The 57,671-nt window shown below is 50.5% G+C and carries 52 protein-coding genes, 1 rRNA gene and 1 pseudogene (1 of these 54 running past the window's edge); 25 read left to right on the forward strand and 29 right to left on the reverse strand.

Annotation, left to right across the window (positions count from 1 at the left end):
- Positions 1 to 97 (forward strand): 5S ribosomal RNA (gene rrf / locus ACJHW7_RS19730); the annotation flags it as partial.
- Between the two features lie 104 nt (positions 98 to 201).
- Here rrf and mobB read toward each other — a convergent pair.
- Both mobB and mobA read right to left on the reverse strand, forming a co-directional pair.
- Entirely contained in the window at positions 202 to 729 is a 528-nt protein-coding gene (gene mobB / locus ACJHW7_RS19735) for a molybdopterin-guanine dinucleotide biosynthesis protein MobB (RefSeq protein WP_000907641.1), read from the reverse strand.
- The gene (gene mobA, locus ACJHW7_RS19740) at positions 711 to 1,295 is read right to left on the reverse strand and encodes a molybdenum cofactor guanylyltransferase MobA (RefSeq protein ID WP_001052174.1); all 585 of its coding nucleotides are present in this window, start codon (positions 1,293 to 1,295) and stop codon (positions 711 to 713) included. Before mobA ends, mobB begins: the two co-directional genes overlap by 19 nt.
- A 69-nt stretch (positions 1,296 to 1,364) precedes the next feature.
- On the opposite strand from mobA, the gene ACJHW7_RS19745 reads away from it, so the two are divergent.
- From ACJHW7_RS19745 to ACJHW7_RS19760, 4 genes are all read left to right on the forward strand, one after another.
- Positions 1,365 to 1,634 (forward strand): YihD family protein, encoded by a 270-nt coding sequence (locus ACJHW7_RS19745; RefSeq protein WP_001295263.1) that lies wholly within the window; start codon positions 1,365 to 1,367, stop codon positions 1,632 to 1,634.
- A 76-nt stretch (positions 1,635 to 1,710) separates the two neighbouring features.
- Complete coding sequence (srkA, locus tag ACJHW7_RS19750) at positions 1,711 to 2,697, forward strand: stress response kinase SrkA (RefSeq protein ID WP_001065520.1); 987 nt, start codon at positions 1,711 to 1,713, stop codon at positions 2,695 to 2,697.
- A 16-nt stretch (positions 2,698 to 2,713) separates the two neighbouring features.
- A complete protein-coding gene (dsbA, locus tag ACJHW7_RS19755) occupies positions 2,714 to 3,340 on the forward strand; it encodes a thiol:disulfide interchange protein DsbA (RefSeq protein ID WP_000725337.1) in 627 nt (208 codons plus the stop codon).
- A 154-nt stretch (positions 3,341 to 3,494) separates the two neighbouring features.
- Positions 3,495 to 4,925 carry a YdgA family protein gene (locus ACJHW7_RS19760; protein ID WP_021557377.1) on the forward strand — a complete coding sequence of 477 codons (1,431 nt, stop codon included), beginning with the start codon at positions 3,495 to 3,497 and terminating at the stop codon, positions 4,923 to 4,925.
- Between the two features lie 40 nt (positions 4,926 to 4,965).
- Here ACJHW7_RS19760 and ACJHW7_RS19765 read toward each other — a convergent pair whose 3' ends face one another.
- The gene (locus ACJHW7_RS19765) at positions 4,966 to 5,898 is read right to left on the reverse strand and encodes an acyltransferase (RefSeq protein WP_021557378.1); all 933 of its coding nucleotides are present in this window, start codon (positions 5,896 to 5,898) and stop codon (positions 4,966 to 4,968) included.
- Between the two features lie 363 nt (positions 5,899 to 6,261).
- Between ACJHW7_RS19765 and polA the strand changes: the two genes are divergently transcribed.
- Entirely contained in the window at positions 6,262 to 9,048 is a 2,787-nt protein-coding gene (gene polA / locus ACJHW7_RS19770) for a DNA polymerase I (RefSeq protein WP_000250006.1), read from the forward strand.
- A gap of 381 nt (positions 9,049 to 9,429) precedes the next feature.
- Here the strand turns inward: polA and yihA are convergent, their stop codons facing one another.
- Positions 9,430 to 10,062 carry a ribosome biogenesis GTP-binding protein YihA/YsxC gene (yihA, locus tag ACJHW7_RS19775; protein WP_000183349.1) on the reverse strand — a complete coding sequence of 211 codons (633 nt, stop codon included), beginning with the start codon at positions 10,060 to 10,062 and terminating at the stop codon, positions 9,430 to 9,432.
- 296 nt (positions 10,063 to 10,358) lie between these two features.
- Here yihA and ACJHW7_RS19780 point away from each other — a divergent pair.
- The 3 genes and pseudogenes from ACJHW7_RS19780 to hemN all read left to right on the forward strand — a co-directional run bounded on the left by ACJHW7_RS19780 (position 10,359) and on the right by hemN (position 12,715).
- Positions 10,359 to 10,525 (forward strand): annotated as a pseudogene (locus tag ACJHW7_RS19780) (hypothetical protein).
- A 118-nt stretch (positions 10,526 to 10,643) separates the two neighbouring features.
- Entirely contained in the window at positions 10,644 to 11,153 is a 510-nt protein-coding gene (yihI, locus tag ACJHW7_RS19785; protein WP_001295266.1) for a Der GTPase-activating protein YihI, read from the forward strand.
- A gap of 188 nt (positions 11,154 to 11,341) precedes the next feature.
- On the forward strand, positions 11,342 to 12,715 hold the full coding sequence (gene hemN / locus ACJHW7_RS19790) for an oxygen-independent coproporphyrinogen III oxidase (protein ID WP_000116090.1): 1,374 nt from the start codon (positions 11,342 to 11,344) through the stop codon (positions 12,713 to 12,715).
- 189 nt (positions 12,716 to 12,904) lie between these two features.
- Here the strand turns inward: hemN and ACJHW7_RS19795 are convergent, their stop codons facing one another.
- The 4 genes from ACJHW7_RS19795 to glnA form a co-directional block, all read right to left on the reverse strand.
- Positions 12,905 to 13,015, reverse strand: a complete 111-nt coding sequence (locus ACJHW7_RS19795; protein ID WP_000893994.1) for a YshB family small membrane protein — start codon at positions 13,013 to 13,015, stop codon at positions 12,905 to 12,907.
- A 111-nt stretch (positions 13,016 to 13,126) separates the two neighbouring features.
- On the reverse strand, positions 13,127 to 14,536 hold the full coding sequence (gene glnG, locus ACJHW7_RS19800; RefSeq protein WP_001188776.1) for a nitrogen regulation protein NR(I): 1,410 nt from the start codon (positions 14,534 to 14,536) through the stop codon (positions 13,127 to 13,129).
- Between the two features lie 11 nt (positions 14,537 to 14,547).
- The gene (gene glnL, locus ACJHW7_RS19805) at positions 14,548 to 15,597 is read right to left on the reverse strand and encodes a nitrogen regulation protein NR(II) (RefSeq protein ID WP_000190577.1); all 1,050 of its coding nucleotides are present in this window, start codon (positions 15,595 to 15,597) and stop codon (positions 14,548 to 14,550) included.
- 173 nt (positions 15,598 to 15,770) lie between these two features.
- Entirely contained in the window at positions 15,771 to 17,180 is a 1,410-nt protein-coding gene (gene glnA / locus ACJHW7_RS19810; protein ID WP_001271717.1) for a glutamate--ammonia ligase, read from the reverse strand.
- Positions 17,181 to 17,552: 372 nt separating this feature from the next.
- Here glnA and typA point away from each other — a divergent pair, with 372 nt between their 5' ends.
- From typA to ACJHW7_RS19830, 4 genes are all read left to right on the forward strand, one after another.
- Positions 17,553 to 19,376: a ribosome-dependent GTPase TypA gene (typA, locus tag ACJHW7_RS19815; RefSeq protein ID WP_000570668.1), complete on the forward strand. Its 1,824-nt coding sequence runs from the start codon at positions 17,553 to 17,555 to the stop codon at positions 19,374 to 19,376.
- A 216-nt stretch (positions 19,377 to 19,592) separates the two neighbouring features.
- Positions 19,593 to 20,303, forward strand: a complete 711-nt coding sequence (locus tag ACJHW7_RS19820; protein ID WP_000829806.1) for a GntR family transcriptional regulator — start codon at positions 19,593 to 19,595, stop codon at positions 20,301 to 20,303.
- 7 nt (positions 20,304 to 20,310) lie between these two features.
- Positions 20,311 to 21,291 (forward strand): sugar phosphate isomerase/epimerase family protein, encoded by a 981-nt coding sequence (locus tag ACJHW7_RS19825; RefSeq protein WP_000256396.1) that lies wholly within the window; start codon positions 20,311 to 20,313, stop codon positions 21,289 to 21,291.
- Between the two features lie 101 nt (positions 21,292 to 21,392).
- On the forward strand, positions 21,393 to 22,658 hold the full coding sequence (locus tag ACJHW7_RS19830; protein WP_000956320.1) for an MFS transporter: 1,266 nt from the start codon (positions 21,393 to 21,395) through the stop codon (positions 22,656 to 22,658).
- A gap of 90 nt (positions 22,659 to 22,748) precedes the next feature.
- On the opposite strand, the gene ompL is transcribed toward ACJHW7_RS19830, so the two are convergent.
- The 8 genes from ompL to yihU form a co-directional block, all read right to left on the reverse strand.
- Positions 22,749 to 23,441 (reverse strand): porin OmpL, encoded by a 693-nt coding sequence (gene ompL, locus ACJHW7_RS19835; protein ID WP_000723472.1) that lies wholly within the window; start codon positions 23,439 to 23,441, stop codon positions 22,749 to 22,751.
- 67 nt (positions 23,442 to 23,508) lie between these two features.
- On the reverse strand, positions 23,509 to 24,912 hold the full coding sequence (locus tag ACJHW7_RS19840) for an MFS transporter (protein WP_001297066.1): 1,404 nt from the start codon (positions 24,910 to 24,912) through the stop codon (positions 23,509 to 23,511).
- A 42-nt stretch (positions 24,913 to 24,954) separates the two neighbouring features.
- The gene (locus tag ACJHW7_RS19845; protein WP_000018387.1) at positions 24,955 to 26,340 is read right to left on the reverse strand and encodes an MFS transporter; all 1,386 of its coding nucleotides are present in this window, start codon (positions 26,338 to 26,340) and stop codon (positions 24,955 to 24,957) included.
- 45 nt (positions 26,341 to 26,385) lie between these two features.
- Positions 26,386 to 28,422: a sulfoquinovosidase gene (gene yihQ, locus ACJHW7_RS19850; protein WP_000380841.1), complete on the reverse strand. Its 2,037-nt coding sequence runs from the start codon at positions 28,420 to 28,422 to the stop codon at positions 26,386 to 26,388.
- A gap of 198 nt (positions 28,423 to 28,620) precedes the next feature.
- Entirely contained in the window at positions 28,621 to 29,523 is a 903-nt protein-coding gene (locus ACJHW7_RS19855; protein WP_001330865.1) for an aldose-1-epimerase, read from the reverse strand.
- Between the two features lie 137 nt (positions 29,524 to 29,660).
- Entirely contained in the window at positions 29,661 to 30,902 is a 1,242-nt protein-coding gene (gene yihS, locus ACJHW7_RS19860; RefSeq protein ID WP_000870916.1) for a sulfoquinovose isomerase, read from the reverse strand.
- A gap of 16 nt (positions 30,903 to 30,918) precedes the next feature.
- Positions 30,919 to 31,797, reverse strand: a complete 879-nt coding sequence (gene yihT / locus ACJHW7_RS19865) for a sulfofructosephosphate aldolase (protein ID WP_001046453.1) — start codon at positions 31,795 to 31,797, stop codon at positions 30,919 to 30,921.
- Positions 31,798 to 31,820: 23 nt separating this feature from the next.
- The gene (yihU, locus tag ACJHW7_RS19870; protein WP_000718896.1) at positions 31,821 to 32,717 is read right to left on the reverse strand and encodes a sulfolactaldehyde 3-reductase; all 897 of its coding nucleotides are present in this window, start codon (positions 32,715 to 32,717) and stop codon (positions 31,821 to 31,823) included.
- 167 nt (positions 32,718 to 32,884) lie between these two features.
- On the opposite strand from yihU, the gene yihV reads away from it, so the two are divergent.
- From yihV to fabY, 6 genes are all read left to right on the forward strand, one after another.
- On the forward strand, positions 32,885 to 33,781 hold the full coding sequence (yihV, locus tag ACJHW7_RS19875; RefSeq protein ID WP_000621656.1) for a sulfofructose kinase: 897 nt from the start codon (positions 32,885 to 32,887) through the stop codon (positions 33,779 to 33,781).
- 33 nt (positions 33,782 to 33,814) lie between these two features.
- Positions 33,815 to 34,600: a DeoR/GlpR family DNA-binding transcription regulator gene (locus tag ACJHW7_RS19880; RefSeq protein ID WP_000059678.1), complete on the forward strand. Its 786-nt coding sequence runs from the start codon at positions 33,815 to 33,817 to the stop codon at positions 34,598 to 34,600.
- Between the two features lie 98 nt (positions 34,601 to 34,698).
- Positions 34,699 to 35,298, forward strand: a complete 600-nt coding sequence (gene yihX / locus ACJHW7_RS19885) for a glucose-1-phosphatase (RefSeq protein WP_001295269.1) — start codon at positions 34,699 to 34,701, stop codon at positions 35,296 to 35,298.
- Complete coding sequence (locus tag ACJHW7_RS19890; protein ID WP_000920762.1) at positions 35,292 to 36,164, forward strand: virulence factor BrkB family protein; 873 nt, start codon at positions 35,292 to 35,294, stop codon at positions 36,162 to 36,164. Before yihX ends, ACJHW7_RS19890 begins: the two co-directional genes overlap by 7 nt.
- Positions 36,161 to 36,598 carry a D-aminoacyl-tRNA deacylase gene (dtd, locus tag ACJHW7_RS19895; RefSeq protein WP_000560983.1) on the forward strand — a complete coding sequence of 146 codons (438 nt, stop codon included), beginning with the start codon at positions 36,161 to 36,163 and terminating at the stop codon, positions 36,596 to 36,598. The genes ACJHW7_RS19890 and dtd overlap by 4 nt, the downstream gene beginning before the upstream one ends.
- A gap of 44 nt (positions 36,599 to 36,642) precedes the next feature.
- Entirely contained in the window at positions 36,643 to 37,584 is a 942-nt protein-coding gene (gene fabY, locus ACJHW7_RS19900; RefSeq protein WP_001297068.1) for a fatty acid biosynthesis protein FabY, read from the forward strand.
- Positions 37,585 to 37,647: 63 nt separating this feature from the next.
- Here fabY and ACJHW7_RS19905 read toward each other — a convergent pair whose 3' ends face one another.
- Positions 37,648 to 38,556 carry an alpha/beta hydrolase gene (locus tag ACJHW7_RS19905; RefSeq protein ID WP_001162704.1) on the reverse strand — a complete coding sequence of 303 codons (909 nt, stop codon included), beginning with the start codon at positions 38,554 to 38,556 and terminating at the stop codon, positions 37,648 to 37,650.
- A 228-nt stretch (positions 38,557 to 38,784) separates the two neighbouring features.
- Here ACJHW7_RS19905 and ACJHW7_RS19910 point away from each other — a divergent pair, with 228 nt between their 5' ends.
- The 4 genes from ACJHW7_RS19910 to yiiF all read left to right on the forward strand — a co-directional run bounded on the left by ACJHW7_RS19910 (position 38,785) and on the right by yiiF (position 40,653).
- Complete coding sequence (locus ACJHW7_RS19910; protein WP_000897305.1) at positions 38,785 to 39,096, forward strand: hypothetical protein; 312 nt, start codon at positions 38,785 to 38,787, stop codon at positions 39,094 to 39,096.
- Positions 39,097 to 39,387, forward strand: a complete 291-nt coding sequence (nadS, locus tag ACJHW7_RS19915; RefSeq protein WP_000356397.1) for a NadS family protein — start codon at positions 39,097 to 39,099, stop codon at positions 39,385 to 39,387.
- A 585-nt stretch (positions 39,388 to 39,972) separates the two neighbouring features.
- A complete protein-coding gene (locus tag ACJHW7_RS19920; RefSeq protein ID WP_001315930.1) occupies positions 39,973 to 40,191 on the forward strand; it encodes a CopG family transcriptional regulator in 219 nt (72 codons plus the stop codon).
- A gap of 219 nt (positions 40,192 to 40,410) precedes the next feature.
- Positions 40,411 to 40,653: a protein YiiF gene (gene yiiF / locus ACJHW7_RS19925; protein ID WP_001087409.1), complete on the forward strand. Its 243-nt coding sequence runs from the start codon at positions 40,411 to 40,413 to the stop codon at positions 40,651 to 40,653.
- 329 nt (positions 40,654 to 40,982) lie between these two features.
- On the opposite strand, the gene fdhE is transcribed toward yiiF, so the two are convergent.
- From fdhE to fdnG, 4 genes are read right to left on the reverse strand one after another with little or no spacing between them, the layout of a single operon-like run.
- Positions 40,983 to 41,912, reverse strand: a complete 930-nt coding sequence (fdhE, locus tag ACJHW7_RS19930; protein WP_000027708.1) for a formate dehydrogenase accessory protein FdhE — start codon at positions 41,910 to 41,912, stop codon at positions 40,983 to 40,985.
- Positions 41,909 to 42,544, reverse strand: a complete 636-nt coding sequence (fdoI, locus tag ACJHW7_RS19935; protein WP_000829013.1) for a formate dehydrogenase cytochrome b556 subunit — start codon at positions 42,542 to 42,544, stop codon at positions 41,909 to 41,911. Before fdoI ends, fdhE begins: the two co-directional genes overlap by 4 nt.
- Positions 42,541 to 43,443, reverse strand: a complete 903-nt coding sequence (fdoH, locus tag ACJHW7_RS19940) for a formate dehydrogenase O subunit beta (RefSeq protein WP_000331377.1) — start codon at positions 43,441 to 43,443, stop codon at positions 42,541 to 42,543. The genes fdoI and fdoH overlap by 4 nt, the downstream gene beginning before the upstream one ends.
- A 12-nt stretch (positions 43,444 to 43,455) precedes the next feature.
- A complete protein-coding gene (gene fdnG / locus ACJHW7_RS19945; RefSeq protein ID WP_011310337.1) occupies positions 43,456 to 46,506 on the reverse strand; it encodes a formate dehydrogenase-N subunit alpha in 3,051 nt (1,016 codons plus the stop codon).
- A 193-nt stretch (positions 46,507 to 46,699) separates the two neighbouring features.
- Between fdnG and fdhD the strand changes: the two genes are divergently transcribed.
- Positions 46,700 to 47,533, forward strand: coding sequence for a formate dehydrogenase accessory sulfurtransferase FdhD (gene fdhD / locus ACJHW7_RS19950; protein WP_021557379.1), 834 nt, complete (start codon positions 46,700 to 46,702; stop codon positions 47,531 to 47,533).
- Between the two features lie 152 nt (positions 47,534 to 47,685).
- Positions 47,686 to 48,741 carry a YiiG family protein gene (locus tag ACJHW7_RS19955; RefSeq protein WP_021557380.1) on the forward strand — a complete coding sequence of 352 codons (1,056 nt, stop codon included), beginning with the start codon at positions 47,686 to 47,688 and terminating at the stop codon, positions 48,739 to 48,741.
- A 101-nt stretch (positions 48,742 to 48,842) separates the two neighbouring features.
- Here the strand turns inward: ACJHW7_RS19955 and ACJHW7_RS19960 are convergent, their stop codons facing one another.
- The 8 genes from ACJHW7_RS19960 to rhaB form a co-directional block, all read right to left on the reverse strand.
- The gene (locus ACJHW7_RS19960; RefSeq protein ID WP_040235121.1) at positions 48,843 to 50,591 is read right to left on the reverse strand and encodes a putative frv operon regulatory protein; all 1,749 of its coding nucleotides are present in this window, start codon (positions 50,589 to 50,591) and stop codon (positions 48,843 to 48,845) included.
- Positions 50,591 to 51,661, reverse strand: coding sequence for an aminopeptidase (locus ACJHW7_RS19965; protein ID WP_001019474.1), 1,071 nt, complete (start codon positions 51,659 to 51,661; stop codon positions 50,591 to 50,593). Before ACJHW7_RS19965 ends, ACJHW7_RS19960 begins: the two co-directional genes overlap by 1 nt.
- Positions 51,651 to 53,102: a PTS fructose-like transporter subunit IIBC gene (locus tag ACJHW7_RS19970; RefSeq protein ID WP_000446023.1), complete on the reverse strand. Its 1,452-nt coding sequence runs from the start codon at positions 53,100 to 53,102 to the stop codon at positions 51,651 to 51,653. The genes ACJHW7_RS19965 and ACJHW7_RS19970 overlap by 11 nt, the downstream gene beginning before the upstream one ends.
- A gap of 10 nt (positions 53,103 to 53,112) precedes the next feature.
- Positions 53,113 to 53,559 carry a PTS fructose transporter subunit IIA gene (locus ACJHW7_RS19975; protein WP_000729591.1) on the reverse strand — a complete coding sequence of 149 codons (447 nt, stop codon included), beginning with the start codon at positions 53,557 to 53,559 and terminating at the stop codon, positions 53,113 to 53,115.
- A gap of 312 nt (positions 53,560 to 53,871) precedes the next feature.
- Positions 53,872 to 54,186 carry an L-rhamnose mutarotase gene (gene rhaM, locus ACJHW7_RS19980; RefSeq protein WP_000619503.1) on the reverse strand — a complete coding sequence of 105 codons (315 nt, stop codon included), beginning with the start codon at positions 54,184 to 54,186 and terminating at the stop codon, positions 53,872 to 53,874.
- 9 nt (positions 54,187 to 54,195) lie between these two features.
- Positions 54,196 to 55,020 carry a rhamnulose-1-phosphate aldolase gene (gene rhaD, locus ACJHW7_RS19985; RefSeq protein ID WP_001626390.1) on the reverse strand — a complete coding sequence of 275 codons (825 nt, stop codon included), beginning with the start codon at positions 55,018 to 55,020 and terminating at the stop codon, positions 54,196 to 54,198.
- A gap of 358 nt (positions 55,021 to 55,378) precedes the next feature.
- The gene (rhaA, locus tag ACJHW7_RS19990) at positions 55,379 to 56,638 is read right to left on the reverse strand and encodes an L-rhamnose isomerase (RefSeq protein ID WP_000211504.1); all 1,260 of its coding nucleotides are present in this window, start codon (positions 56,636 to 56,638) and stop codon (positions 55,379 to 55,381) included.
- A protein-coding gene (gene rhaB, locus ACJHW7_RS19995; RefSeq protein ID WP_021557384.1) for a rhamnulokinase crosses the window boundary here: on the reverse strand, positions 56,635 to 57,671 show its 3' portion. The gene runs 433 nt beyond the window's last position; 1,037 of the gene's 1,470 nt are visible here — the last part of the coding sequence; its start codon lies beyond the right edge, outside the window; the stop codon is at positions 56,635 to 56,637. Before rhaB ends, rhaA begins: the two co-directional genes overlap by 4 nt.

Raw genomic sequence — 57,671 nt, forward strand, 5'->3', positions numbered from 1 at the left:
TGGTCCCACCTGACCCCATGCCGAACTCAGAAGTGAAACGCCGTAGCGCCGATGGTAGTGTGGGGTCTCCCCATGCGAGAGTAGGGAACTGCCAGGCATCAAATTAAGCAGAAGGCCCAGTCGGAAGACTGGGCCTTTTTGCGCTGGTGCAGAAAAAGGTCGGATGCGACACTGGCTGCGTCTGATCCAGCCTACTCTTGCTTATCCGTTCTGCTTTTGCATCCACTCCACCACAAAATCAGCCAGCCCCTCAACATCATTAATATCCAGTAATGCGACATCAAGATTAAGCGGCACATCACTGGCTACAGCAATAACATGCCTGTCTATCACTAATTCTTCAGGTCGATGTCCGGCTCCATCGCGAAACAGCACAATCTTTGCGATCTCTTCATGCTTAAACCCTTCGACCAGAATCAAATCCAGCTTTGAGGTATCCATTCGACTTGCGAGAAACTGTAGATCCAGCTCTTCTTCGTCTGGTGTTTCCGTCATCAAGGCCCATCGTTGCTGGCTGGCAACGATGGTTTGTGCCGCGCCAGCCTTGCGCAGCTCATAGCTATCTTTGCCTGGCTTATCAACATCCATATCATGGTGCGTATGCTTAATCAGCCCTGGACGGATCCCTCTGGCGCATAATGCCGGGATCAGTTGTTTCAAAAGCGTAGTTTTTCCGGTACCACTCCACGCGGCAAAGGCGAGTAACGGTATCATCGTTTTTCCTGCCATCGGGCAAGCTCCTCTGGCGTATTCACGTTAATAAATGCATCTTTATTATCGCTGAAATCAACCGCATGACCGCCAGCCAGACGCATAAATGCCATTACCCGGCGTTCTCCTGCTTGCAGATATTCCAGTAATAAAGGCTCAATTGCGCGGTTTACCAGAGCAATAGTCGGGTGATCGCGTTCACCGTCGTGGACCCACACGACAGGCGCATCTTTGCGCTGATGATTAAGCCGGGCTGCTAAATCCTCGGGAATATAAGGAGTATCGCACGGACAAAACAAAAACCACTCGCCTGCTTCCTGCTGCATTACTGAAAGCATTCCTGCCAGAGGGCCTGGGTAATCCGCCAGTGAATCTTCAATCACTTTCAGACCGCTTGCCTGATAGATTTCCTGATGGCGATTGGCATTAACCACGACGTGAGAGAGCTGCGTCATAAGCGCGTCAGCGACATGTTGCCATAATGGTTTGCCGTTTAATTCAAGCAATCCTTTATCTACGCCGCCCATTCGTCTGGCTTTACCGCCTGCCAGCACAACGCCTGTTATCGTCGTCATCAGATTCACCGATATCGCCTCTTTTATTGTGGGATTGACCCTGCTAACGTGTCTGTCTCAAGAGTAAGGAGCATTACTATGAAATGTAAACGTCTGAATGAAGTTATTGAACTCCTCCAGCCAGCCTGGCAAAAAGAGCCAGACCTTAACCTGTTGCAATTTTTGCAGAAACTGGCGAAAGAGTCAGGTTTTGACGGCGAACTGGCGGATTTGACGGATGACATTCTGATCTATCACCTGAAAATGCGTGATTCCGCGAAAGATGCGGTGATCCCGGGTTTGCAGAAAGATTATGAAGAAGACTTCAAAACGGCGCTGTTACGCGCTCGCGGCGTAATTAAAGAGTAAAAGCTTGTAAGCGGTGCCACCAAAATCATCGTGAAATGATATCCTTCATCATTCGTAATGTTTTCCGGATGATGGGATGAACAACAGCGCTTTTACTTTCCAGACACTACACCCGGATACCATCATGGATGCTCTATTTGAGCAAGGGATCCGGGTGGATTCCGGTCTTACCCCGCTTAACAGCTATGAAAACCGTGTCTATCAATTTCAGGACGAAGATCGTCGACGTTTTGTCGTCAAATTTTATCGCCCTGAACGTTGGACAGCCGATCAAATCCTCGAAGAACATCAATTTGCGTTGCAGTTGGTAAATGATGAAGTTCCGGTCGCAGCACCTGTGGCCTTTAACGGTCAGACTTTATTGAATCATCAGGGATTTTATTTCGCTGTTTTTCCAAGCGTCGGTGGTCGCCAGTTCGAAGCTGATAATATCGATCAGATGGAAGCGGTTGGGCGTTATTTAGGGCGTATGCACCAGACGGGGCGCAAACAGCTTTTTATCCATCGCCCGACCATCGGTCTGAATGAATATCTCATTGAGCCACGCAAGCTGTTTGAGGACGCTACACTGATGCCTTCCGGGTTGAAAGCGGCATTCCTGAAAGCGACAGATGAGCTGATCGCCGCCGTTACAGCACACTGGCGGGAAGACTTCACCGTTCTGCGGCTACATGGAGACTGCCACGCCGGGAATATTCTCTGGCGCGATGGTCCAATGTTTGTTGATCTGGATGATGCACGTAATGGTCCAGCTATTCAGGATTTGTGGATGTTGCTCAATGGCGATAAAGCCGAGCAGCGGATGCAACTGGAAACTATTATTGAAGCTTATGAAGAATTTAGCGAGTTCGACACCGCTGAAATCGGACTGATTGAACCTTTACGCGCCATGCGTTTGGTTTATTATCTTGCCTGGCTAATGCGGCGTTGGGCTGATCCCGCGTTCCCGAAAAATTTCCCGTGGTTAACCGGGGAAGATTACTGGCTGCGACAAACGGCGACTTTTATAGAACAGGCAAAAGTTCTACAAGAACCCCCTTTACAATTAACACCTATGTATTAATCGGAGAGAGTAGATCATGAAAAAGATTTGGCTGGCGCTGGCTGGTTTAGTTTTAGCGTTTAGCGCATCGGCGGCGCAGTATGAAGATGGTAAACAGTACACTACCCTGGAAAAACCGGTAGCTGGCGCGCCGCAAGTGCTGGAGTTTTTCTCTTTCTTCTGTCCGCACTGCTATCAGTTTGAAGAAGTTCTGCATATTTCTGATAATGTGAAGAAAAAACTGCCGGAAGGCGTGAAGATGACTAAATACCACGTCAACTTCATGGGTGGTGACCTGGGCAAAGATCTGACTCAGGCATGGGCTGTGGCGATGGCGCTGGGCGTGGAAGACAAAGTCACTGTTCCGCTGTTTGAAGGCGTACAGAAAACCCAGACCATTCGTTCAGCATCTGATATCCGCGATGTATTTATCAACGCAGGTATTAAAGGTGAAGAGTACGACGCGGCGTGGAACAGCTTCGTGGTCAAATCTCTGGTCGCTCAGCAGGAAAAAGCTGCAGCTGACGTGCAATTGCGTGGCGTTCCGGCGATGTTTGTTAACGGTAAATATCAGCTGAATCCGCAGGGTATGGATACCAGCAATATGGATGTTTTTGTTCAGCAGTATGCTGATACAGTGAAATATCTGTCCGAGAAAAAATAATTCAATGTAAATTACATAAGGCCCGTGAATATTCACGGGTTTTTTTTATTATTTAATAAATATAAATACATTCTGATAATGCGTCCTGCCGCTGGACATTATTTCAGCATAAGCGGATATTTAAAGTTTTGCTGTTTTATCAGGGAATATTTATATGATACATAAGTCAGCTACAGGTGTTATTGTTGCGTTAGCCGTAATCTGGGGTGGTGGCACATGGTACACAGGTACGCAAATTCAGCCTGGTGTCGAAAAGTTTATTAAAGATTTTAACGATGCGAAAAAGAAAGGTGAACATGCCTACGATATGACGTTAAGTTATAAAAACTTTGACAAAGGCTTTTTTAATTCCCGTTTTCAAATGCAAATGACATTCGATAACGGTGCACCCGATCTCAATATCAAGCCAGGCCAGAAAGTTGTATTTGATGTGGATGTTGAGCACGGTCCGTTGCCCATCACAATGTTAATGCATGGTAATGTCATCCCAGCACTGGCAGCGGCAAAAGTGAACTTAGTGAATAATGAACTGACACAACCGCTATTTATCGCCGCGAAAAATAAATCGCCCGTGGAAGCGACATTGCGATTCGCGTTTGGTGGCTCATTCTCTACGACATTAGATGTTGCCCCTGCAGAGTATGGAAAGTTTTCTTTTGGTGAGGGCCAGTTTACTTTTAATGGTGATGGTAGTTCATTGTCTAACCTGGATATTGAAGGCAAAGTCGAAGATATTGTTCTGCAATTATCACCAATGAACAAAGTAACGGCAAAAAGTTTTACCATTGATTCTCTGGCGCGATTAGAAGAAAAGAAATTTCCGGTTGGTGAAAGCGAGTCGAAATTTAATCAGATTAACATTATCAATCACGGGGAAGACGTTGCCCAAATCGATGCTTTCGTTGCAAAAACCAGGCTGGATCGCGTTAAAGACAAAGATTATATCAATGTCAATCTCACCTACGAACTTGATAAGTTAACAAAAGGGAATCAGCAACTCGGTAGTGGTGAGTGGTCATTGATTGCTGAATCTATTGATCTCTCAGCAGTGCGCCAATTTATCATCCAGTATAACATTGCGATGCAGAAGCAGCTTGCTGCACACCCTGAGTTAGCAAACGATGAAGTTGCTCTGCAAGAAGTGAATGCTGCATTGTTCAAAGAGTATTTACCGTTATTACAAAAAAGTGAGCCGACCATTAAACAACCGGTAAAATGGAAGAACGCACTCGGCGAACTAAATGCCAATCTGGATATCAGTATTGCCGACCCAGCCAAATCTTCATCATCCACAAACAAAGATATCAAATCGCTCAATTTTGATGTGAAGTTACCGCTTAATGTCGTCACAGAAACCGCAAAACAGCTTAATTTATCTGAAGGAATGGATGCGGAAAAAGCGCAAAAGCAGGCTGATAAACAAATCAGCGGGATGATGACATTAGGTCAGATGTTTCAGTTAATCACGATTGACAACAATACCGCCTCGCTGCAGCTGCGTTATACACCGGGTAAAGTTGTTTTTAACGGACAGGAGATGAGCGAAGAAGAATTTATGTCTCGTGCCGGACGTTTTGTTCATTAAAATACTCACTCGCCTCTGCTCATTCAGAGGCGAGTAAAACTTACTTATTCTGACGCTGTGATGACATGAGAGACGTCAGAAGCCGGTCTTTTTCCTGCCACAATGAGTTCAGCCATTGCTGAAAATGGCGCTTAAAGCTTTTGTCATTGATGTAGTCGCCATGTAACTCATCGGCAATAGGCTGTAAATCCACATGTACGACAATCCGCGTCAGTTTACCGCTTAACATATCGAAGAACGGCTGACGGTTATTGTCCGGATAACACAGCGTAACATTAAGCAGTTTATCGAATTGTTTACCCAGTACATTTAGCGCCATCGCAATGCCTGCCGCCTTTGGTGGCAACAAGTTTTGAAAAGTGGAGTGGGTTTGCTGATGTTTTTCTTGCGTGAAACGGGAGCCTTCAACGAAATTGACAATGGTGGTGGGATGCAGGCGAAACTTTTCACAAGAACGCCGAGTGGTTTCAACATCTTTACCACGTCGCTCCGGATGACGTAATAAATAAGCGCGGGAATAACGCTTCATAAACGGCATATCCAGCGACCAGCACGCCAGGCCAAGAAATGGCACCCAGGCCAGCTGTTGCTTGAGGAAATATTTATTCATCGGAATGTGCTTACGAAACAGCACGCACAGTACGACAATATCTGCCCAACTACGGTGGTTACAAATAAGCAGATACCAGTTCTTCTTACTTAACCCTTCCAGCCCGTGAACTTCCCATTGCAGGTGTGGGTTCAGATGCAGTAATACCGCCAGACCTTCACACCAGCAATACATCATAAAATCACAAAAACGCGAAACCTTTCGCCAAATGACTGGCACAGGTAGCAATAGTTTTACAATCCCGGCAATGATGATCGGGACGGAACAAAAAATAGTGACCAAAATGGTCAATACGATACTCAGCAAAAGGGTTATCGCAGCGAGTATTCTCGTCATAATGAATTGATTCAAAAGGTTAGCCATAGACAGTGCGCTAAAGAAGCGCAAGGCGCAGATTTTAGCAGAAAACGACCCAAATAACGGATGATCCTTAAGGAGAAAAATAATTCATATCTATCCACATTAGAAAAAATCCCATTATCTCAATTATTAGGGATGGATTTATTTTTAACTGCATGAAAAACAAAGACAAACATCATGCTGTAAAAAGCATGATAATAAATTAAAAGCGATGTAAATAATTTATGCACAAAGTTATCCACATGACGATTTGCGAGCGATCCAGAAGATCTACAAAAGATTTTCACGAAAAGCGGTGAAAAACTCATGTTTTCATCCTGTCTGTGGCATCCTTTACCCATAATCTGATAAACAGGCACGGACATTATGGTTCAGATCCCCCAAAATCCACTTATCCTTGTAGATGGTTCATCTTATCTTTATCGCGCATATCACGCGTTTCCCCCGCTGACTAACAGCGCAGGCGAGCCGACCGGTGCGATGTATGGTGTCCTCAACATGCTGCGCAGTCTGATCATGCAATATAAACCGACGCATGCAGCGGTGGTCTTTGACGCCAAGGGAAAAACCTTTCGTGATGAACTGTTTGAACATTACAAATCACATCGCCCGCCAATGCCGGACGATCTGCGTGCACAAATCGAACCCTTGCACGCGATGGTTAAAGCGATGGGACTGCCGCTGCTGGCGGTTTCTGGCGTAGAAGCGGACGACGTTATCGGTACTCTGGCGCGCGAAGCCGAAAAAGCCGGGCGTCCGGTGCTGATCAGCACTGGCGATAAAGATATGGCGCAGCTGGTGACGCCAAATATTACGCTTATCAATACCATGACGAATACCATCCTCGGACCGGAAGAGGTGGTGAATAAGTACGGCGTGCCGCCAGAACTGATCATCGATTTCCTGGCGCTGATGGGTGACTCCTCTGATAACATTCCTGGCGTACCGGGCGTCGGTGAAAAAACCGCGCAGGCATTGCTGCAAGGTCTTGGCGGACTGGATACGCTGTATGCCGAGCCAGAAAAAATTGCTGGGTTGAGCTTCCGTGGCGCGAAAACAATGGCAGCGAAGCTCGAGCAAAACAAAGAAGTTGCTTATCTCTCATACCAGCTGGCGACGATTAAAACCGACGTTGAACTGGAGCTGACCTGTGAACAACTGGAAGTGCAGCAACCGGCAGCGGAAGAGTTGTTGGGGCTGTTCAAAAAGTATGAGTTCAAACGCTGGACTGCTGATGTCGAAGCGGGCAAATGGTTACAGGCCAAAGGGGCAAAACCAGCCGCGAAGCCACAGGAAACCAGTGTTGCAGACGAAGCGCCAGAAGTGACGGCAACGGTGATTTCTTATGACAACTACGTCACCATCCTTGATGAAGAAACACTGAAAGCGTGGATTGCGAAGCTGGAAAAAGCGCCGGTATTTGCATTTGATACCGAAACCGACAGCCTTGATAACATCTCTGCTAACCTGGTCGGGCTTTCTTTTGCTATCGAGCCAGGTGTAGCGGCATATATTCCGGTTGCTCATGATTATCTTGATGCGCCCGATCAAATCTCTCGCGAGCGTGCACTCGAGTTGCTAAAACCGCTGCTGGAAGATGAAAAGGCGCTGAAGGTCGGGCAAAACCTGAAATACGATCGCGGTATTCTGGCGAATTACGGCATTGAGCTGCGTGGGATTGCGTTTGATACCATGCTGGAGTCCTACATTCTCAATAGCGTTGCCGGGCGTCACGATATGGACAGCCTCGCGGAACGTTGGTTGAAGCACAAAACCATCACTTTTGAAGAGATTGCGGGTAAAGGCAAAAATCAACTGACCTTTAACCAGATTGCCCTCGAAGAGGCCGGACGTTACGCCGCCGAAGATGCTGATGTCACCTTGCAGTTGCATCTGAAAATGTGGCCAGATCTGCAAAAACACAAAGGGCCGTTGAACGTCTTCGAGAATATCGAAATGCCGCTGGTGCCGGTGCTTTCACGCATTGAACGTAACGGTGTGAAGATCGATCCGAAAGTGCTGCACAATCATTCTGAAGAGCTCACCTTGCGTCTGGCTGAGCTGGAAAAGAAAGCGCATGAAATTGCAGGTGAAGAATTTAACCTTTCTTCCACCAAGCAGTTACAAACCATTCTCTTTGAAAAACAGGGTATTAAACCGCTGAAGAAAACGCCGGGTGGCGCGCCGTCAACGTCGGAAGAGGTACTGGAAGAACTGGCGCTGGACTATCCGTTGCCAAAAGTGATTCTGGAGTATCGTGGTCTGGCGAAGCTGAAATCGACCTACACCGACAAGCTGCCGCTGATGATCAACCCGAAAACCGGGCGTGTGCATACCTCTTATCACCAGGCAGTAACTGCAACGGGACGTTTATCGTCAACCGATCCTAACCTGCAAAACATTCCGGTGCGTAACGAAGAAGGTCGTCGTATCCGCCAGGCGTTTATTGCGCCAGAGGATTATGTGATTGTCTCAGCGGACTACTCGCAGATTGAACTGCGCATTATGGCGCATCTTTCGCGTGACAAAGGCTTGCTGACCGCATTCGCGGAAGGAAAAGATATCCACCGGGCAACGGCGGCAGAAGTGTTTGGTTTGCCACTGGAAACCGTCACCAGCGAGCAACGCCGTAGCGCGAAAGCGATCAACTTTGGTCTGATTTATGGCATGAGTGCTTTCGGTCTGGCGCGGCAATTGAACATTCCACGTAAAGAAGCGCAGAAGTACATGGACCTTTACTTCGAACGCTACCCTGGCGTGCTGGAGTATATGGAACGCACCCGTGCTCAGGCGAAAGAGCAGGGCTACGTTGAAACGCTGGACGGACGCCGTCTGTATCTGCCGGATATCAAATCCAGCAATGGTGCTCGTCGTGCAGCGGCTGAACGTGCAGCCATTAACGCGCCAATGCAGGGAACCGCCGCCGACATTATCAAACGGGCGATGATTGCCGTTGATGCGTGGTTACAGGCTGAGCAACCGCGTGTACGTATGATCATGCAGGTACACGATGAACTGGTATTTGAAGTTCATAAAGATGATGTTGATGCCGTCGCGAAGCAGATTCATCAACTGATGGAAAACTGTACCCGTCTGGATGTGCCGTTGCTGGTGGAAGTGGGGAGTGGCGAAAACTGGGATCAGGCGCACTAAGATTCGCCTGAACATGCCCTTTTTTCGTAAGTAAGCAACATAAGCTGTCACGTTTTGTGATGGCTATTAGAAATTCCTATGCAACAACTGAAAAAAAATTACAAAAAGTGCTTTCTGAACTGAACAAAAAAGAGTAAAGTTAGTCGCGTAGGGTACAGAGGTAAGATGTTCTATCTTTCAGACCTTTTACTTCACGTAATCGGATTTGGCTGAATATTTTAGCCGCCCCAGTCAGTAATGACTGGGGCGTTTTTTATTGGGCGAAAGAAAAGATCCGTAATGCCTGATGCGCTATGTTTATCAGGCCAACGGTAGAATTGTAATCTATTGAATTTACGGGCCGGATACGCCACATCCGGCACAAGCATTAAGGCAAGAAAATTATTCGCCGTCCTGCGTTTCTTCTACAGGCTGCATCTCGCTAAACCAGGTATCCAGTTTCTGCCGCAGCTTGTCCACGCCTTGTTTCTTCAACGAAGAAAACGTTTCAACCTGCACATCACCGTTAAACGCCAGTACAGCTTCACGCACCATATTCAATTGCGCTTTACGTGCGCCGCTTGCCAGTTTGTCCGCTTTGGTCAGCAGCACCAGAACGGCGATATTGCTGTCTACCGCCCACTCAATCATCTGCTGATCCAAATCTTTCAGCGGATGGCGAATATCCATTAGCACCACCAGACCTTGCAGGCTCTGACGTTTTTCGAGGTATTCGCCGAGCGCACGCTGCCATTTGCGCTTCATCTCTTCCGGGACTTCCGCATAACCGTACCCAGGCAAGTCAACCAGACGCTTGCCGTCAGCCACTTCAAACAGGTTGATAAGCTGGGTGCGCCCTGGGGTTTTTGAGGTACGAGCCAGGCTTTTCTGGTTAGTCAGCGTGTTCAGCGCGCTGGATTTACCTGCGTTGGAACGGCCTGCAAAAGCCACTTCAATTCCGGTATCGGAAGGTAGGTGGCGAATATCAGGCGCACTCATCACAAAATGCGTCTGTTGATAATTCAAATTAGTCAAAGCGGTCGTCTCCGTCAGTCAAAGCTTTGTGGCGATTATACCTGAACCATAATAAAAGGCGGATTTTTCGGCGTGAGCGTTGTAAGTAAAAGCCATACGCTTTGTGAGACATTGCCGATAGTCTTTATGCGAAATAGCAGAGAAAATTCTGCGATGCATGTCAAATAAGCTATATAAATCAGTGAATTGCTTTTATATAAAACTCTGAAAATGTGCAAATACTGATGGCGGTTGATTGTTTGTTTAAAGCAAAGGCGTAAAGTAGCACCCATAGAGCGAGGACGCTAACAGGAACAATGACTCAGGATGAGGGTCAGGAGCGCCAGGAGGCGAAGACAGAGGATTGTCAGGAAGACAAACGTCCGGAGACGTAATTAAACGGAAATGGAATCAACACGGATTGTTCCGGCTAAAGGAAAAACAGGGTGTGTTGGCGGCCTGCAAGGATTGTAAGACCCGTTAAGGGTTATGAGTCAGGAAAAAAGGCGACAGAGTAATCTGTCGCCTTTTTTCTTTGCTTGCTTTCTGTTAGATTCCGCCGCAAATCTATACTGAATAAAACGGCTAAAAGACGAACCATTATGAAACCATCATCTTCAAACTCACGCAGCAAAGGTCATGCAAAAGCGCGTCGAAAAACACGCGAGGAGCTGGATCAGGAAGCTCGTGATCGCAAGCGTCAGAAAAAACGTCGTGGTCATGCGCCGGGCAGCCGCGCAGCGGGCGGAAACACCACGTCAGGCAGCAAAGGCCAGAACGCACCAAAAGATCCACGTATTGGCAGTAAAACCCCTATTCCATTGGGCGTGACTGAAAAAGTCACCAAACAGCACAAACCGAAGAGTGAGAAACCTATGCTTTCACCGCAGGCGGAGTTGGAATTACTGGAAACGGATGAGCGTCTGGATGCGCTGCTGGAACGTCTGGAAGCAGGCGAAACCCTGAGCGCCGAAGAGCAATCCTGGGTGGATGCTAAACTGGATCGTATTGATGAGTTGATGCAGAAACTCGGCCTCTCTTATGACGATGACGAAGAAGAGGAAGAAGACGAGAAGCAAGAAGACATGATGCGTCTGCTGCGGGGCAACTAACGGATTGCCGCCGTGGGCCTTCCCGTTCTGCTGATAACCCTTCCGGTTATATGTTATCTGGTGTGGTTATTCGTTAAACTACAGCGGTTGTCGCGGCGACAAAAGTGGCTGCGCAACCGGCTGATGACCCGAAACGGGCATCCGCCGGTACGCCGTAGCCGCCAGAGACGCCATCGGAAGGAGTGAGCATGTCTGTACAGCAAATCGACTGGGATCTGGCCCTGATCCAGAAATATAACTATTCCGGGCCACGATACACCTCGTACCCGACCGCGCTGGAGTTTTCAGAAGACTTCGGCGAACAGGCGTTTTTACAAGCCGTGGCGCGCTATCCTGAGCGTCCATTATCTCTCTACGTACATATCCCGTTCTGCCATAAGCTTTGTTACTTCTGCGGTTGCAATAAGATTGTTACTCGCCAGCAGCACAAGGCCGATCAGTATCTGGACGCGCTGGAGCAAGAAATCGTCCATCGTGCACCGCTGTTCGCCGGGCGTCACGTCAGCCAATTGCACTGGGGCGGCGGAACGCCGACGTATCTGAATAAAGCGCAAATCAGCCGCCTGATGAAGCTGCTGCGCGAAAACTTCCAGTTCAATGCCGATGCGGAGATTTCGATCGAAGTCGATCCGCGGGAAATCGAACTGGATGTACTCGATCATTTACGCGCCGAAGGCTTTAATCGCCTGAGCATGGGCGTGCAGGACTTCAACAAAGAAGTGCAACGTCTGGTTAACCGCGAGCAGGATGAAGAGTTCATCTTTGCACTGCTTAACCATGCGCGTGAGATTGGTTTTACCTCCACCAACATCGACCTGATTTACGGCCTGCCGAAACAGACGCCGGAGAGTTTCGCCTTTACCCTGAAACGTGTGGCGGAGCTGAACCCCGATCGTCTGAGTGTCTTTAACTACGCGCATCTGCCGACCATTTTTGCTGCTCAGCGCAAAATCAAAGATGCTGACCTGCCGAGTCCGCAGCAAAAACTCGATATCCTGCAGGAAACCATCGCCTTCCTGACGCAATCGGGCTATCAGTTTATCGGTATGGATCACTTTGCCCGTCCGGATGACGAGCTGGCGGTGGCCCAGCGTGAAGGCGTGCTGCATCGTAACTTCCAGGGCTACACCACTCAGGGCGATACCGATCTGCTGGGGATGGGCGTTTCCGCCATCAGCATGATTGGCGACTGCTACGCGCAGAACCAGAAAGAGTTGAAGCAGTACTATCAGCAAGTGGATGAACAAGGCAATGCGCTGTGGCGTGGTATTGCGCTAACGCGTGATGACTGTATTCGCCGCGATGTGATTAAGTCGCTCATCTGCAACTTCCGTCTGGATTACGCCCCTATTGAGAAACAGTGGGATTTGCACTTCGCTGATTACTTTGCGGAAGATCTCAAGCTGCTCGCCCCGTTAGCAAAAGATGGGCTGGTGGATGTGGATGAGAAGGGAATACAGGTGACGGCGAAAGGTCGCTTGCTGATCCGCAACATTTGCATGTGCTTTGATACCTATCTGCGCCAGAAAGCGCGGATGCAGCAGTTCTCACGGGTGATTTAAATAGTGAATGGCGCTTCGTTTACAAAGTAGAAAACGAAAGCGCCATCAATGTGCTGAGAACAAGATTGCCTGATGCGCTACGCTTATCAGGCCTACAAAACCTGTTGAAAATATTGCTTTTGTAGGCCGGATAAGGCGTTCACGCCGCATCCGGCATGAACAAAGAGCACTTCATCAGCAATCTGAAACTCAACTAAACAGCCCAATCATTGCGGCACACAGCACGGCAGCAACGGCAGTTTGCGGTGTGTGGCTGTCAACTGCGCCACTCGATACCAGATTAATTATTGATTCCAGCATAATGACTCTCCCCGTTTTCCGGGCAAGATCATACTGAACTTATCGGAACAGTAAAGCGCAAAATACCAGCAATTTGCGCTCAATAATCAATCTTTACACACACGCCGTGAATCACTCCATCCCCAGCTCTTTTAACTTACGCGTCAGAGTGTTGCGGCCCCAGCCGAGTAGCCGCGCCGCTTCCTGTTTATGCCCCTGCGTATGTCGCAACGCGGTCGTCAGTAACGTCCGCTCCAGCTCTGGCTGCGCTTCGGAAAGCAGATTTTGATGACCGGAACGCAGCGCTCTGTCTGCCCACTGCGCAAGAAGCGTCGCCCAACTGTCCGGTTGCATTTGCGAAGTACTCTCCGCAACCGTTGATTCAAACAGTTCGCCGGGCAAATCCTGAATCAACACTTCCTGCCCGGCGGCCATCACCGTTAGCCAGCGGCAGGTGTTTTCCAGCTGGCGCACGTTGCCTGGCCACGCCAGACGCGTCAGAGCAGCTTCGGTTTCCGGATGCAGTAACTTCGCTTCTACGCCCAGTTCGCGCGCGGCAACCTGTAAAAAATGGCGCGCCAGACGGGGAATATCTTCCCGACGTTCGCGCAGCGGCGGCAGATGAACGCGGATAACGTTCAGGCGGTGGAACAGATCCTCACGGAACTTACCTTCCTGCACTCGCTGTTCGAGATTCTGGTGAGTGGCAGCGATAATCCGCACATCCACTTTCACCGGCGCATAGCCGCCAACGCGGTAAAACTGACCGTCTGCCAGCACGCGCAGCAAACGCGTCTGCACATCCAGCGGCATATCACCAATTTCGTCGAGGAATAATGTACCGCCATCGGCCTGTTCAAAACGCCCCTGACGAATGGTATTCGCGCCAGTAAACGCGCCTTTCTCGTGGCCAAACAGTTCTGATTCGATCAAATCTTTTGGGATAGCTGCCATATTCAGCGCGATAAACGGCGCTTTGGCGCGCGGACTGTGGCGATGCAGGGCATGAGCGACCAGTTCTTTACCGGTGCCGGATTCGCCGTTAATCAGCACGCTAATAGAAGAACGCGAAAGCCGACCGATAATACGGAACACGTCCTGCATGGCTGGCGCTTCGCCGATGATATCGGTCGTTGGGCCGTTAAGCTGAATATTACGCGGCTGCTGCTGTTCCTGATAATGGCTGATGGCGCGCTCAACCAGCGCCACGGCTTCGTCGATATCAAACGGTTTGGGCAGATAATCAAACGCCCCTTGTTGATAGGCGCTGACGGCAGCATCCAGATCGGAATGTGCGGTCATAATGATGACCGGAAGCATCGGATGGCGCTGTTTAATCTGCTTGAGCAGTGCCAGCCCGTCCATTCCCGGCATACGGATATCTGAAAGCAGCACATCCGGCGTTTTGCTCGCCAGCGCCTCCAGTACCTCCGCGCCGTTCTCAAATGTCGTACAGGTTAAACCCGCTCCAGCGAGCGCACGTTCAAGCACCCAACGGATGGAACTATCGTCATCGACTACCCAGACTATCCCTCGTTGCATAAACGTCACCTTTATTTCCTGATAGGCAGGTAAACCGAGAACTCGGTATGCCCTGGCCAACTGGTAAATTCAATTTTGCCTGAATGCTGATCAATCAAATTACGAGCGATGGATAAGCCAAGCCCGGTGCCACCTTCGCGGCCGCTGACCATCGGGTAAAACAGCGTATCCTGCAAATGAGGCGGAATGCCTGGCCCGTTATCTTCCACATCAATCCGCGCCGCCAGCCGGTAGCGTTCGCCGTGTAAGGTCAGTTGAAACGCGGTGCGGGTACGCAGAATGATTTCACCGCCTTCCGGCCCCAGCGCCTGTAGCGCATTGCGCACAATATTCAGCAAGACCTGTTCAATTTGATCCGGGTCGTGCGCCAGTTCCGGCAGGCTGGGATCGTAATCACGAATCAACCGCACGTTGTCCGGCAGTTCCATCGACACCAGCGTTACCACGCGTTCAGCTACTTTGTGAATACTTTCGGTAACGCGCGTACCGGGCAGCTGCGGCCCCAACAGACGGTCGACCAGATTTCGCAGCCGGTCCGCCTGTTCGATAATCACTTTGGTATATTCGAGTAGTGATGGGTCAGGTAACGCTTTGCTGAGCAGCTGCGCCGCGCCACGTAAACCGCCAAGCGGATTTTTAATCTCATGTGCCAGGCCGCGCACTAAATCACGGGCAGCAACCTGCTGGGCGTGCTGTAGCTGTTCCTGACTTAAGCGGCGCTGGTTATCCATCGGAGCCATCTCCAGCAGGATCATGCCGTCCGGCATACGCTGGGCCGTCACAGAAAGGATATGCGAGCGCCCGTCGATGACCAGCGTCACTTCGTTATCGGTAAAACCTTGCCCCGCCTCCAGACTTTCTTGCATCAGCTCGATATTTAATGAGAAGTAGCTCAACAGTTCCGGTAACGGTGTACCAAACAATTTGCGGGAGCTTTGGGCGAGCAGTTGTTGCGCGGCGGGGTTGGCGTAATGGATCGCCAGGTTGTCATCGATTAACAAAATACTGTTAATCAGCGAGTTGAGGATCTGCCCAGCATCGGGCTGCGTGCCTGTTGCCATAAAGCAGTCTCCTGAACAGGTTGCACCATTTTAGTGCATTATAGCTTTTTACGGATAAAAAGCGCGAAGCATCAGAGAATTGACGGAGAAAAAAGCCCATGCAGAGATGGGCTGAAAGTTTCCACGGCAACTAAATCCCGGCGTTGTTGCGCCGGGTAGTACAACTTCAACTATTAGACGCTGTAGTACAGCTCAAACTCTACCGGATGCGGAGTCATACGCACGCGGTCATCTTCTTCGCGACGCAGAGCGATGTACGCATCAATTGCTTCGTCAGTGAACACGCCACCGGCTTTCAGGAACTCGCGGTCCAGATCCAGTTCGTTCAGTGCTTCTTCCAGAGAGCCTGCAACCTGTGGGATCTCTTTCGCTTCTTCTGGCGGCAGGTCATACAGGTTTTTGTCCATGGCTTCGCCCGGATGGATCTTGTTCTTGATACCATCAAGACCGGCCATCAGCAGGGCAGCAAAGCACAGGTACGGGTTAGCCGCCGGGTCCGGGAAACGTACTTCGATACGACGTGCTTTCGGAGAAGAAACCACCGGAATACGGATAGACGCAGAACGGTTACGCGCAGAGTAAGCCAGCATTACCGGTGCTTCGTAGCCCGGGACCAGACGCTTATAAGAGTTGGTGGTCGGGTTTGCCAGGGCGTTAATCGCTTTAGCGTGTTTGATTACGCCGCCAATGTAGTACAGCGCCTGCTCAGACAGACCTGCGTATTTGTCGCCTGCGAACAGGTTAACGCCGTTTTTAGACAGAGACATGTGGCAGTGCATACCGGAGCCGTTATCACCGAACATCGGTTTTGGCATAAAGGTCGCGGTTTTACCGAAGCGGTGCGCTACGTTGTGCACAACATATTTGTAGATCTGAATTTCGTCAGCTTTTTTGGTCATGGTATTGAAGCGGGTAGCCACTTCGTTCTGACCAGCAGTCGCTACTTCGTGGTGATGGGCTTCAACCACCAGACCCATCTGTTCCATCACCAGACACATTTCAGAACGAATATCCTGAGCAGAGTCTACCGGCGGAACCGGGAAGTAACCGCCTTTCACTGCCGGACGGTGACCTTTGTTACCACCTTCGTATTGGGTGGAGGAGTTCCATGCGCCTTCGATATCGTCGATAGCAACGTGGGAACCAGAGATAGATGATCCGAAACGGATGTCATCGAACAGGAAGAATTCAGGTTCTGGCCCGAACAGTACGGTGTCGGCAATGCCAGTGGAACGCAGGTAATCTTCGGCGCGCTTCGCAATAGAGCGCGGGTCACGGTCATAGCCTTGCAGGGTGCCAGGTTCAAGGATGTCGCAACGGATAATCAGGGTGGAGTCGGCGAAGAACGGGTCAATCACTGCGGTGGATGCGTCTGGCATCAGCACCATGTCGGATTCGTTAATGCCTTTCCAGCCGCCAATCGAGGAGCCGTCAAACATTTTGCCTTCTTCGAAGAATTCAGCATTCACCTGATGAGCAGGGATAGTGACGTGCTGTTCTTTACCTTTGGTATCGGTGAAGCGCAAATCAACAAACTTCACTTCGTGCTCGTTCAGCATCGTCAGTACGTGTTCAGCGGACATACTTTAACTCTCCTGGATTGGTCATTGTCGTCGTGGTAACGAAATCTGCAATTATTTTGGCCGTGTCGCCGTAAAAAAGATAAAGCGAAATCTGTGCCAACTTTTAAATTGCCCCTAAAAGGCGTTATCATGCTTAACATCGTGCAAAAGGGCTGCACCATGATGTGAATGTTGCACCAATATAGTGCTTCAATGGAAACATTAAGCACCATATTGGTGCAATGACCTTTGGATAACCCTTTTTATGCTCCGTGAAAGCGATCACAAAGGGACTCTGCAATACTTGTTTGCGGAGGATGTTTGTGATCCTGTTTTGTAGTGCGATTAATCCGTGTACAATAACGCGCTATTTCTAATGCCTGAGGCAAAGTTGTGATCGAAAAATTGCGTAATATCGCCATCATCGCGCACGTAGACCATGGTAAAACCACCCTGGTAGACAAGCTGCTCCAACAATCCGGTACGTTCGACTCTCGTGCCGAAACCCAAGAGCGCGTGATGGACTCCAACGATTTGGAGAAAGAGCGTGGGATTACCATCCTCGCGAAAAACACCGCTATCAAATGGAATGATTACCGTATCAACATCGTTGATACCCCGGGGCACGCCGACTTCGGTGGTGAAGTTGAACGTGTAATGTCCATGGTAGACTCAGTGCTGCTGGTGGTTGACGCATTTGACGGCCCGATGCCGCAAACGCGCTTCGTAACCAAAAAAGCGTTTGCTTACGGCCTGAAGCCGATTGTTGTTATCAACAAAGTTGACCGCCCTGGCGCGCGTCCTGATTGGGTTGTGGATCAGGTATTCGATCTGTTCGTTAACCTCGACGCGACCGACGAGCAGCTGGACTTCCCGATCGTTTACGCTTCTGCGCTGAACGGTATCGCGGGTCTGGACCACGAAGATATGGCGGAAGACATGACCCCGCTGTATCAGGCGATTGTTGATCACGTTCCTGCGCCGGACGTTGACCTTGACGGTCCGTTCCAGATGCAGATTTCTCAGCTCGATTACAACAGCTATGTTGGCGTTATCGGCATTGGCCGCATCAAGCGCGGTAAAGTGAAGCCGAACCAGCAGGTCACTATCATCGATAGCGAAGGCAAAACCCGCAACGCGAAAGTCGGTAAAGTGCTGGGCCACCTCGGTCTGGAACGTATCGAAACCGATCTGGCGGAAGCTGGCGATATCGTTGCGATCACGGGCCTTGGCGAACTGAACATTTCTGACACCGTTTGCGACACGCAAAACGTTGAAGCGCTGCCGGCACTCTCCGTTGATGAGCCGACCGTTTCTATGTTCTTCTGCGTTAACACCTCGCCGTTCTGCGGTAAAGAAGGTAAGTTCGTAACGTCTCGTCAGATCCTGGATCGTCTGAACAAAGAACTGGTACACAACGTTGCGCTGCGCGTAGAAGAAACCGAAGACGCCGATGCGTTCCGCGTTTCTGGTCGTGGCGAACTGCACCTGTCTGTTCTGATCGAAAACATGCGTCGTGAAGGTTTCGAACTGGCGGTATCCCGTCCGAAAGTTATCTTCCGTGAAATCGACGGTCGTAAACAAGAGCCGTATGAAAACGTGACGCTGGACGTTGAAGAACAGCATCAGGGTTCTGTGATGCAGGCGCTGGGCGAACGTAAAGGCGACCTGAAAAACATGAATCCAGACGGTAAAGGCCGCGTACGTCTCGACTACGTGATCCCAAGCCGTGGTCTGATTGGCTTCCGTTCTGAGTTCATGACCATGACTTCCGGTACGGGTCTGCTGTACTCCACCTTCAGCCACTACGACGACGTACGTCCGGGTGAAGTGGGTCAGCGTCAGAACGGCGTACTGATCTCTAACGGTCAGGGTAAAGCGGTCGCGTTCGCGCTGTTCGGTCTGCAGGATCGCGGTAAGCTGTTCCTCGGTCACGGTGCAGAAGTTTACGAAGGTCAGATTATCGGTATTCATAGCCGCTCTAACGACCTGACTGTAAACTGCCTGACCGGTAAGAAACTGACCAACATGCGTGCTTCCGGTACTGACGAAGCCGTTGTTCTGGTTCCGCCTATCCGCATGACTCTGGAACAAGCTCTGGAGTTCATCGATGATGACGAACTGGTAGAAGTGACCCCGACCTCTATCCGTATTCGTAAACGTCACCTGACGGAAAACGATCGTCGTCGCGCCAACCGCGCACCGAAAGACGATTAATTTCGTTTTTTAGTCATAAAAAACCTGCCAGCGCTGGCAGGTTTTTTTTTACCTGTCGTGAGCGCACACCAATGCGAGTATCTCCCTTATAAGTCTGGGATTACGTCAATAGAGAGCTTTGTCACAATTATCTGCAAAGTCATACGCCGTTAATTGCTTTCTTTTTTGGCGTAAGCGTAAGATGCTTCATCTGGTTTAAACCAAAAGGATTAAACAATGGCGGAGAATCAATCCACCGTAGAAAATGCAAAAGAGAAACTGGATCGGTGGTTGAAAGATGGCATCACCACGCCGGGTGGAAAACTCCCTTCAGAAAGAGAGCTGGGAGAGCTGCTGGGCATTAAACGTATGACGCTGCGCCAGGCGTTGCTGAACCTCGAGGCAGAATCCAAAATCTTCCGTAAGGATCGTAAAGGGTGGTTCGTGACTCAGCCGCGATTTAATTACAGCCCGGAGCTGTCGGCGAGCTTTCAGCGGGCCGCAATTGAGCAAGGGCGGGAACCTTCCTGGGGGTTTACCGAGAAAAGCCGTACCAGCGACATTCCCCAGACGCTTGCGCCACTGATTGCAGTGACGCCATCAACCGAACTCTATCGTATTACCGGCTGGGGGGCGCTGGAAGGACATAAAGTTTTCTATCATGAAACATATATTAATCCTGAAGTTGCCCCAGGTTTTATTGAACAACTTGAAAACCACTCATTTTCTGCAGTCTGGGAAAAGTGCTACCAAAAAGAGACGGTAGTAAAAAAATTGATTTTCAAACCCGTCAGAATGCCGGGCGATATCAGCAAGTATCTTGGCGGTTCTGCGGGTATGCCAGCGATCTTAATTGAAAAGCATCGCGCCGACCAGCAAGGCAATATTGTCCAGATAGATATTGAATATTGGCGATTTGAGGCCGTAGACCTCATCATTAATCTGTAGGTGTTTTATGGTGACAATAAATAACGCAAGAAAGATTCTACAACGTGTCGACACTCTTCCTCTTTATTTACATGCTTATGCCTTTCATTTAAATATGCGGCTGGAAAGAGTGTTGCCTGCTGATTTACTTGATATCGCAAGTGAAAATAATCTACGTGGCGTCAAAATCCATGTTCTGGATGGCGAGCGTTTTTCTCTTGGTAATATGGACGATAAAGAACTCTCTGCCTTTGGGGATAAAGCCCGCCGTCTGAACCTTGATATTCATATTGAAACCAGCGCCTCAGATAAGGCATCTATTGACGAAGCCGTCGCCATTGCGTTGAAAACTGGGGCATCGTCCGTACGTTTTTATCCACGTTATGAAGGTAATTTGCGCGACGTATTATCGATCATCGCTAACGACATTGCCTATGTACGGGAAACGTATCAGGACAGCGGCCTGACTTTTACGATCGAACAGCATGAAGATTTAAAAAGCCATGAGCTGGTGTCGCTGGTCAAAGAAAGTGAGATGGAATCTCTTTCCTTACTGTTTGATTTTGCGAACATGATCAATGCAAATGAGCATCCCATCGACGCTTTAAAAACGATGGCGCCGCATATTACCCAGGTCCATATCAAAGATGCCTTGATCGTTAAAGAACCGGGTGGCCTGGGTCATAAAGCCTGTATTTCAGGTCAGGGTGATATGCCGTTCAAAGCGTTATTAACGCACCTTATATGCCTGGGTGATGATGAGCCGCAGGTGACGGCATATGGCCTGGAAGAAGAGGTTGATTACTATGCGCCGGCGTTCCGCTTTGAAGACGAAGATGATAATCCGTGGATCCCTTATCGCCAGATGAGTGAAACACCATTGCCAGAAAATCATTTACTGGATGCGCGGTTACGTAAAGAAAAAGAAGATGCAATTAATCAGATAAATCATGTGCGTAACGTACTACAACAAATCAAACAAGAGGCAAACCATCTTCTGAACCACTAATAAGTTTTAACTCATACGCAGTTAATAAAACCATTCCATATGAATGGTCGGTATCTTATTGCCTTTAAAACAGTGATTTTAAAAATCGCTTAGGGGATGTTATGCTCACGAAAAAGAAATGGGCGTTATTTAGTCTATTAACATTGTGTGGCGGTACAATTTATAAATTACCGTCGCTGAAAGATGCGTTTTATATCCCGATGCAGGAATATTTCCATTTGACCAATGGTCAAATTGGTAATGCTATGTCGGTAAACTCATTTGTCACGACAGTGGGTTTTTTTCTGTCTATTTATTTTGCCGATAAACTACCGCGCAGATACACCATGTCATTCTCACTCATTGCGACAGGATTACTGGGTGTTTATTTGACGACAATGCCGGGGTATTGGGGCATCCTCTTTGTCTGGGCGCTATTTGGCGTTACTTGCGACATGATGAACTGGCCGGTCTTGCTCAAGTCGGTAAGTCGATTGGGCAATAGCGAACAACAAGGTCGGTTGTTTGGCTTCTTCGAAACAGGGCGTGGCATTGTCGATACCGTGGTGGCATTTTCTGCGTTGGCAGTATTTACCTGGTTTGGCAGTGGCTTATTGGGTTTTAAAGCAGGCATCTGGTTCTATTCCCTTATTGTGATTGCCGTAGGCATTATTATTTTCTTTGTCCTGAATGACAAAGAAGAGGCACCGTCCGTTGAGGTGAAAAAAGAAGACGGAGCATCGCAAAACACCAGTATGACCTCGGTGCTGAGAGACAAAACCATCTGGCTTATCGCTTTTAACGTCTTCTTCGTTTACGCGGTTTACTGTGGCCTGACATTCTTCATTCCATTCCTGAAAAACATCTATCTATTGCCCGTTGCGCTGGTGGGGGCTTACGGCATCATTAACCAATACTGTCTGAAAATGATTGGTGGACCGATTGGTGGCATGATTTCAGATAAGATCCTGAAATCGCCGAGTAAATATCTATGCTACACCTTTATCATCAGTACCGCTGCGCTCGTACTGTTGATTATGCTGCCGCACGAAAGTATGCCGGTCTATTTAGGGATGGCATGTACGCTGGGCTTTGGCGCGATAGTCTTTACACAGCGAGCCGTATTTTTTGCACCTATCGGCGAAGCAAAAATTGCTGAAAATAAAACAGGCGCGGCGATGGCGTTGGGTAGCTTTATTGGTTACGCTCCGGCGATGTTCTGCTTCAGTCTGTATGGCTACATTCTGGATTTAAATCCGGGGATTATTGGCTACAAAATCGTGTTTGGCATTATGGCCTGCTTCGCATTCTGTGGTGCGGTGGTTTCCGTAATGCTGGTTAAGCGAATTAGCCAACGTAAGAAAGAGATGCTGGCGGCTGAAGCTTGATTAATGGCCGGATGTGCTTAATCCGGCCAACGAAAACCGTATCAACCGTAGGCCGGATAAGGCGTTTACGCCGCATCCGGCAGTTTCACATCAGAAGAAATACTTCGTCCCGATACGAATCTGGTTTTGCTCGCGGTGGTACGGTTCGACATTACGATCTAACCAACGTAATTCGAAATAAGGCAGCCAGTGTTCATTAATGCGATAACGGAAGGTATTAGTGATTTCCCAGTGATGATCTTTTCCATTGCTGCTATTAAAGTCATTTACGCGTATGAAATAATGTGGCTCAAATGTATAGGAAAATTTATCGGTGATTTTAAAATTCCAGTAGGTGCCAATTTCATAGGTGTCATTATTATCCAGTTCCCCGCTCAAATCTGTTGAACTATAGTTATTATGGTTATAGCGATTTCGTACTGTCAGATTAAACCATGGTACAAATTTATAGTTGACGTCCAGATACACTGCACCACCCGAACCGATACTCTTATCATTAATTAAGCCACCGGGCTGGATGGTTAATTTATCGGTTGGTTTGAATAAAGGATACCAACCTTCAATTTCATTATAGCCATGTTTTAGTTCATCTTCTCGCTGAAAGGTGTAGGTATTGGTTAACATAATACCCGCGCCCATATCGAAGTTATAACCCACACGTAGCATAACCTCGCCCTGATCGGAGGCAAGATTATATGCCTCCCTGTTTTCGACGTATGCGCCAGCAAATACCGAGGCAGAGGTCAGAGAAGATAATAAAATTATTGCATTAATCTTTTTCATAATAAGTCCATTTTTTAAACGTAGGGAGGCCGCCACCCACCAGGATGGAAATAGCGGCTATTGACATTTATAACGTTACGGAAGCCGTTTTTTCCTCTGTCGCCATCTCTTTATTTTTGCGTTGGTTGATTTCCTCAATAATCAATGCAAACCGTTTTTCATTGAGTGTGTAAAAGAATCCCATCGTCAATGCAGCAATAATTGCCAGTGCACAAGGCCAGATAAAAATGAGCTGACGCAAACCCTGTAATGTCGCATCGCTTTGCGCGATGTTGGGAACATAACCAATTTGCGTCAGCATAATGCCTGGCAAGAAGCCAGCAAGTGCGGCAGAAATTTTACGAAAGAAGGTATAACCGGTATAAACAGAACCTTCGGCACGAATACCGGTTTTCCATTCACCGTAATCTACGGTATCTGGTACCAGTGCCCAGTTCAGGCTGTTTACAAAGGCCGTGCCAAAAAAGGCGACACAAGAGAACATGACGAAAGTGAAAGAGTTACTTCCCCAGAAATAATTCAGTATATCACCCACCGCCCACAGCACCATGCCAGCTAAATAAACCTGTTTTTTACCAAAACATTTTACAGTTACTGGCACCAGTAATACGCCGACGAGGATGCATCCCATACTGAAGAATCCCATCCACGACAATAAATTAATATCATTCAGCACATACTGGGTGTAATAGACCTGAATCGCCAGTTTGATATTAAATGCCGCCAGAGTACACAGGTTAGCAATGCATAAAACCAGCAATGGTGGATTACGAAATATCGCGCAAAAAGATTTGAGAATACTGGCTTTATGTCCGGTTGGCGCTGTGTCCACATAATGCTCTTTGACGCCTCTGTAGCACAGCATCATAAAAATAAAGCCGCCAATGGAGAACATAAGTGCCGCACAGGCATAACCGACGGTTGAGTCAGAAAAAAGCGACTGCAACGGAATAAACGCCACGGTACAAATCAATAGCCCTATGGTTGCACCACCCTGGCGGTAAGCCGCGAGCTGCGCGCGCTCATTCGGGTTTTTGGTAATTGCCGGGATCATCGCACCATACGAGCAGTTCATCAGACTGTATGAAAGTCCAAACATCATAAACAGCGCGGTGGCAATCGTCGTTTTAACCGGCAAACAAAAGGTGGTGGCGATAAACTGGAGCGTTGCAATTAACGCCGCCGGAACTGCTGCATATAAAATAAAGGGACGAAATTTGCCTTTAGGCCCAATATTTTTCCGCGAGTCGAGTAAAAATCCGGTGAGCATATCGGTAAACGCGGTAAAAAACTTCGCCACCAGAAAGATAATCCCGCCATAGTAAGCAGGCATCCCTAATTCATCGGTATAAAATTTGAGGAGATACAGAGTACCGATGCAGAGCATTAAATTCGAACCGACGTCGCCCATACCATAGGCGATTTTTTCCCGCAGATTCAGTTTTAATGTCAGTGGATTATGGTCAGACATAATCACTCCTTATAACGCCCCGCAGGGCGTCGTTTATTATTATTACGCCGTGCGTTTACGGGCTTCTATCTCTTCCACAATGCGGACATACATCTTCTCGTTCAGGCTGTAGAAGCAACCCATCGCCACAATGGTGACTACCGCCAGTGCGCTTGGGTAGATGAAGATCAACTGGCGTAACCCTTCAATGGTGTGGTCAGCCTGTGCGACGTTCGGCACATAGCCAATTTGCGTCAGCATCCAGCCGGGGAAGAAACCAGCCAGCGCCTGAGACACTTTGCGAAAGAAGGTGAAGCCGGTGTAGACCGTGCCTTCCGAACGCACGCCGGTGCGCCACTCGCCGTACTCGACGGTGTCGGAAACCAGCGCCCAGTTCAGGCTGTTAACAAACGCTGAGCCGAAGAACGCCAGGCAGGAGAACGCCACAAAGCTGACCGAGCCGCCGCCGAAGAAATAGTTGAGCAGATCGCCCAGCACCCAAATCAGCAGGCCGCCGATATAGACCTTCTTCTTACCAAAACGTCTGACTGCGCCAGGCATCAGGAACACGCCGATGAAAATACAGCCCATGCTGAAAAATCCCATATACGACAACAGGATGGGATCGTTAAGTACGTACTGGGTGTAATAGACCTGAATGGCGAGCTTGACGTTAAACGCCCCTAAGGTGCAGAGGTTGGCAATACACAGAATGAACAGTGGGCGGTTACCGGCAATTGCGCGGAAAGATTGCAATAGGCCAGGCTTTTGCGCCGGATTGGTTGGTTGGGTTTCGACATAACGCTCTTTCACGCCTGAGTAGCAGATCCACATAAACAGCAGGCCGAACAGTGAAAACAGCGTGGCGGCGAAGATATAGCCAAGTTGCTGATTACCCTCGATAAGATTCATCACTGGCACGAATCCCACCGTGCACAGCAGCAGGCCCAGCGTAGCGCCGCCCTGACGCCATGCCGCCAGTGAGGCGCGTTCGTTGGGGTTTTTGGTGATAGCGGGAACCATTGCGCCGTAGGAGCAGTTCATCATGCTGAAAAACAGTCCGTAAAGCATAAACAGAATAGTGGCCATCACCGTTTTACCGGTGACATCAAACGGTGTGCCGACAAAGTTGGCGATCGCCAGTAAGGTGACCGGGAATGACGCATACAGAATAAAAGGACGGAACTTACCTTTTGGACCGATCTTGCGTCGGGAATCCAACATAATGCCGGTACCCATATCGGTAAACGCAGTAAAGAATTTTGAAATCAAAAAGATAATGCCGCCATAGGTGCCTGGCAGCCCCAGAACGTCGGTATAAAACTTCAAAAGATAAAGCGTACCGATATCCAGCAGGATGTTAGAGGCCAGGTCGCCAATACCGTAAGAGAGTTTCTCTTTAAAGGGCAGGCGTAAAGTTGCTGGATCTTCCGTTGTGATGTGACTCATCGATGTTCTCCCTTTGCCCATGAGTTTCCCCACGGGCGGATGTGATTAGATGCTTTTTAACGACGCGAACAGTGCCGCCCATTCGCTATCGGCGCGATAAAAGACCGGCGGCTTGCCGATGGGCGCATTAACGGTAACTTCCCCGCCCCGGAACGCTTCACCCGTCCAGGCGTGGACCCAGTTATCCTCCGGCAGATAGAGCGTCCAGTCGCTACGGCCTTCTTCATGCACCGGAGCGACCAGAATGTCGCGACCTAACAGGTACTGATATTTCAGGGTGTAAGTGTGCGCATCGTCTTCGTAATGCAGGAACAGCGGGCGCATAACCGGCAGGCCGGACTTCGCATTCAGCGCGACAGCCTCTTTCAGGTAAGGTTTCAGGGTGGTGAAGACGGAGGTCATACGGGCAAAATGGGCGATAGTTTCTGCGTCGCCGTCAAACTGCCAGTTGTCGCCAGGACGGTTACCTTCGTGGGTGCGCATCATCGGCGTGAAGGCGCTGAAATCGCACCAGCGCAGCAGCAGCTCTTTGCTGCGCTTCATCTCAAACAGGGTGGTGTAACCGCCAATGTCGCTGTGGTGCAGGCCATGTCCGGTCATTGCCAGCGACAGCGCCGCCGGGACAACCGACGCCAGGCCATCGTCGAGACTCCAGTCGACGTTCTGGTCGCCCGCCCACATCATGGTGGAGTATTTCTGGCTACCGGTAGAACCGGCGCGCATAAAGAAAAGGATCTCGCCGAGCTTGCCCGTTTCTTCAAGGGCTTCGTAGTTACACTTCGCCCACAGCGCAGGCCAGGCGTTATGCATAATTTCGGCACTGACGCCGTTATGCAGGTACGTGTCGGTGGGCAGATACTCGCCGAAGTCAGCCATCCAGCCGCCGCAGCCGAGTTCAATCATGTTCTTTTTGATCACTTCCTTGAACCAGGCGTAGGCTTCTGGATTAGTGAGATCGACAACGCCGCCGTAAAACTCGCCAAACTCCACCAGATAGTCACCGCCAGAGGCATCTTTTGCCAGATAGCCGTGTTGTGCCGCTTCTTCGCAGAGATCTTTATCGCTGGCAACATACGGGTTGATATAGGCCAGGAACTGCACGCCCTCCTGATTCCACTGCTTAATGCGTGAATCCAGTTGCGGGTAGTTTTCGCTGTTCCACTTCCAGTTCCACATCACGCGTTTGCCAAAAGAGGTCATACGAATACCGGACCAGTCCTGCGCCCAGATGCCGTTGACCTTCACGCCCGCGTTACGCATGGTGTCCAGTTTCTTCTGGCACACTTCCGTCCCGCCCTGAATGCCGAGCGTTACTCCGTCATAAATCCAGTCGGGCAGTTCTGGCTGGCGTCCCAGCAGGGCGGTTAATTTTTCCAGCAGGGAAATGTATGTGTCAGCACATTCAAAACGCAGCGTTGCTTTGTCTTCCCACAGCGCCAGTTCATGGTATTCCGGGGCACTAAAGTCGAAGTTCATATAGCAACTGTTATCAACATGGCAGTAATACTTCTGCGTGCTGACAAACGTAGGCTGTGGGAAGAAAGTCCAGTAATAGTCGCCGCCCGCATTTTCTTTGCAGTCGGCCTGCCAGGTGACATAGGTTTGTTTGTTGCGACCAACGCCTTGTTCACTGGTCCATAGCGGGAACGGTTTGCCACGCAGATCGAAGTAGGAAAACTGTTCGCCGCAGCCGTAGATATGGTCCTCTGGTTGAGCGGCAAGGCGCAGCCAGATACGGTTGTGGTTAAGGTTGTCGTTTTGTAGTTCCAGCAATAAACGGCCCTGATCGTCGGCAGAGATATTCAGCGTGGCGCTAATGTCAGAACCACGGCTGAAATGAATTAACCAACCATCCGGTGACTGGCTGACGATGGCGTCGGTAAGCGCAATTTTCTCCTGTAGTTTATCTTTAATGCTGAAATTACCGCGGAACATATCGATATCCGCTATACCTGAGCCAATCCATAAACAAGGATTATCTTTGCTATGGGTTAAAATAAGACGTTGTTGAAAATGTAGGGTAAAACTGTCGTTATTCTGATGAAATTGAAAATCTAATAACTGTGGACGTGGCGTATCCATAACTAATCTCCATAGAGTTGAGAACGAGATTGTTGCCTTCCTGTTATTACAGGCTTATGTAAAATGATTCTCATAAAACTGATATATAAAAACTTTACAGAAGCTGAGCTGTTTTTAACTTAATAAATTGAAGATACATAATGTTGCCTTTAGCGAGTGAAATGTTCTTCAATGATTTTGACTGCTAATCAATACAAGTTATTTTCTCTGTCCGTAAATGTTAAAAAACAGGCGGTGCGGTTTTCCTGGTTCCAGTAATAATAAGTCGATACCTGAATTAAAGGCGTTAGGCGGGCAACTCATAGGTTCAACTGCCAGTCCCTGACGCTGTAATTTTTCACCGCTATAAATTTGTACCCAGGGTTGATCGCAACAAAGGCTAACCGAAAGCGCCTGTTGTGGATGGGTAATGGTTATTTCCCACAGATCATTAGCGGTTTTAAAGGTGTGGTCGATTTTTGTCGCGGCTATTGTTTTCGCCTGCGTGAAATTTAAATCCAGCTCATCAACGTGGTGAAGCGTTGTCGGATTTACGTGTTCATCAACGGCATAAACCTGGTTTGCCGGAAGCTGGAACAGATATTCATCAACAGATGTTAAGTTGCAGGTTAAATAAGGATGAATACCCACGCCATAAGGCGCTGCGACAGTGCCGATATTCTGGCTTGCGATCTCAACGGAAAGACCCGTGTGTGCGTTGAGCGAATAAACAACTTGTGAAGCCAGCATAAACGGATAGCCGTAACTGGGCGGCAGAAAAGCTGTCAGGGTAACGCTGGTGGCGGTTAATTCACTAATTTGCCAGTCTCGCCAGGCAAGCAGCCCGTGAATAGCGGCTTTTGAACTATGTTCATTAATGGGTAACTGATATTCCTGCCCCTGATAGCGGTAACAGCCGTTGGCGATCCGGTTCGGCCACGGAATAAGCACTTTACCCAGATGCGCCAGCGGCATCTCTTCGGGTTTGTGCGGGATGACTAAATGACAACCCTGAAAGGTTAATTCAGCCAGACCAGCACCGACGGTCACAATGGTCGCGTGATAATCCCCCGCGGCAAGTGAAACGGTCTGTCCACTGCAATGCATATTGGTGATTTGCATACAAGGCACCTTAATTAACGACATACAGCCTCCCGTGAGGCTGATGTCAAACCCAAAAACTGCACCGGACGGTCCCCTCGCCCCTTTGGGGAGAGGGTTAGGGTGAGGGGAAAACCCGCACCCTATTTTCAGATCAGTTATTTCGCATTAATATCCAGCAGACCCGCTGCAACCGCTGGAGCCATGCCGGGCGCTAACGGGATACGCGGGATCACCAGGCAATGCAGCAGGTGATAAATATCCTGTTTGCCGTCCCAGACTTTGGTGGTGACCTTATTGTCCGCATCCAGCTCCTGCCACCAGGAACCATTTTCATAGTCCATCAGGTACTTAATGCAGTACTCCCACCATGTTTGATACCAGGTTTCATACTGGCGATCGCCAGTGACGGTGTAGAGCGCGTAGGCCGTACCCATTGCTTCGACGATAGGCCAACGTACACGTTCGCGGACCACCGGTTTTCCTTCCCAGTCAACGGTATAAACAATCCCGTCCGCGCCATCGGGTGCCCAGGCATCGCGCACGGTGGCGTTAAACAGACCTTTGGCATCTTCTAGCAGCCATGCTGGTGGTTGTTCGCAACGGGCTTCCAGGGCAGCATGGATGTGCAGCATTAAACGGCCCCATTCGATCCAGTGGCCTGGTGTACCTCCGAACGCGCGGAAGCGATGCGCCGGGTTATCTTTGTTGTAATCCGGCAGCGGATTCCACTGGGTATCGAAGTGTTCGTTAACGCGATAATGATTATTTCTGGCGACGTCGTGGATAATCACGGAAGCCACGCGAATCGCGCGATCCAGCCATTTTTTGTCGTGAGTGACGTCATAAACAATCAAGAAAGCTTCCACCGCGTGCATATTGGCATTGCCGCCGCGGTACTCTTCGGTTTTGCTGAAGGCTTCGTCCCAGGATTCCAGGCACATCTGCTCTTCTTCGCTCCAGAAATATTTCTCGATAATTTCAATGGTGTAATCGAGCAGCTTGCGCGCTTCCGGGTGACCCGTTGTGACGGCGCTGGCGGCACCCAGCAGAGCAAAGAAGTGTTGATAGCCCTGTTTGGAGGCATCCACCACGCCCTCGTCATTCACGCAGGCATACCAGCCGCCATATTTTTTATCACGCAGTGCGCCGTTCATGGCTTTGATACCGTGATCAACCAACGAGTAAGCGCCAGGTCGACCCATCGCCGCAGCAACGGAATAAACGTGTAACATACGAGCGGTGATCCACAGATGGGTGCCCATCTCTTCTTTGATTTGCCCTTTATTGCCTAACCAGCCAAAACCAGTCGGCACTACTGAATTTTTACCAAAATCAAAGATGCGGTCGGTTTCCTGTTCCAGCCAACGGTTGTGGCTTAGGGTGTTAAACCATTTCATTCCTTTTATCCTCATCTTAGCGGCGTTTAGCCATCATTTCGTCGACGATATCGCCAAGTTGTTGTAATTTCGGTGCGCAAACGTCACGCAGCATCAGCTCGTTGTCTGGTAAACCGACGACCGATGCCCAGACTGCACGGCCTGCCAGGAATCCCGATGCGCCCGCCGTCATTGCCACGCGTACGGCACGCGGGAACAGTTTTTCGTCGACACCGGAAGAGAGGATCACCCATGGCATATTGATATGGTCATTCAGACGTTGTGAAGCACAGAGAAGCTCTTGTTGCGGACCTTTGCCATAAAGCGGCATTTCAACTTTGTAGAGGTCAGCGCCACTGTCGCCCAGCTCTTTGGCGGCATCGATGATCGCTTGTTCGCGATCGAATTTATCGCCACGACGCGGTGGGCGGACGACTGGCTCAATGATGCTTACCAGACCGTGTGAGTGGCACAGTTCGTTGAACTCTTTCACCATATCCAGACGTTGCTGCGCATCTTCATCACTACGCCACAGCACCAGCAGTTTTAAGGCTTTGCCACCGTCTTGTTTGATCTGTAGCGGATTGATTTTGCGGTCAATAACCACGCTATCGACCGGAATACCGTTGCCAGGAATGAACTCATCGGCGGCGACAATCATGGCGCAACTTTTGGCAATCGCGTTTTGCTCAACCACCTGGCGGTAGCAGAATTGTTGATCTACCAGAATCGCCGAGGCATAAGGCGAGAGGGCCTTTGCAGCGTTAACTTTGAAATCAGTTAAAACGCTATCGGCTACCGGAGCGGGTGCCCCAGCCGCGGCAAACATCATGCGCATGGCTTCGCGCTGATCGACCGCCAGCATGGCAAAACCGCCCGATGCGCGCGTAATGTCGTTGATGGTGTACTTATTCATTCATTTATTCCTTTATCCAGTCGTTACATTTTTACTTTGGCAGTCATCCCGGCACTGACACGGACCTGTTCCAGAATGGCGGACCAGTCCTGGCGACCGCGACCCGCTGCGCGCGCCTGGCTATAAACCTCCCGTGAGGCGGCCCCCAGCGGCATTGGCACATGCAGCTGGTTGGCGACATCAAGGGCGATGCCAAGATCCTTATGGGCAAGATCGATCATGAAGGCGGGAGAAAGATCTCCGCTGAGGACTTTGTTTGGCCAGGAAGTGGTGAAGTGACCTTTACCGGCGGCGGTACCGCTCATCACTTTGACGGCAACATCGAAGGGAAGATTCAGGGCTTCGCACAAAACGGCGGCTTCTGCCGAAAGCGCATTGAGCGCGATGCTCATGTAGTTGTTGATGAGCTTAACGCGGATCCCCATGCCCGGACCGCCAGAGTTGATCAACTCACTGCCCATCGCCATCAGGATCGGTGTGGCACGTTCAACTTGTTCAGCGGTGCCGCCAGCCAGCAGTAACAGAGTACCGGTAATGGCATTTGCAGAAGTACGGCCTACCGGAACATCCATCATGCTGAAGCCTTTGGCTTGCATATCGGCAATCAATTTATCGGTTTGCAGCGGATGGATGGTGGACATATCAATGACCAGCGCATCGGTAGATAAGCCTTCGCAAACGCCGTTTTCACCGAACAACACGTTGCGCACCAGATCGCCATTCGGCAACATGGTAATGATAAATTCGGCATCTTTAGCGGCCTGCGCCGGGTTGGCGGCGGGAGTCGCACCTTTGTCTACCAGATGCCGCACAGCTTCGGCGTTCACATCAAAGACGCGAAGTTGATGCCCTTGCTGCAATAAATTGCTCGCCATTGGCGAACCCATTTGTCCTAAACCGATAAACGCGATTGCTGCCATAACCCTCTCCTGAATACAGTGATGTCACTTTTTGTCATTTATGACATGCTTTGCTTGTCTGTTTTTGATCGTATTTGTAATTTATCGTCAAAAAATTGACAGCCGTCACTTTTTAAACAATTGGTGAAATTAAAATGAACGCATCCCAAAATGTTTAAGGAATGACCATGATTCGTGTTGCTTGTGTAGGTATAACCGTGATGGATCGCATCTATTACGTGGAAGGGTTACCGACGGAGAGCGGTAAATACGTGGCGAGAAATTATACGGAAGTTGGTGGCGGGCCAGCGGCGACGGCAGCGGTTGCGGCGGCAAGGCTGGGGGCGCAGGTCGATTTTATTGGTCGCGTAGGTGATGACGACACGGGCAACAGCCTGCTGGCAGAGCTGGAATCCTGGGGCGTTAACACCCGTTACACCAAACGGTATAACCAGGCGAAATCTTCGCAATCCGCCATCATGGTGGATACCAAAGGCGAGCGGATAATCATTAACTACCCCAGCCCGGATCTGCTGCCTGACGCAGAGTGGTTGGAGGAAATTGATTTCTCTCAGTGGGATGTTGTGCTGGCAGATGTACGCTGGCACGACGGCGCTAAAAAAGCCTTCACCCTGGCCCGTCAGGCGGGTGTGATGACCGTTCTGGACGGGGACATTACGCCGCAGGATATCAGTGAGCTGGTGGCATTAAGCGATCACGCGGCCTTTTCAGAACCGGGTCTGGCGCGCTTAACGGGCGTGAAAGAGATGGCCAGTGCGCTAAAACAGGCACAAACGCTCACAAATGGTCATGTCTATGTGACCCAGGGTAGCGCAGGCTGCGACTGGCTGGAAAATGGTGGGCGTCAGCATCAACCGGCCTTCAAAGTTGATGTGGTAGATACCACAGGTGCGGGTGATGTTTTTCACGGCGCTTTGGCGGTGGCGCTGGCAACAAGTGGGGATTTAGCGGAGTCAGTCCGCTTCGCCAGCGGTGTAGCGGCGTTAAAATGCACACGTCCCGGTGGACGAGCCGGGATCCCTGACTGTGATCAAACCCGATCTTTTTTGTCACTTTTTGTATAAAATGCCAGGGTGATGGTTTTTCGAGGAATTTTCATGAGCCTTACCGAACTAACCGGTAACCCGCGGCACGACCAACTCCTCATGCTGATCGCCGAGCGTGGGTATATGAATATTGATGAGCTGGCAAATCTGCTGGATGTCTCCACGCAGACGGTCCGCCGGGATATTCGTAAATTAAGCGAGCAAGGCCTGATTACGCGCCATCACGGTGGCGCGGGTCGGGCTTCCAGCGTCGTTAATACGGCGTTCGAGCAGCGTGAGGTTTCGCAAACCGAGGAAAAAAAAGCGATTGCCGAAGCGGTGGCAGACTATATTCCTGATGGTTCAACAATATTTATCACCATTGGTACGACTGTTGAGCATGTTGCCCGGGCGTTACTTAACCATAATCATTTGCGGATAATCACCAACAGCCTGCGTGTGGCGCATATTCTTTACCACAACCCGCGCTTTGAAGTGATGGTGCCCGGCGGTACGTTGCGCTCTCATAATAGCGGGATCATTGGCCCTTCAGCGGCGTCCTTTGTGGCTGATTTTCGTGCTGATTATCTGGTAACAAGCGTTGGGGCGATTGAGAGCGATGGCGCGTTGATGGAGTTTGATGTAAACGAAGCTAACGTGGTGAAAACGATGATGGCGCACGCGAGAAATATTCTGCTGGTCGCCGATCACACTAAGTATCATGCTTCGGCGGCGGTTGAAATTGGTAACGTGGCACAGGTCACTGCGCTCTTTACCGACGAGCTGCCGCCCGCTGCGCTAAAATCACGCTTACAAGACAGCCAAATTGAAATCATTCTTCCCCAGGAAGACGCGTAGATTTTTGTGACCGTTAACCTGGCTTCATACCTTGCCACATAGCCAAACCCATCCTTTCCCGCTACAGTTAATTTCTTGTGGCGCGAAAGGAGGCAAAAATGCTCTATATCTTTGATTTAGGTAATGTGATTGTCGATATCGACTTTAACCGTGTGCTGGGAGCCTGGAGCGATTTAACGCGTATTCCGCTGGCATCGCTTAAGAAGAGTTTTCATATGGGGGAGGCGTTTCATCAGCATGAGCGTGGGGAAATTAGCGACGAAGCGTTCGCAGAGGCGCTGTGTCATGAGATGGCTCTACCGCTAAGCTACGAGCAGTTCTCTCACGGCTGGCAGGCGGTGTTTGTTGCGCTGCGCCCGGAAGTGATCGCCATCATGCATAAACTGCGTGAGCAGGGGCATCGCGTGGTGGTGCTTTCCAATACCAACCGCCTGCATACCACCTTCTGGCCGGAAGAATACCCGGAAATTCGTGATGCTGCTGACCATATCTATCTGTCGCAAGATCTGGGGATGCGCAAACCTGAAGCACGAATTTACCAGCATGTTTTGCAGGCGGAAGGTTTTTCACCCAGCGATACGGTCTTTTTCGACGATAACGCCGATAATATAGAAGGAGCCAATCAGCTGGGCATTACCAGTATTCTGGTGAAAGATAAAACCACCATCCCGGACTATTTCGCGAAGGTGTTATGCTAAAAACCATTCAGGACAAAGCCAGGCACCGTACCCGTCCACTATGGGCCTGGCTAAAACTACTCTGGCAACGCATTGATGAGGACAACATGACAACCCTGGCAGGTAACCTTGCCTATGTGTCGTTGCTCTCATTAGTGCCGCTGGTTGCCGTTGTTTTTGCGCTTTTCGCCGCTTTTCCCATGTTTTCCGACGTCAGCATTCAGTTACGTCACTTTATTTTTGCCAACTTTCTGCCTGCTACTGGCGATGTTATTCAGCGGTATATCGAACAATTTGTTGCCAATTCCAACAAGATGACCGCCGTTGGGGCGTGCGGGCTGATCGTCACCGCGTTATTGCTGATGTACTCCATCGATAGCGCGTTGAATACCATCTGGCGCAGTAAACGAGCGCGACCAAAAATTTACTCGTTCGCCGTGTACTGGATGATTTTAACGCTGGGGCCGCTGCTGGCAGGGGCCAGTCTGGCGATCAGTTCCTATTTGCTCTCCCTGCGCTGGGCGAGCGATCTCAATACTGTCATCGATAACGTGCTGCGTATTTTTCCGCTGCTGTTGTCGTGGATCTCCTTCTGGTTGCTGTACAGCATTGTTCCTACCATCCGCGTACCTAACCGCGACGCGATTGTCGGCGCGTTTGTCGCCGCGCTCCTGTTCGAAGCAGGAAAGAAAGGTTTCGCGCTTTATATCACCATGTTTCCGTCATATCAGCTCATTTACGGCGTGTTGGCGGTGATCCCCATTCTCTTTGTTTGGGTCTACTGGACATGGTGTATCGTCTTGCTTGGCGCGGAAATTACTGTCACTCTCGGGGAATACCGCAAACTAAAACAAGCAGCTGAACAAGAAGAAGACGACGAACCATGATTGCATTAATTCAACGCGTAACCCGTGCCAGCGTCACCGTGGAGGGAGAAGTGACGGGCGAAATTGGCGCGGGACTTTTGGTGTTATTGGGTGTCGAAAAGGATGACGACGAACAGAAAGCAAACCGTCTGTGCGAGCGTGTGCTCGGCTACCGCATCTTTAGCGATGCCGAAGGCAAGATGAACCTCAACGTGCAACAGGCGGGCGGCAGTGTGCTGGTGGTTTCCCAGTTTACCCTCGCCGCAGATACCGAACGGGGGATGCGCCCAAGTTTCTCCAAAGGTGCATCACCGGATCGCGCAGAGGCGTTATATGACTATTTCGTCGAACGCTGCCGCCAGCAAGAGATGAACACGCAAACAGGACGCTTCGCTGCCGATATGCAGGTATCGCTGGTCAATGATGGCCCCGTGACATTCTGGTTGCAGGTATGAGCCAGCTTCCAGGGTTGTCACGGGAAACAAGAGAGAGTATCGCTATGTATCACCTTCGGGTTCCACAAACAGAAGAAGAATTAGAGCGTTACTATCAGTTTCGCTGGGAAATGTTGCGTAAGCCCCTGCATCAACCAAAAGGTTCGGAACGCGACGCGTGGGATGCGATGGCGCATCACCAGATGGTCGTCGACGAGCAGGGTAATCTGGTGGCGGTAGGCCGACTGTATATTAATGCCGACAATGAAGCGTCCATTCGCTTTATGGCCGTTCACCCGGACGTGCAGGACAAAGGGTTAGGAACGCTGATGGCGATGACCCTGGAGTCGGTGGCGCGTCAGGAAGGCGTTAAGCGCGTGACCTGTAGCGCCCGTGAAGACGCGGTGGAGTTTTTCGCCAAGCTGGGGTTTGTTAATCAGGGAGAAATCACCACGCCAACCACCACGCCGATTCGCCATTTTTTGATGATTAAGCCCGTCGCCACTCTGGATGATATTTTGCATCGCGGCGACTGGTGCGCGCAGCTGCAACAGGCGTGGTACGAACATATCCCGCTTAGTGAAAAAATGGGCGTGCGTATTCAACAATATACCGGGCAAAAATTTATCACCACCATGCCGGAAACCGGCAATCAGAATCCGCACCATACGCTGTTTGCCGGGAGTTTATTCTCGCTGGCGACGCTCACCGGTTGGGGGCTTATCTGGCTGATGCTGCGCGAACGCCATCTCGGCGGAACGATTATTCTGGCGGATGCGCATATCCGCTACAGCAAGCCGATTAGCGGTAAACCTCATGCGGTAGCCGACCTTGGTGCCTTAAGCGGCGATCTCGACCGTCTGGCGCGCGGACGAAAAGCACGGGTGCAGATGCAAGTTGAAATCTTTGGCGACGAGACGCCGGGTGCAGTGTTTGAAGGCACGTATATCGTTCTGCCCGCGAAGCCATTTGGCCCGTATGAAGAGGGCGGGAACGAAGAAGAGTAGGGGCGTTTTACTTGACTGAAAAGGTTTTCAATCTGAAAACCTTTTCAGGGCCCAGGTCCGAAGTTACCTTCCCGCTCTCCAGGCAACATCCCGTAGTGCCGATCGCGCGGCCTCGCTGATACCACCTAACTGAAAAAATCCGTGGATAACGCCAAGGTAGCGTTGGCAGGTGCATTGCACTCCTTGCCCTGTCATGCGGTGATACAACGCTTCACCTTCATCGCAAAGTGGGTCGTATTCAGCGGTAATGATATGTACAGGTGGCAAGCCATTGAAATCATCGCGCCAAAGAGGGCTGGCTTCAGGATGCCTGCGTTCAATGCCTGGCAGATACATCTCAAAGCCGCTCAGTAAAGTGTCGCGTGTGATGATGTAATCGTGACCATTGCGTATGTAGCTTTCGAAATGCGCAGTCGCATCAAGCATAGGATAAATTAAGATGAGTTGTGCCGGTTGCCACTCGCCAGCACGCTTTAATCGCAAAGCAGTTACCAGCGCCAGATGTCCGCCCGCACTGTCACCGGCAAGAGTTATACGTTGTTTATCAACGCCGAGTCGTTCGGCGTGTTGCCAGACTATTTCTGCACCTCGTTGCGCATCATCATGGGCGGCGGGGAAAGTATGTTCCGGTGCCAGCCGATACTGGACGGCAATAACCCGACATTGCCCGTAATAGGCTAACTGGCGCAGCTGGTTGTCGTGAGTTGCGAACCCGCCGCTAACAAAACAGCCACCGTAGTAATAAATTATCGTCGGGAGTAATGTCGGGGCATTCAGCGGCGACACTATTCGTAAGGTCATCCCTTCAAGTTCGATAGTCTGAATATCTACCCGCGTTTCTGTCTCACCCGCAAGGACAGCGCTGGCGATATAGCCCTCCCTGCGCTGCGCAATACTTTGTTGACGCGATGAGGGGCGACCCGCAGCGATAAACTTTTCGACTAACTCTGCAATTCCTTTTTCCAGTGCCATAGTAGAACTTATTTTGCTGTATGAATGCACAGTCTTATACACCCGTTTTTGCTGGATGGATACAGGGAAATTCACGGGCGTGAAAAATCTGGAAAGCGCCTCGCAAATCTAAAGACAAACCCGGCAGAGACGTGGTTTTGCTGGAGCACTATCAGTAAGCTAGTGGTTTCAAGGGTACGTCAATGACGTACAAAAAGGATTGTTACTCTAAGCCAATGGCGTATAATTATGCTCTTCATCGAAACGGAAATTTTTACTGAAGATGTTCAAAAACTGCTGACCGACGATGAATTCAGTCGTTTTCAGTTTTTCCTGGCCTTGAATCCTGACTATGGTGAGGTAATACCTGAAACTGGTGGGTTAAGAAAGGTTCGATGGGTTTCAGGAGGAAAGGGGAAACGTGCTGGTGTCAGGGTTATTTACTTTCATCAGGTTAAACATTATGAGATCAGATTACTGCTTATTTATCGTAAGGGTATTAAAGATGATCTGTCTCCCCAGGAAAAAGCAATGCTCCGGTTGTTAAATACGAGGTGGTAAATGGATAAGGCACTTTTTGAGCGGTTGACTCACAGCATGGCCCAGATGAATGAAATTATTGAAGGAACGCGACAGCCTTCGCGGACTTTTGAAGTTGATGCTATGAAAATCAAAGAAATACGCCGCGCTTCAGGGTTGTCACAATCTAAATTTGCCGATCTTATTTCTGTAAGCGTAGACACGTTGCGTAACTGGGAGCAGGGGCGACGTTCACCGACCGGGCCTGCAAAGGCTTTGCTGCGAGCGATTGCCAATGATCCGCAACATGTGCTGCAAGCACTTAACCGTTAGAGGCATGGTTATGCCATACAGAAAGCACTAGCATTCAGAACTCCTGTGAAAGCGGCATAGTGGTCGCCTGCCCAGGAGTTTTGCTATGACCCGTAATCGTGCTGAACGTCGCCACCCTATGATGCGATTAAAAAAACTCATCGTCGCGCTGATGATTGACGTCAATGCTATCGGATGATACCGGGGGGTTCCGGAAGGAATTCCTTGTTTCCCGAACTGTTACCAACAAAATTATAACGATGAACAAGTAAAGACCGGTTGGTGGCAGTACTGACCGGTCTGTGATGGATGATTAATTTCACCTTAAATCCTGGTGCTGTTAGGATGCTGACGTTTTTCGGCTACACCATTCAGATTATGCAAATAAATATCTCTGAATATAATATATTCATAGCATCCATAACTCATCCTGGGCGATAACTAAACCATTTTTGAGTAATAAATGAAACAACTGCAACACTCTTATTATTTCTGGAAAACACCTCGCAAAAACAAAACAACATGCAAAAATCCGCTTTTTTTAAATGATTTTCCGGCGTAATTTTCGCACATACATTAATGAGTAATATATGTAAGGTGGTGGTAATGGCGATGAATACGGTTTTTCTTCATTTATCAGAAGAGGCAATTAAACGGCTGAACAAGCTTCGGGGCTGGCGTAAGGTTTCACGATCTGCAATTTTACGCGAAGCGGTTGAGCAATATCTGGAGCGGCAGCAATTTCCGGTGCGTAAAGCAAAGAGAGGCAGGCAAAGGGGTGAGACAGTAGGTGTTTATGATCAGTGTAAGGATCATAAGGAATGACAAAAATTTTTTTATTCTTGAATATAAAAAACCAGATGCCCTTATTCTGGTATTAATACAAGGTTGTTTTACTTGAACTTATAATAACTGCAACTGTTACATCATATCTGGAAAACGCCTCGCAAAAATAAAAAATGATTCGTAAATGAGCTTTCTTTAAAGATTCGACAAGGGTACTTTTCTCTCCATAGATTCAAAAATGATATTGGCGAGATATTTATGAACTCTCTGGTAGGTATAGATATGGGCAGAATTTTACTCGATTTATCGAATGAGGTGATTAAGCAACTTGATGATCTCGAGGTGCAGCGTAATCTTCCTCGTGCGGACCTATTAAGGGAAGCGGTAGATCAATACCTGATAAATCAATCGCAAACAGCAAGAACCAGTGTTCCTGGCATCTGGCAAGGGTGTGAGGAAGATGGTGTCGAATATCAGCGTAAGCTGCGCGAGGAATGGTAATGGGAAAAAATGATGTCAATCAGATTGCTGACAACGTGCGCGTTGTTCATGCCGGATGCGGCGTGAACGCCTTATCCGGCCTACAAAGTCATGCAAATTCAATATATTGAAGTTTATTGGTAGGGCTGATAAGCGCAGCGCATCAGGCAATCATACGCTTGTCATCAGTGACATACCCATAACCTTATCGATGTGTTGGAGGGAAGAACGAGGCAAACAGACAATTGCGGCATGATCTTGAATGGGTAACGCGGAATACGAGAGATGGTGTCGTCACACCCTATGAGCTGTAATCCGGGCGACCAGCGCCACCCGGAAAACGTCAGAGATTACTCCCCTTCACCCGGAAACAGGAACGGGTTGATGGAACTGCGGGCATAGCCTTCTTGCTCCATTCGCGCGTCCAGTACCAGAGAAGCGAGGTCATCTGCCACGGCTTCAACTTTCGGTTCTTTTTCCTGATAAAGAATCTTCAGGTAAGTGCCACAGTCATCGCAGCTTTCGGCTTTAATCGCGGCCTGTTCGTCATCCAGCGACCAGTAATGCAGTTTGCCGCTCTGCTCGCAGTTGCTGCATTTTACGCGCACTACGTGCCATTCGGTTTCACACAGGTTGCAGTGCAGGTAACGCAGACCCTGAGTGGTGCCAATTTGCACCATGCTGGACACCGGCATAGAACCACAAACCGGGCAATATTGACGTTGCTCGCCGTATTCAGCGCGGGCTTTGCCGGGGATCAGATTGGCCATCTGCGCCCAGTAGAGCGACAGTGCAGCCCAGATAAACGGCGCTTTATCGCTGCTGACGGATGAGAAATCAGAGGCAAACAGTGCGCTGGCCATATCTTCCAGCTCCTGAGTTGATGCCTTCTCCAGATTCTCAATCACTGCCAGCGCCGGGCCGCTCATTTCAGGTTTCAGCTCAGCAATCAGCGCCATCAGCAGCTTTTGCCAGTGCTTATCACGCGGCAGAACGTGAATATCCAGCGGGGGCTTGCCCTGTGCGCTGGCTTCTTTAATGCGCGCGGTCAGATCCATCTCCAGCGGATGGTCGTACAGCACCACTTCCTGGGCGTGGGCGATAAGCGCAGCAAAGCGCAGGTAATCACCCAGCGGATTATTTTCTGCCAGCTCGCGCAGACGCTCGGCGCGGCGGTTGTATAAATTCTTGAGCCGAGGGAACAATAACGGCGGAATCATATCCGCCGTACGTTTCTCGCTCGAACCCAGCTCATCTTGCGGGATTATGCGAATACTCATTCAGCTTTCTTTTCCGTTGTCTTGCGGACCTCACGGTACCAGCGCGGGTGATGTTTCTTCGCCCAGGCGCTGGTAACCCATCCTTCCACCATGGCGGTAATCGTGCCTTTCACCCAAAGGGCGGCGTAGATATGCACCATGATAACCACAATTAACGCCACTGCGGCAAATGAATGCAGCATTAACGCGAATCGGATCACCGGGATTGAGAAAGCAGGCGCAAAATAAGGACGCCAGATAATCACGCCGCTCACCAGCAGCAGAACCAGGAAAATAATCGCCGCCCAGAAAACGCATTTCTGACCGAAGTTATAACGCCCGGTGTCACCTACTTCCTCGTTGACGACGATCTTACGAATATTCTTCGCCCAAAAGATATCATCCCGATTGATTAGGTTGTGATGCCAGTAACGGAAAAACATGATGATGAACGAGGCAAACATAACCACGCCGACAAACGGGTGCAGAATTCGCGCCAGCTGCGGTGTGCCCATGATTTGCATCAACCAGTTGAAGGACGGGAACAAAAAGCCCAGCCCGCTCACCGCCGCCAGGATGAAGCAGAAGGCGGTGATCCAGTGGTTGATACGTTCCGGCGCGGTGTAGCGCACGATGGTGTCACGTCGTTTCATTTGCGCTCCTCGTCTTTCTCTTCGTGCAGATTATTCTCTTCCTCATCCGCACGGTTCGGACCGACACCCACGTAGTGGAAGATACTGGCCGCAAAGGTAGCCGCAAAGCCAACAGCCGCGAGCGGTTTCCAGATGCCTTTCCAGAATTTCACGGTTTCGCTGATTTCCGGGTTCTCCGGCAAGCCATGATACAGATTTGGCTTGTCAGCATGGTGCAGCACGTACATGACGTGTGTACCACCGACGCCTGCCGGATCGTACAGACCCGCATTGTCGTAACCGCGGGTTTTCAGCTCAGCAACGCGCTCGCTCGCCAGCGTTTTCATCGACTCTTTCGTACCGAAGTGAATCGCGCCCGTTGGGCAGGTCTTCACGCAGGCTGGTTCTTGCCCAACCACCACGCGGTCAACGCACAGCGTACATTTGTAGACGCGGTTGTCTTCCGGGTTGAGGCGCGGAATGTCGAACGGACAGCCCGCAATGCAATAACCGCAGCCAATGCACTGCTCGGACTGGAAGTCGACGATACCGTTGGCATACTGAATAATTGCACCTTCCGCCGGGCACGCTTTCAGGCAGCCTGGATCGGAACAGTGCATACAGCCGTCTTTGCGGATCAGCCATTCCAGTTTGTCGTTCTGCTCCACTTCCGAGAAGCGCATTACCGTCCACGATTTGGCGCTTAAATCATTGGGGTTGTCGTACACCCCAATGTTATTGCCGACGGTATCGCGAATGTCGTTCCACTCTGAACACGCCACCTGACAGGCTTTACAGCCGATACAGGTGGTGACGTCGATGAGTTTCGCCACTTCTTCCTGGAAGTCCCGCGCCTGAGGCGCGGGGGTCAGACCGTTAGTCGCGGAACGACGAATGATATCTTGAGATTGATAAGCCATATGTCGTCTCCGTTACACCTTTTCCACATTCACAAGGAAGGACTTAAACTCCGGCGTCTGCGTGTTCGCATCACCAACGAATGGCGTTAACGTATTGGCAATAAAGCCTTTTTTAGCTACGCCTTCATAACCCCAGTGAATCGGAATACCGATGGTATCGATATCTTTGCCGTTCGCTTTCAGCGTACGAATACGTTTGGTCACCACCGCTTTGGCTTTGATATAGCCACGGTTGGAGGAGACTTTCACGGTATCGCCCTGGGCAATGCCAAGTTTATTCGCCAGCGACTCCCCGATTTCCACAAACTGCTCTGGTTGCAAAATCGCGTTCAACAGCGCGTGTTTGGTCCAGTAGTGGAAGTGCTCGGTCAGACGATAGGTGGTTCCGACATACGGGAACTTATCGGCTTTACCCAATGCTTCGGCGTCGTCTTTAAAGATACGTGCAGCCGGGTTCGAGATAACGTTTGGATGCAGCGGGTTAGTTCCCAGCGGCGTTTCAAACGGCTCGTAGTGTTCCGGGAACGGACCTTCCGCCATCTTATCGAGGGCAAACAGACGCCCCATGCCTTCCTGCTGCATGATAAACGGCCCGACGCCGCTACCCGGAGGCGCTGCGCTGTAGTCCGGAATATCCCAGCCGGTCCACTTAGTGCCGTCCCATTTCAGCAACTGACGCTTCGGATCCCACGGGTTACCCTGCGGATCTGCGGAGGCGCGGTTATACAGAATGCGGCGGTTAAGCGGCCATGCCCATGCCCAGCCCAGCGTGTTACCGAGGCCAGACGGATCGGCGTTATCACGGCGTGCCATCTGGTTGCCTTCCGGCGTCCAGCTACCGGCGAAAATCCAGCAACCACAGGAAGTTGTACCGTCATCGCGAAGTTGGGCAAACGAGCTAAGTTGTTGGCCTTTCTTGACGATAACCGCACCGGTTGCCGGATCGGTAATATCGGCCAGCGCCTTACCGTTGCTCTCCATCGCTACTTCTTCCGACTTCGGCTCATGCGGAATGGCGTAGTTCCAGGTCATGTTCAGCACCTGGTCCGGGTTCGCGCCACCCTGTTCGGCATACATCTTGCGCAAGCGCAGGAAGATACCGGAGAGGATCTCGCCATCAGTCAGCGCAATCCCTGGGGCGTCCGCACCTTTCCAGTGCCACTGCAACCAGCGACCTGAGTTTACGATAGAACCGTTCTCTTCCGCGAAGCAGGTCGATGGCAGACGGAACACTTCGGTCTGGATCTTCGACGAGTCAACTTCGTTCAGCTCACCGTGGTTCTGCCAGAAGTTAGAGGTTTCAGTGTTCAGCGGGTCGATGGTGACGAGGAACTTCAGTTTCGACAGACAACCGATCACTTTGTTTTTGTTCGGGAATGAGGCAACAGGGTTAAAGCCCTGGCAGATATAGCCATTGACCTTGCCCTCTTTCATCATCTCGAAGTATTGCAGGACGTCGTAGCCTTTATCCCACTTCGGCAACCAGTCAAAGCCCCAGCTATTTTCCGCCGTTGCTTTATCACCAAAGAAAGCCTTCATCATGGAGACGAAGAATTTCGGGTAGTTGCCCCAGTAGTTTACCTGGCCTTCCAGCAGCGGTTTTGGCGTGTTGGCGGTAAGGTAGGTTTGCAGATCGGTCTGCTTCTCGCTTGGCAGCGTCATGTAACCTGGCAGGCTCTGCGACAGAAGGCCCAGGTCCGTCAGCCCCTGAATATTGGAGTGACCGCGCAGGGCGTTAACGCCGCCGCCTGCCATCCCCATGTTGCCGAGCAGCAGCTGGATCATCGCCATCGTACGAATGTTTTGCGCACCAACGGAGTGTTGCGTCCAGCCGAGGGCATACAGGAACGAGGCAGTTTTATCGTGAGCACTGGTTTCTGCGATGTATTCGCAGACTTTCAGGAACGCGTCTTTTGGCGTACCACAGATGTTTTCAACCACATCTGGCGTGTAGCGGGAAACGTGCTGTTTCAGCAAGTTCCACACGCAGCGCGGATGTTGCAGCGTGGTATCGCGTTTGGCGAAGCCGTTTTCGTCCAGTTCGTAAGTCCAGGAGGATTTATCGTACTTGCGTTTTTCTGCGTCGTAGCCGGTGAACAGGCCATCTTCAAAGCCGTAATCCTCACGCACGATCAGGCTGGCGTTGGTATAGGCTTCGGTGTATTCGCGGTTGAATTTTTCATTGTTCAGCAGGTACAGCAATACGCCTGACAGGAAAGCAATGTCAGTACCGGAACGAATAGGGGCATAGTAGTCAGCCACTGCCGCCGTACGCGTAAAGCGAGGATCGATCACAATCAGCTTCGCGCCGTTGTGAATTTTGGCTTCCATCGCCCAGCGGAATCCGACCGGGTGAGCTTCAGCGGCGTTACCGCCCATCACCACGACGAGGTTGGCGTTCTTGATGTCGACCCAGTGGTTGGTCATCGCACCGCGACCAAATGTTGGAGCAAGACTTGCTACCGTTGGTCCGTGTCAGACACGCGCCTGGTTGTCGACCGCGAGCATACCCAGCGCGCGGGAGAATTTTTGCGTTAAATAGCCGGTTTCGTTACTCGACGCGGAAGCACACAGCATCCCGGTGGAGAGCCAGCGGTTAACGGTCACGCCTTCGGCGTTTTGCGCAATGTAGTTAGCATCGCGGTCTTCTTTCATCAGTTTGGCGATGCGATCAAACGCCTCTTCCCAACTGATTTGCTGCCATTTATCAGAACCAGGGGCACGGTATTCCGGGAACTTCAGACGGCTTTCGGAGTGGATGAAATCCACCAGGCCAGCGCCTTTCGGACAAAGTGCACCGCGGTTGACCGGGTGATCCGGATCGCCTTCGATATGGAAGATAGATGCTTTGGCGTTTTTTGCTCCGTCACCGAGGCTGTACATCAACAGCCCACAGCCTACGGAACAATAGGTGCAGGTATTACGGGTTTCGCGGGTGCGCAGCAGTTTATACTGCCGGGTTTCCGCGAGTGCTACGCTGGGTGCAAAACCCAGTGCCGCTGCCGTGGTGCCTGCCATACCGCCAGCGCAGATCTTAAAGAACTGCCTTCTGCTGACCTGCATGGATTGCTCCTTGTTTCGACATTGTCACGTCCCATTTACATTCGCTTGCTGAGTGTGCAGGGAGTGGGAGTTATTTTTCTTTGCGGAAGGGGCCGCAAAGGTCCAGAATTGGCTCAATTTCCCTCCATCCAGGAAGGGTTTGTAACAGAATACCATAATGTTGGTGTGTGTGTTCTTATCTGGTTAAGAGAAAGTGAAAAAAACACAGCAAAAAGAAATCAAAAATGTGATGAATATCACAGGTGTTCGTCAAATTGAGTTATGGCGGCGTGACGATTTACAACACCCACGGTTGGATGAGGTCGCGGAAGAAGTTCCCGTTGCGCTGGTCTACAACGGCATTTCGCATGTGGTGATGATGGCGTCGCCCAAAGACCTTGAGTACTTTGCGCTCGGTTTTTCGCTTTCCGAGGGGATAATAGAAAGTCCGCGCGATATCTTCGGCATGGATGTCGTTCCTTCCTGTAATGGTCTTGAAGTACAAATTGAGCTTTCCAGCCGCCGCTTTATGGGGTTGAAGGAGCGCCGCCGGGCGCTGGCGGGACGTACGGGCTGTGGCGTATGCGGCGTGGAGCAACTTAATGACATCGGAAAACCGGTGCAGCCGCTACCGTTCACCCAGACGTTTGATCTCAACAAACTGGATGATGCATTACGTCATCTCAACGATTTTCAGCCAGTGGGGCAACTGACTGGTTGTACTCACGCCGCTGCCTGGATGTTGCCATCTGGCGAACTGGTCGGCGGGCATGAAGACGTGGGTCGCCATGTGGCGCTGGACAAACTGTTAGGCCGCCGGTCACAAGAAGGGGAAAGCTGGCAGCAAGGTGCGGTACTGGTTTCCAGTCGTGCCAGTTATGAAATGGTGCAAAAGTCGGCGATGTGCGGCGTAGAGATTTTGTTTGCGGTGTCTGCCGCGACCACGCTTGCTGTAGAAGTGGCTGAGCGCTGTAATTTGACACTGGTAGGTTTTTGTAAACCGGGTCGGGCAACGGTTTATACCCATCCGCAGCGTTTGAGCAATTAATTAAAATAAGTCCTGCGATATATATTAAATTGCAGGACTTATTCATTTCGTGAATTTTATTATTTTATTTATAAACAAAATGCGTGTAGTGGCGTTTTCTTTTTTCATTTATTATGTTCACTCTCTTATCTATATATTTATAAGGCAATTAAATGAAAAGGAATTTATTATCTTCCGCTATTATAGTCGCCATCATGGCCCTCGGTCTGACGGGTTGTGATGATAAAAAAGCCGAAACAGAAACGCCCCCGCCTGCCAATAGTCAACCTGCCGCACCAGCTCCTGAAGCGAAACCTACTGAAGCTCCCGTTGCAAAAGCAGATGCTAAACCTGAAACACCTGCGCAACCGGTGGTCGATGAACAAGCGGTTTTCGACGAAAAAATGGATGTCTATATCAAGTGCTACAACAAGTTACAGATCCCGGTACAGAGCAGTCTGGCGCGTTATGCTGACTGGCTGAAAGATTTTAAACAGGGGCCTACCGGTGAAGAGCGTACTGTTTATGGCATCTACGGCATTAGTGAATCCAGCCTCGCTGAGTGTGAAAAAGGCGTAAAAAGTGCTGTGGCGTTAACGCCTGCGCTGCAACCAATTGATGGCGTGGCGGTGAGTTATATCGATGCTGCCGTGGCGTTGGGTAATACCATTAACGAAATGGATAAATATTACACCCAGGAAAATTATAAAGACGATGCGTTTGCGAAAGGGAAAACGCTGCACCAGACATTCTTAAAAAATCTGGAAGCCTTTGAACCTGTAGCAGAATCTTATCATGCGGCGATTCAGGAAATTAATGATAAGCGCCAGCTTGCGGAACTGAAAAATATTGAAGAAAGAGAAGGGAAAACATTCCACTACTACTCTCTGGCAGTCATGATTTCAGCGAAACAAATTAATAACCTGATATCGCAAGAGAAGTTTGATGTTGATGCGGCAATGAAGAAAGTCTCTGAACTGGAAACGCTGGTAGCGCAGGCCAAAGAAGCGGATAAAGGCGGTATGAATTTCTCGTTCATTAATTCGGCAGACCAGTATCAACTCGAGACTAAAAAATATGTTCGCCGCGTCAGAGATAAAGTCCCGTACTCTGACTGGGATAAAGAGCATCTTCAGGATGCAAACACAAGCTGGATGGTCGAAGACTCATTTCCACGAGCGTTACGCGAGTACAACGAAATGGTTGATGACTATAATAGCCTGCGTTAAACGTTTTTGTTTTTGCTGAGAAATACAAGGTCGGATGCGGCGTAAACGCCTTATCCGACCTAAACGTCGTTAAGCCGTGTTAGCGGTGCATCCGACATCATTCACCCCTGGCGAAGTAACGCCATAAACCCTTCATACCCCGTTAGTCCGACAATAGTCTCCGCCGGATGCTGACACAATACGCTTGCCAGATAGCTGAATATTTTTAGCTCATGACGCGCATCGGCGGCGGCGCAGGCGATCAAAACATGGTTAATGACTTCTTTATTCACCTCAACTGATTGGGCGAGGGTAATAAAAAATCCACGAAAACGTCGCTCCTGTTCGCTCCAGCAATGTGGGATGGCGAGGCGATTAACAATCAGGTTTTCACCTTCGCCTTCGCGGGCGATGATGCGTTGTGCTTCATCGGCGGTAATATGGTGTTGTGCCACTAATTGCGCACAAATTTGCCGGGTAATATGTTGCCAGCTTTCACCGCGTACATTCGAATAATGAAAACTTCCGGGGGCAGAGAAAAAACGCTCCGGTTGCTGGCGAATAAATGCCGTCGCCAGAAAATGTTTTATTTGTTCGATACCGGCAGCCGTAATGATATTTTTTACGGTGATGTAATTATTTACCGCGTCTTCCAGTAAATAATGGCTATTGTTAATGATCAATAACGGCTCAATCTCTTCGCGAATGGCAACAAGTTCGCTTAAGCTACGGGCAATAATTACCCGACAATTTAAAACATCGCGCTCAATGGCGAGCTGATTAATAGTGGCAATTGCGTTCTGGTCCGAGAGCAAAATGATCGGCTGGCGTTCGTTTTGATGCCGCTCCAGCGCACAGGCAAAATACAAACCGATCAGATCGCTGTCGAAAAGGGGAATATCGAGCTGTTCACGCAGTAGCGTAATAAAGTGCAGACTCATATCAAAGGCCGCAGGCCAGGCGGCTTTCAGGTTATTCATGCTGCTTTGGCGGTGCTCAGCAATCCACACCGGTGCGGCAAGGCAACGTAATAAATGCCCGGTAATGTTCTCAACCAGCTGCGTATCAATAATATTCAATGACGCGATGCCCGGCACCCTTTGCAGCAACCGCTGCACATTATCGGCAGAAATTATCTGCGCTTGCTGATGCTGTTTCTCTATCAAACCTGTCAGGGTTCTTACAGCGTTATCACCAAGAAACAGACCGCTATGTTCAACGATTTGTTTTATCTCGTCACCGGGATATTGCGGCCACTCATCGGTCAGTTGATTACGCAGGGCGTAAATCGCCAGAATCAGGCTGGAGAGATAATCACCCTGCATGAGCGGCCAGCGGTGTTGGTTGTCGCAGGCCGTGGATAAATGCTGAAGGTTGTCTCGTGTTACGCCCGCCAGCGGAATTAAAAACGGATCTTTGCGCAGCAAGTTCGCCAGCAAGATAACGCGCTTCTCTTCTGTCTCATCAATGAAATGGCCCAAACCGGGGCGGCTGGCCAGGCAACAAGCGCGTTCATAACGCTGTTTTAACCGGGGCAGACGCTCTGCGACCCACGTTTCTGGCAAATTAAGCGCCGAGGCGAGTTGCGCACGGGGAGTAAAGGTATTCAGTAATAACAGTGCCAGCAGCCGATCGTCGTTATCGTGCTTTTGCAGCAACTGAAAAAAGCTGCGGCGCTCGAAGATTTCCAGCTGATAGCCCGCACTACCACTGGCGGAAATGCGGGCTTTGCCGTTAAGGGTAAAGTTGAGATAGTCAATATCACGCAGGATGGTCCTGCCTGAAACGCCAGTCTGTTGCGCCAGCTCACCAGGCGTGCGCGGCTGTTGCTCCAGCAGATCGACAATCTTTAACTGGCGTTCGTTTAGCATTAATCCACCTGACGGAACTGGCTAAACGCGTTGACTTTCTCCGCGGTTAAGGTGGTCAGAAAATCCCGTATCAACGTGAGCAGAGCATCGTAATCGGCTTTTGAAATCATGCCGCTGTTAGCGTGCAGATAGCGGGTTGGCAGGCACAGCGCAACAACCGGACGCCCGCCGCCCATCACGTTGTAGCGCCCGCCATCCGTCGCACCGGTTTTCATGGTGGAAAATTGCAGCGGTAAATCGTTATGTGCGGCACAGCTTTTTAACGCCGCCACCAGTTTCTGGTTGGGGAAGTAGCGCTTGTCAAACAGCATCAGCCCCGGCCCCTGGCCCAGTTTCAGCGGGTATTTAATGTTATCAATGCCCGGAACATCACCTGCGACAGCGGTATCCAGCACAATCACCACATCCGGTTTAATGTGTTCCGCCGAGGTTTGTGCCCCGCGTAGCCCAACTTCTTCTTCCACGCTGCCGACGCCATACAGCGTAATTTCGGGATTATTCACCGTCTGCAATAGTTCAGCCATCATTGCGCAGCCGATGCGGTTATCCAGCGCCTTGCCGACCACTTTATCTTCGCCCCAGCAGGCAAAATTGGCTTCCGGGCTAATAAAATCGCCCATCGCCACACCGCGTTTTTCCACCTCATCGCGACTGTTCGCGCCAATATCAATGAACATCTCATCAAATGACAGCGGTTGTTGCTTTTGCTTTTCCGTTAACGCATGAGGCGCGACGGAACCAATCACACCAGGGATTTTCACTCCCTTGTGTGTGCGTATGGTTACCCGGTGGTTGAGCATCGACTGATTCCACCAGCCGCCAATGGTGGTAAAACGCAGAAAACCGCTCTCGTCGATGTGGGTGACCATAAAGCCGACTTCATCCATATGCCCGACAACGGCAACTTTTGGACCTTTATTCCCCTTACGGGCAACAAAGCTGCCCAGACCATCAAAGGTGATTTCATTAACGCAAGGTTCCAGCGTGTTTATCAGGATGTCGCGAACTTCCTGTTCATCGCCGCTGACGGCGCTGGCTTCGCACAACTGTTGCAGTAACTCAATGTTCATGGACAAGCTCCTGTTGCGCGGCTTTCGCTTTGCGGCGTAACCACAATCCTTTCAGGACGATAATGAATGAAATGTTTAGCGCGAGGCCAATCGCCAGCACCAGATAAAACGAACCTACCGGCGACATCAGGCCGATCAGCGGGTCAAAGATACCCAAACCAGGTGCCAGACGTTTGATTCCGAAAGCGATCACCAGCACGCCGGTAATACCGCCCGCCAGCGTATTGGCGGTAATCATCGGTAACGGAGCTGCCAGAGCGTAAGGAATAGCAGGTTCGGTTGCGACTGTGGCACCGACCACAATGGCACTACTGGCAGCCTCTTTTTCCTGTCGGGTAAACAGTTTGGGCGCAATGAACGTCGCAAGACCCGCCGCGACGGGCGGCATCAGCGCGACAACGCCGACGATGGCGTACCAGTCATAAATGTGTTTTTCCAGCAGTGAGAAGCAGAAGAACCAGGCGGTTTTATTGATGGGGCCGCCCATATCGAACGCCAGCATCGCACCGACCAGAAACGCTGCCGCAAATTTCATTGATGGAGGAATGGTGTTCAGGAAGTGCAGCAACCCGCCCATGAGGTCGGACATTACCGGTCCGATAACGTAGTAAGTGAGCACGCCGAAAACCAGCAGAGTAACGAACGGGATCAGCATTGAACCGAGCAGCGGTTGTAATGCTTTGCCAAGGCGCACTTTACGGAACCAGAAGACGAAATAGCCAATCGCCAGCCCCAGCACCACCGCGCCGAGGAATCCCGCACCTGACTGGGTGCCGAGCAGGGCTTTGTCATTCGCCAGATAGCAAACCAGAAACGCCGGAGCGAAAGCGGGTTTATCGGCAATCGACGAGGCAATATAAGCGCCCATGATGGGGATCATAAAGGTGAAGCCGAGATAACCGATGGATTCAACCACCCAGGTAAACGACGGCGCGCCTTTCGACATATCGGTATACGGCAGGCCGAACTGCACCAGCATGTTGGCAAGCGCCACCAGGATACCGCCACCGATAACAAACGGCAGCGCCGCAGAGACGCCCGCCATCAGGTGGCTCATTACGCTGCCGCTTTGTACTTCCTGTTTGCCGAGCTTCACGCCGCTATCTGCGGCAAAAAGCTGCGAGTTTGTTGGTAATTCACTGAAAATCTGGTCGATATTTTTCAACGCCTGGGAGATGGCAATCTCATAAACCTTCTTCCCGGCAAACCGCGCCCGGTCATCGCCGCTCAGGCCACGCCCGGTAGCGAGAATGACGTAATCGGCAGCGGCAATCTCTTCGCTGGATAAGCGGTTTTCAACGCCACTGGACCCTTGAGTTTCCACTTTTATGGTATGGCCGAGAGAACGGGCTTTCTGTTCCAGGGCTTCCGCCACCATGTAGGTGTGAGCGATCCCGGCGGGGCAGTTGGTGATCGCGACAATACGTAAGGATGACTCCATCGCCACTTCCTTATGAGCTGAGGGTTTGATTTAACAAGGCAAACACCTGGTCGGCGTCGCCTCGTCGCAGTTGGTGAATAAAATCCTGGTGGATAATTTTGCGACACAGTGTACCGATGATTTTGACCTGATCCTCTTCGCCGCTTTGCGGCACGCCGAGGCAGATCCAGCAATTGACGTCTTCGCCATCGCTGGCTTTCCAGTCAATAGCCTGCGCTTTGCGGGCGAATAACACGAACGGTTGTTTAACGCAGGCGCTTTTACCGTGCGGCACGGCGATGCCGGAACCAAATCCAGTAGAGTGCATTTTTTCGCGCAGCAGCAGGGTTTGCAGGAATTGGTGTGAGTCGGTGATAAAACCGTTTTGTAACGCCATTGTCGCCAACTGCTTCAGAATGGAATAAGCGCCATTGCCCTGAATATTCAGGTCAATACAGCTTGCAGTAAGAGCTGCCATTAATCGGACTCCATGAAATATATTTTAATCAATTGTAATGGTGGAGCGATTAAGTGATGAGAGGCGATATGTCGGTAAACAATGACAATTTGAGACAGAGTGAAAGGTCAGATTTGCGGAGTAATGCACATAATGGTTATTTAAATAAACCACATGAATCATTAATGAGTTATTCATTATTTTTGTGATTTACTCACAATGCATCGGGGAAATATAAGTTACCGGGATATATTAACTGAAGGTGTAATATGTTTATTTTTCAAATCGAAATTAAAAATATTGTGCCGGAGGCGTCTCCGGCACATTAGGCAATTACGGCAGGTAAAACACTTCTTGCAGTTCGCTACTCACCGGGCTGTTATCCGGGTTCGCGGGCATGACGTCGGTCATATATTTCCACCAACGTTGGCAAACATCAGTACTGGCAACCGCATTCCAGCGCTCTTCAGATTCAATCTCTACCGTGGCAAACAGCAGATTACGCGCTTTGTCGAGGTAAATGGCGTAGTTATGCGCACCGTGAGATTTCAACACTGCTTCCAGTTCCGGCCAGATGGGGTTATGCCGACGCTGATACTCTTCGTGAGCGTCGGGGTTAACCTGCATGACAAAGGCTTTGCGGATCATGTTTGCTCCTTACAGCGCCAGCGCACTGGCTAGTGGTGTAACGCCGAAGCGCTTGCCGAGCGCTATCAACTCTTCACGGCTGATGGTCTGTTTCATGCCGCCCATCGAATACACCTTCACTAACACTTCCGCTGATTTTTCTGCGGTGTCGATTAAACCGAATGTTTCATCCAGCGTCGGTCCGGAACCGAACACACCGTGGAAGGGCCACAACACCAGCGAATGTTTTTGCATCTCGTGGGCAGTTGCCTGGCCGATTTCGTCCGTGCCGGGCACCATCCACGGCAGAATGCCAACGCCATCCGGGAATACCACCAGACACTCGGTGCTGCCTTCCCACAGTTGGCGAGTGAAGACCGCGGTGTCGTTTTCCAGTACATAGGTGAGGGCGATCAGGTTGGTGGCATGGCAGTGCATGATCACCCGATCTTTACCGTTGGTGGCTTTAATACGCTCGCAGTGGGAGAGAAAGTGAGCCGGAAGTTCAGAAGTTGGAACGGCTTCGTTGGTTAACCCCCAGAGAATATGGTAGCCCGCGCCGTCGCTGTCGACTTTTACGACGCCTAAGTTAGCTGCAGGATCAAGCTGGACGTTACGGAAGAATTTGCCGGAGCCGGTGACAATAAACGGCGTATTTGCCAGTAAAGGCATGGGCTGGCTGAGCGGAATATAGCGCGGTTGTGGGTGGAAGTTGTCGTGATAAAGCGCGATATCGGCGTCATCCAGGCGCAGCGTCAGGTTGCCGCCGTTGCGCTCGTCCCAGCCTTTTAGCCAGGCGTCGGTGGTGGCTTTGATCATTCCCTGGACAAACCAGGACTGGGTAATATTTTGCATGTTCTGTGTTCCTGTAAATTCGGTGTTGTCGGATGCACGACCCGTAGGCCGGATAAGGCGCTCGTGCCGCATCCGGCAATCAATGCCTGATGCGACGCTGTCGCGTCTTATCAGGCCTACAACTATTGCCGACCTGTAGGCCGGATAAGGCGCTCGTGCCGCATCCGGCAATCAATGCCTGATGCGACGCTGTCGCGTCTTATCAGGCCTACAACTATTGCCGACCTGTAGGCCGGATAAGGCACTCGTGCCGTATCCGGCAATCAATGCCTGATGCGACGCTGTCGCGTCTTATCAGGCCTACAACTGTTGCCGACCTGTAGGCCGGATAAGGCGCTCGCGCCGCATCCGGCAGTGTTTACCCACGCTGGCTCAAAATCGCTTTCTCATATGCCCGCACGCTCTCCAGCCATTCGCTACCTGCTGGCGTATCGTGACGCTGACAATACATTTCCCAGACCGCCTGCCACGGCAACGATTTCTGCTCTTCCAGCAGTGCCAGACGCGCAGTGTAATCGCCCGCCGCTTCCAGCTTGCGCAGCTCAGCGGTAGGTTCCAGCAACGCACGCAGCAGGGCTTTTTTCATATTGCGTGTACCAATGACCCACGCAGCAATACGGTTGATAGAGGCATCAAAGAAGTCGAGGCCGATATGCACCCGGTCAAACAGATCGTGACGAACAATCTCACTGGCAATCGCCTGGGTTTCATCATCCAGCAGCACTACGTGATCGCTGTCCCAGCGAACCGGACGGCTGACGTGCAGCAGCAACTGCGGCACATACAGCATGGCGGCGGAAATCTTGTCGGAAATCACTTCAGTCGGGTGGAAATGCCCGGCGTCCAGGCACAGCGCCGTCTGGCGGCTGGTGGCATAACCCAGGTAAAACTCATTGGAGCCAACCGTGTAGCTCTCCGCGCCAATGCCAAACAATTTGCTCTCAACGGCGTCGATATGGTGCGCAGGGTTTAGCTTCTCGCTGATCACCTCATCCAGTGCTGCCAGCAGACGCTGACGCGGTGCGAGACGGTCAACGGTGATATCTTTCATACCATCCGGGATCCAGATGTTCATCACCGATGGTGTGCCGAGTTGCTCGCCAAAATAGGCCGAAACGCGACGGCTGGCTTTGCAGTGATCAATCCAGAACTGGCGAATGCTGTCGTCGGGATGCGAGAGCGTAAAGCCATCGGCGCTTAGCGGATGCGAAAAGCAGGAGGGGTTAAAATCCAGACCGAGCTGATTGGCTTTCGCCCATTCAACCCAGTTTTTGAAGTGCTCAGGTTTGATCTGGTCGCGCGAGACTGGCGTGTCTGATTCCAGATAGATGGCATGTAAATTAAGCCGTTTTGGCCCCGGAATCAGCCGCATAGCCTGTTCCAGATCGGCTCGTAGCTCACTGGCATTACGCGCTTTGCCCGGATAATTACCAGTAGCCTGAATCCCACCGGTCAGCGAACCTTCCGGGTTTTCAAAACCGGAAACATCATCGCCCTGCCAGCAGTGCATTGAAACGGGTAAACGATCAAGTTGGCGCAGCGCCTCCTCGACATCAATCCCCACCGCCGCGAAACGCTGTTTCGCCAGCTCCCAGGCCTGTTCCAGTTGAGTGGTCATGCGCAAAGCTCCTTTGTCTGTCGTGTAGAGTGAATCCGCGCCACATAGTGGGCAATTTCACTGTCAGGATTAGGGGTAAAGGTGGTCAGATTCGCGGTGGTGCTGACGACCTGACGGAAATCATCCACATTGTTGAGTTCATCCAGCGTCATTAACTGGATGCCGATATTGCCGAGCGTCGAGGCTTCAACAGGCCCGGCGATCACCCGAATACCGCAGGCATCGGCACACAGCTGGTTGAGCAGCGTGTTCTGGCAGCCGCCGCCGACAATATGCAGTTGCGAGAAATCTTCACCACGCAGCTGCGCCAGCTCATGCAACACATCGGCATACAGCAGCGCCAGACTGTCGAAAATGCAGCGCGCCAGTTCAGCATCACTTTCCGGGATCGGTTGCGCCATTTCCCGACACGCAGCCTGAATTTCGCTGCACATCTCGTCAGGATTAATAAAGCGATCGTCATTGGGATTGATGATGAAGCGGCAGGCCGGAAGTGCCTGTGTCGCGGCGATAAGCGCCGGAAGATCGTTGATTTGCCGTTCCTGAAGCACTCGCTGAAGCAGCCATAAGCCCATAATATTTTTCAGCACCCGATAGCGACCTTCCGCCCCGCCTTCATTGGTGATGTTGGCTGCCAGCGCCGTGTCATTGGTAAATGGCGTCTGGCTTTCGAAGCCCATCAATGACCAGGTGCCAGAAGAGAGATAAGCGGCGCGTGAACCGTTTAACGGCGAGGCGATAACCGCGCTGGCGGTATCATGGCTGGCAACGGCGACCACCGGAATCTCATTACCCTGCGGGCAAATCCAGTGCCCAATGACATTACCCGGATGCGTCGGGCGACCAAACCAGGCTTTGTTGGCCCCGCTCCACGCCAGTAGCGACTCGTCCCAGTCGTCGCTATTGATATTGACCAGTTGTGTGGTGGTGGCATTGGTGTACTCCCAGTTCATCTTGCCGGTCAGGCGATAGCTGAAGTAATCCGGCATCAGCAGAGCGTGAGCAATGTGTGGAATAAGTTCAGGTTGTTGCT

The sequence above is a fragment of the Escherichia sp. WS1152 genome (assembly GCF_046487665.1).
Lineage (GTDB): Bacteria > Pseudomonadota > Gammaproteobacteria > Enterobacterales > Enterobacteriaceae > Escherichia > Escherichia coli.

Coding starts and splice junctions, on each gene's coding strand:
- yihX (WP_001295269.1), top strand. CDS start 34,699: ATGCTCTATATCTTTGATTTAGGTAATGTGATTGTCGATATCGACTTT.
- ACJHW7_RS19920 (WP_001315930.1), top strand. CDS start 39,973: ATGGCGATGAATACGGTTTTTCTTCATTTATCAGAAGAGGCAATTAAA.
- fdhE (WP_000027708.1), bottom strand. CDS start 41,912: ATGAGTATTCGCATAATCCCGCAAGATGAGCTGGGTTCGAGCGAGAAA.
- ACJHW7_RS19955 (WP_021557380.1), top strand. CDS start 47,686: ATGAAAAGGAATTTATTATCTTCCGCTATTATAGTCGCCATCATGGCC.
- ACJHW7_RS19745 (WP_001295263.1), top strand. CDS start 1,365: ATGAAATGTAAACGTCTGAATGAAGTTATTGAACTCCTCCAGCCAGCC.
- rhaA (WP_000211504.1), bottom strand. CDS start 56,638: ATGACCACTCAACTGGAACAGGCCTGGGAGCTGGCGAAACAGCGTTTC.
- yihS (WP_000870916.1), bottom strand. CDS start 30,902: ATGAAATGGTTTAACACCCTAAGCCACAACCGTTGGCTGGAACAGGAA.
- fdoH (WP_000331377.1), bottom strand. CDS start 43,443: ATGGCTTATCAATCTCAAGATATCATTCGTCGTTCCGCGACTAACGGT.
- fabY (WP_001297068.1), top strand. CDS start 36,643: ATGTATCACCTTCGGGTTCCACAAACAGAAGAAGAATTAGAGCGTTAC.
- ACJHW7_RS19960 (WP_040235121.1), bottom strand. CDS start 50,591: ATGCTAAACGAACGCCAGTTAAAGATTGTCGATCTGCTGGAGCAACAG.
- nadS (WP_000356397.1), top strand. CDS start 39,097: ATGGATAAGGCACTTTTTGAGCGGTTGACTCACAGCATGGCCCAGATG.
- yihI (WP_001295266.1), top strand. CDS start 10,644: ATGAAACCATCATCTTCAAACTCACGCAGCAAAGGTCATGCAAAAGCG.
- ACJHW7_RS19760 (WP_021557377.1), top strand. CDS start 3,495: ATGATACATAAGTCAGCTACAGGTGTTATTGTTGCGTTAGCCGTAATC.
- ACJHW7_RS19825 (WP_000256396.1), top strand. CDS start 20,311: ATGGTGACAATAAATAACGCAAGAAAGATTCTACAACGTGTCGACACT.
- yihQ (WP_000380841.1), bottom strand. CDS start 28,422: ATGGATACGCCACGTCCACAGTTATTAGATTTTCAATTTCATCAGAAT.
- ACJHW7_RS19890 (WP_000920762.1), top strand. CDS start 35,292: ATGCTAAAAACCATTCAGGACAAAGCCAGGCACCGTACCCGTCCACTA.
- ACJHW7_RS19845 (WP_000018387.1), bottom strand. CDS start 26,340: ATGAGTCACATCACAACGGAAGATCCAGCAACTTTACGCCTGCCCTTT.
- ACJHW7_RS19970 (WP_000446023.1), bottom strand. CDS start 53,102: ATGGAGTCATCCTTACGTATTGTCGCGATCACCAACTGCCCCGCCGGG.
- yihU (WP_000718896.1), bottom strand. CDS start 32,717: ATGGCAGCAATCGCGTTTATCGGTTTAGGACAAATGGGTTCGCCAATG.
- glnL (WP_000190577.1), bottom strand. CDS start 15,597: ATGGCAACAGGCACGCAGCCCGATGCTGGGCAGATCCTCAACTCGCTG.
- ACJHW7_RS19855 (WP_001330865.1), bottom strand. CDS start 29,523: ATGCAAATCACCAATATGCATTGCAGTGGACAGACCGTTTCACTTGCC.
- ACJHW7_RS19975 (WP_000729591.1), bottom strand. CDS start 53,559: ATGGCAGCTCTTACTGCAAGCTGTATTGACCTGAATATTCAGGGCAAT.
- polA (WP_000250006.1), top strand. CDS start 6,262: ATGGTTCAGATCCCCCAAAATCCACTTATCCTTGTAGATGGTTCATCT.
- glnG (WP_001188776.1), bottom strand. CDS start 14,536: ATGCAACGAGGGATAGTCTGGGTAGTCGATGACGATAGTTCCATCCGT.
- ACJHW7_RS19795 (WP_000893994.1), bottom strand. CDS start 13,015: ATGCTGGAATCAATAATTAATCTGGTATCGAGTGGCGCAGTTGACAGC.
- ACJHW7_RS19840 (WP_001297066.1), bottom strand. CDS start 24,912: ATGTCTGACCATAATCCACTGACATTAAAACTGAATCTGCGGGAAAAA.
- dsbA (WP_000725337.1), top strand. CDS start 2,714: ATGAAAAAGATTTGGCTGGCGCTGGCTGGTTTAGTTTTAGCGTTTAGC.
- glnA (WP_001271717.1), bottom strand. CDS start 17,180: ATGTCCGCTGAACACGTACTGACGATGCTGAACGAGCACGAAGTGAAG.
- ACJHW7_RS19965 (WP_001019474.1), bottom strand. CDS start 51,661: ATGAACATTGAGTTACTGCAACAGTTGTGCGAAGCCAGCGCCGTCAGC.
- yiiF (WP_001087409.1), top strand. CDS start 40,411: ATGAACTCTCTGGTAGGTATAGATATGGGCAGAATTTTACTCGATTTA.
- fdoI (WP_000829013.1), bottom strand. CDS start 42,544: ATGAAACGACGTGACACCATCGTGCGCTACACCGCGCCGGAACGTATC.
- yihT (WP_001046453.1), bottom strand. CDS start 31,797: ATGAATAAGTACACCATCAACGACATTACGCGCGCATCGGGCGGTTTT.
- yihV (WP_000621656.1), top strand. CDS start 32,885: ATGATTCGTGTTGCTTGTGTAGGTATAACCGTGATGGATCGCATCTAT.
- ACJHW7_RS19820 (WP_000829806.1), top strand. CDS start 19,593: ATGGCGGAGAATCAATCCACCGTAGAAAATGCAAAAGAGAAACTGGAT.
- dtd (WP_000560983.1), top strand. CDS start 36,161: ATGATTGCATTAATTCAACGCGTAACCCGTGCCAGCGTCACCGTGGAG.
- ompL (WP_000723472.1), bottom strand. CDS start 23,441: ATGAAAAAGATTAATGCAATAATTTTATTATCTTCTCTGACCTCTGCC.
- ACJHW7_RS19830 (WP_000956320.1), top strand. CDS start 21,393: ATGCTCACGAAAAAGAAATGGGCGTTATTTAGTCTATTAACATTGTGT.
- ACJHW7_RS19765 (WP_021557378.1), bottom strand. CDS start 5,898: ATGGCTAACCTTTTGAATCAATTCATTATGACGAGAATACTCGCTGCG.
- rhaD (WP_001626390.1), bottom strand. CDS start 55,020: ATGCAAAATATTACCCAGTCCTGGTTTGTCCAGGGAATGATCAAAGCC.
- hemN (WP_000116090.1), top strand. CDS start 11,342: ATGTCTGTACAGCAAATCGACTGGGATCTGGCCCTGATCCAGAAATAT.
- ACJHW7_RS19910 (WP_000897305.1), top strand. CDS start 38,785: ATGCTCTTCATCGAAACGGAAATTTTTACTGAAGATGTTCAAAAACTG.
- ACJHW7_RS19880 (WP_000059678.1), top strand. CDS start 33,815: ATGAGCCTTACCGAACTAACCGGTAACCCGCGGCACGACCAACTCCTC.
- rhaM (WP_000619503.1), bottom strand. CDS start 54,186: ATGATCCGCAAAGCCTTTGTCATGCAGGTTAACCCCGACGCTCACGAA.
- srkA (WP_001065520.1), top strand. CDS start 1,711: ATGAACAACAGCGCTTTTACTTTCCAGACACTACACCCGGATACCATC.
- ACJHW7_RS19905 (WP_001162704.1), bottom strand. CDS start 38,556: ATGGCACTGGAAAAAGGAATTGCAGAGTTAGTCGAAAAGTTTATCGCT.
- mobB (WP_000907641.1), bottom strand. CDS start 729: ATGGCAGGAAAAACGATGATACCGTTACTCGCCTTTGCCGCGTGGAGT.